Source organism: Vreelandella sp. L-25 (assembly GCF_056857535.1).
This window is the reverse complement of record NZ_JBSXNH010000036.1, coordinates 1-56,103: the sequence shown is the minus strand read 5'-3', so window position 1 is coordinate 56,103 and position 56,103 is coordinate 1. Positions and strand designations below refer to the sequence as shown.

Genomic DNA, 56,103 nt, shown 5'->3' with positions numbered 1-56,103 from the left:
GGCCTTCGGTATGCACAACACGCATGCCGCGTCCACCACCACCGGCAGCCGCCTTAATGATGACTGGGTAGCCAATGCGACGTGCAGTGGCCAGGTTGGTGGCGTCATCATCACCTAGCGGGCCGTCGGAACCGGGTACTGTCGGTACGCCAGCGACCTTCATGGCTTCAATCGCGCTGACTTTATCGCCCATCAGGCGAATGGTTTCAGCGCGTGGGCCAATAAAAGTGAAGCCCGAACGCTCCACTTGCTCGGCAAAGTTGGCGTTCTCAGATAGGAAGCCATAGCCGGGATGAATGGCGCTTGAGTCAGTCACTTCAGCCGCGCTGATCAGCGCAGGGATGTTTAAGTACGATTGCGCCGAAGAGGCAGGGCCAATACAGACGGCTTCATCGGCAAGACGAACGTGCATCAGTTCGCGGTCTGCTTTGGAGTGAACCGCAACAGTTTTAATCCCTAGCTCTTTACATGCGCGTAAGATACGAAGGGCTATCTCGCCGCGGTTCGCGATAAGTACCTTGTCCAGCATGGGAGAATCCACCCGTGTTGATATGAAAGATTAAGCGAGGACGATCATCGGTTGATCAAATTCCACCGGCTCGCCATCTTCCACTAGGATGGCCTCAACCACGCCGTCGCGGTCGGCTTCAATCTGGTTCATCATTTTCATCGCTTCAACGATACACACAGTGTCGCCTTGCTTCACTGTGTCGCCTACTTCAACGAATGCTTTCGCACCTGGTGCCGGGCTGCGATAGAAGGTGCCTACCATCGGCGAGTTAACTGCTTCACCGCGATAGTTAGCGCCTTGAGGTTCGGCATCGGCGGGGGTAGTGGCCACCGGCGCTTGAGGAGCAGCAGGCGCGGGCTGCGCGTACTGAGGCATCGGTTGCGGCTGCCACGCAGTGCCGTTGGGGTGACGGCTGATACGAACCGATTCTTCACCTTCCTGAATTTCGATTTCACTGATGTTGGACTCTTCCAGCAGCTCAATCAGTTTTTTAACTTTGCGAATATCCATTCGTATAGCCCCAAAAGTTGATCAAAGTAACACGTCGTCACAGGAGAGATATGCCTGCTAGGCGCGGCGCTTTTAAGTGCAGTAAACCAAATTTAAAAATGAAGAGAACGCAGCACGATGGCGAACGTTAACCCAGACTCAGTGCTAAAAGATGGGTTTTTTAGCAAATATGGCTGTGGAGTTTGCCGAAAAAGTCACCCACTGTCCAGTAGCCGCGGTAATGTGTGTGATATTTGCGACTTAAACAACTGTTTGACGACGATCGCGACACGGCAGCTTAAAAATGTGTTCAAAGCCGGTTGCACTGTCGCAACCGACCATGAGTTCATCTTTTATCCCTGCTGCCAGCGCTTGAACGAGTCGAGATGCTGAACGAGGTCTTGAGCAGTCACTTCGCCCTGAATGCGAGCTTCGCGCACTTCCTTGCCCTGGCTAAAGAGTAGCAGGCTGGGCGGGCCAAAAAGGTTGAAATGATTGAGCAGTTCGCGACTTTGTGCATTGGTCTCTGTCACATCGACCGCGATTAGTTGAAAATCGTTCAATGCAGCGGCGACTTGAGGATCAGGATAGACCTCTCGCTCCATCAGTTTGCAGGAGATACACCACTCTGCCGTGAAGTGGGCAAACACGGGCTGCCCCGCTTGAGAGGCTTGCTCCAGCTCAGACTGTAGTGCGCTGAGACTGTCGACTTCTTCAAAGATTGGAGTGGTAGCGGCTTCCCCTGTACTAGAAGTGGTCACCGATAGCGGTCGTAATGGATTGCTGCCTCCTTGGGCGGCGCCCAACACGAGTGCTACCCCCCAGGCCAACAGCATTAACCCCGCCGTTTGCCGGGCTTTTGCCCAGCCGTGAGAGGGCGATGTATTCAGTGCGCCAAGGGTAAGGGCACTGCCGATTGCTAGGGCCGCCCACAGCAGAAGAGAGATTGATGGCGCAATTAAACGCTCAATCATCCAAATCGCTATACCTAATAACAACAGCCCGAAAGCAATTTTAACGCCATTCATCCAGCCGCCAGAGCGGGGTAGCAGCGTTGCGCCGAAGGTGCCCACAAGCAATAAAGGGAGCCCCATGCCAAGTCCAAGCGCAAACAGCACTGCGCCACCCATAATGGCGTCCCCAGTGGAAGAGATAAATACCAAGGCGCCCGCTAGCGGAGCCGTTACGCAGGGAGACACCACTAGCACTGACAGCGCACCCGCCACCGCCAAGCCCAGTGGGCCGCTGCGCTGGGCGCGGGCTTGCCAAGAGTCTACTTTGCTGGCGATTCGCGGTGACATGCGAAGGTCAAAGGCGCCAAACATTGCCAAAGCGAACAGGGTAAACAGAATGGCAAAAGTAATTAAAACGGGGGCGGACTGTAAATGTGCCTGGAGGTTGAGCCCCGCACCAAATAGCCCCATTAGCACGCCCACCAAGGCATAGGTAATGGCCATGCCGAGTACATAGCTGGCTGACAGGACAAAAGCGCGGGGCTTGGTGGGGTTCTGGCCAACCACGATGGACGACAGAATGGGAATCATAGGCAGCACACAGGGCGTAAAGGTGAGCCCAATACCCACGAGGAAAAAGAGCCCTAAGGCGAGCGGTAGGCTGGTATCACTAATCAGCGCGCTGAATTTGCTATCTTCACTTTGCGGGGCGGAGAAGCCAGCGTTCTCGCCCGATTGAGTCGCTGCGCTGCTTGGGGTAGGTTCACCCGTGCTTGTTTGATTTGGAGAGCTTTGTTCGCTCTCATACTGCCAGTTGGCAAACGTGCTGGGCGGTGACGTTTCTGCGGCTTCAAGGGTGATACGCTCAGGTGGGTAGCATAACCCCGCATCGGCGCATCCCTGAAAGGTCAGCTCGATACTGATTGGCCCGCTATAAGGGGCGCTCAGCGGAACATCAAAAACGAGCTGATCGCGAAAAACGTACACATCCCCCATAAATTGATCGGTGGTGAATGAGCCCTGTGGAATGATGGGGTCTTCTAAGTCGACCGATGCCTGCTGGCTCGTGACGTCAAGCTGGTGGCGGTACAAATAGTACTCATCGGCAATATCGACCCCGATGCTGAGCGTATCACCATCGTGCCAAGCGCTGGGCTGGAAGGCTTCCATTACCGGCAGGAAGTCGCTCTGATTGCTAGAAGAGAACCACTGCCCGTGGGCCAATAAAGGTAGCCAGCACAACAAAAAAAATAGGCTAAAACGTTGCATGAGTAACACGGAGTATCCTTACGCGTTGGTAACAGGTTGGGTGCAAAGAGGCAGGATAGCGCACCTGTTGAGATTAGCGCATTTACTGCGGTGACGTGACGCGGTGCTTCATGCTCCGTTAATGTAAACGCAAAAGGCCGCTTCTCTAAAGGCGGCCTTTGCAATCAGTGTCGTGACGCTAATTACGCTTTTTTGTAAGCTGCGGCCGACTTTTCAATGGCCTTGCGAGCGGCTTCAACGCCTTCCCAAGACTCAACTTTGACCCACTTGCCTTTTTCGAGGTCTTTGTAGTTCTCGAAGAAGTGAGCAATTTGCTGGCGCAGCAGTTCGGGGAGGTCAGTCACTTCCTGCACGTCATCATACAGCGTTGAGAGTTTCGGGTGCGGCACGCATACCAGCTTGGCGTCTTCGCCGGCTTCGTCGGTCATGTTCAGAATGCCCACCGGACGCGCGCGAATGATGCTGCCAGGCGCTACCGGATGAGGGGTCACTACCAGCGCGTCTAGCGGGTCACCGTCGTCGGCCAGCGTGTGCGGGATAAAGCCGTAGTTGGCCGGGTAGAACATGGGCGTGGCCATGAAACGGTCAACGAGGAGGGCACCCATATCTTTGTCGATTTCATACTTAATCGGCGCGTGGTTAGCAGGAATTTCGATCGCCACGTAGATATCGTTGGGCAGATCCTTTCCAGCGGGGATGTTATCAAAGTTCATCGTTGGTTCCTTGGCTTGGCTTTTCTTACCTATTGCAGAGCGCAGTAGCTAAGCAGTTGATGCATTGCATTAATGGTGAAGAATTATACGAACATGGTCGATAGATTACCAATGCGACATAGGTGTTTAGCGGCGTGGATGTTGAAGTTCATTGCGATTTAAGGGGATGTCTCATATTAGTCGGCTTGATGCACTTCCAGGCAGTCACGCGCCATGAGTAGGGTTTTTGTACCGTTCGCGACGTTTGGTGGGCATCGTTTCACTGTGCCAGCGTGTATGATAGCCCTGTGTGGTTGTGATGTTGGTGAAATGGTAGTTGCGATGGTGAGTCGTAAGCCTAGGAGGATGAGTTGGCGCACGCCCAGTTGCTAATTAGTTATGGTCAAGCGTTTGTTGCCCCGGAGCGGCGGCAGCACCGCAGCTCAATGTCGGTGCGCCTGCCGGAAGCACCGCTGTTAAAAGTGAAGGGCGGCTGTGCGGTGATTAGTGACTCGATTTCCCGCAATACCATGGCCAAGCAGGCGGGAGATTTGAGCGTGCGCGGGTTTCTTGCGGATTACTACTCGACGCCTGAACACTGGGATACCAAAACCTCGGCTACCCGTGTGCTGCGTGCTCTTAATAGTTGGTGCTACAGCCAGAGCCAGCATGTTAAAGAGGGTGGCTTTGTTTCCTCACTCTCCGCGATGGTGTTTTTGGGCCGCGAAGGGCATCTGTTCCATATGGGCGATACGCTGGTATTTCGCTTACGTGGTGCCGAGTTTGAGCAGCTCACTCGTGACCATGTGACCGACGTAGGCGGCTATCGTTATCCCTCCCGCGCTTTGGGGATGGATGGCAGCGTCGACATCGACTACACCCATCTAGCGCTTAAACAGGGCGACCTGTTCGTATTCACTACCCAGGCGGTGCGCGGCACGCTGATGCCGTCGGACTACGTGCGGCTTATTCGCCAAGACGCCAGCGATTTGGATGCCGCCTGCGAGCGTTTGGCCAGTGAGGCAAAACAGCGCGCTCAGGAGCGCGGTTACGGCGGTGATCAGTTCTGCTTCCAACTATTGCGCATTGATGAGCTACCCGAAGAAGAAACCGACCATCCTGGCATGCTCTACGGTGATCTGCCAATCCCCCCTGAATTAGCTCCTGGCGAGCGCCTTGATGGGTTAGAGGTTCAGGCCGTGCTGTCACGAAACGCCCAATCTCGCGTTTACCGAGTCCGTGATGTGCATAGCGATCGCGTGATGGTGATGAAAGCGCCCAGCCCGGAACTTTCGCTGCGTAACGCCTATTTAGAGCATTTTTTGCTGCAGCAGTGGGTGGTAGAGCGGGTGAATTCGCCCTTTGTGGTAAAAGTCATGGAACCCTCGCGCCCACGTCGCTACCTCTACTACCTCATGCAGAACGTAGAAGGTGAGACCCTGCGCCAATGGGCGGAACGCCACCCGCAAGCGAGCCTCGTCCAACGTCTCGATATTGCCAATCAGTTAGGCAAGGCAGTTCAAGCGCTGCATCACCGCGATATTATCCATCAGCAGGTTATGCCAGATAACGTGCTGATTGATCAGCATGGAAAGGTAGTGCTGGCGGATTTTAGCGCCTGCCACATGCGTGAAGTGGATGGCCATCGTCACTCAGGCGAACTGCTTCGCCAAATCGGCTTTAATGAGCACACGGCGCCAGAGTACGCCCTGGGCGACAGTGTGGGGCGACGCAGCGATCAGTACTCGCTGGCATCCACGGTTTATTGGCTGTTAACCGGAGAGCTGCCCTATACCTTGACGCCGAATAAGCTGCGCTGTCATACCGATTTAGAAGAGCTCAGCTACCGTAGCGCCCGTACCACCAACCCGGAGATTACCCCCGCGTTGGATGAAGCGCTGCGCCGAGCGCTGGACCCACAGCGGCCGCTGCGCTTTAGGCGCATGTCGGAGTTTCTTCACGCGCTACGTATCCCGTTAGGACGGATGCCTCAGCGAGAAGAGCCGCGGACGGAGTCCCGGCGCTTTTGGCAAGGCGTAGCGGGCATTTTGCTTTTGCTATTGGTGCTTTCCTGGCTGCTGCGTTAGGAAAGCGTCCAGTAGTCCACTCTATTCAGGACGGGACAATCAATTAAGAAGGGGCGATGACTGGTCATCGCCCCTTCTTCTAGGCCAGCGTTTCAGCCAGCCGAGAAGTTACAGTGTGAATTTAGGCAGCTTCTGCTCCACTTTCGCCAGCTTGAGCTTGGCGACTTTAGGCAGGCCATTCTCGAACGGCGGGAAGTCTTCGCCTTGGATCAGCGGCGAGAGGTAGTCTCGGCATGCTTGAGTAATGCCAAAGCCGTTCTCGCTGATGAAATCGCGAGGCATGAATTTCTCTTGGTTGGCAATTTGCGACAGCGGCGCAGAAATCACATCCCACTGGTAGGGGGTTTGTGAAATACGGCGGATCGCCGGCATCATGGAGTTCTTGCCTGCCAGTGCCAGCGTCACCGCTTCACGGCCCACTGCGTATGCTTGCTCAACGTCGGTTTTTGATGCTAAGTGGCGAGCCGCACGCTGTAGGTAGTCGGCCACGGCCCAGTGGTATTTGTAGCCTAAATCTTGCTTGATCATACCGGCCAGAGTGGGCGCAACGCCGCCTAGCTGGCGGTGACCGAAAGCATCGGTGTTACCCGCATCTGCCAGGAAGGTGCCGTCTTCGTAGCGCGCGCCTTCGGATACGACGATCACGCAGTAGCCGTACTTCTTAACGCTCTCATCCACTCGTGCCATGACCGCTTTACGGTTAAAGGACACTTCCGGAAAGATAATCAGGTGTGGCGGCTCGCCTTCACCTTCGCCTGCCAGTCCGCCTGCGGCGGCAATCCAGCCCGCATGGCGGCCCATCACTTCCAGCACGAACACTTTGGTGGACGTGGCGCACATGGAGGCGATATCCAGCGATGCTTCACGGGTAGACGTGGCAATGTACTTTGCGACGCTGCCAAAACCGGGGCTGTTGTCGGTAATGGGCAGGTCATTGTCGACGGTTTTAGGAACATGAATCGCGGTCAGCGGGTAACCAAGCTTTTCTGAAAGCTGTGAGACCTTTAGGCAGGTGTCGGCGCTGTCACCGCCACCGTTGTAGAAAAAATAGCGGATATCGTGCGCTTTGAAGACTTCGATCAGGCGCTCGTACTGGGCGCGGTGGGTATCAATATCCTTCAACTTGTAGCGGCACGAACCGAACGCACCGCCAGGCGTATGACGAAGTGCCGCAATGGCATCATCACTCTCTTGGGTGACATCGATCAGGTCTTCCGTCAGCGCACCAATAATGCCGTTATGGCCGGCATACACCTTGCCGATTTGGTCGGGGGCTTGCCGGCAAGCTTCGATAACGCCGCAGGCGCTGGCATTTATGACGGCGGTAACGCCACCGGACTGGGCGTAAAAGGCATTATGCTGGGCCATGGAAACGTCTCATCTCCTGAAAACGGGTGGTTTCATCGTTATTGACGGCAAGCGTTCGCTCCCTTGCTTGCCGATGCTTCACAGGCGCACTGAAAGTCGCCCTGTGAACCAAGCGCTCATAAATGACGCAAAGTTTAGCGTAAAGCTATTTCTGCTGCATTACATGCTGTTTCAAACCCGCCGCTGCGGGGGTTTTTAGCTGCCTGCGCGGATTACTCATCGCTACCGTCCAGCGCTTGTTCACGCTGGGCTAGTCGCCAGCCGCCCAAATCTTTATAGCGGTTAACCATTGCGCAAAACAGCTCAGCCGTGCGCTCGGTATCGTAACGCGCGGAGTGGGCTGCTTTGTTATCAAACTCAATGCCTGCCGCACGGCACGCTCTGGCCAGCACAGTTTGACCATACACAAACCCTGCGAGCGTCGCCGTATCAAAGCTTGAGAAGGGGTGAAACGGATTGCGTTTGATGTTGCAGCGGTTGGCTGCGGCATTCAGAAAGCCGTGGTCGAAAGCGGCATTGTGGCCGACGAGGATCGCTCGCGAGCAGCCGTGAGCTTTTAACGACTTGCGAATGGGGCGAAAGATTTCGCCCAGCGCCTCGGATTCGCTAAGCGCCACTTGGCGACGCAGCGGGTCATCCAGATTAATCCCTGTGAAGTCTAACGCCGACTGCTCGACGTTGGCGCCCTCAAAGGGGTGGATGTGATACGCATAGGTCGCGTCAGGCAGTAAATTACCGTCCGGGTCCATGGTGAGGGTGACAGCTGCAATTTCCAATACGGCGTCCGTTTGGGCATTAAACCCACCCGTCTCCAAATCAATGACAACCGGTAAATAACTGCGAAAACGCTGGGCCATCAATTCGCGGGCAATTGCCTCGCTCATGCAGCTCTCCTTAGTAAAGCGAGTAGTCGGTCAGAATCAGCGGCGAGTGTTTGCCGCTATGGTTGGGTGATTCTAGCAGCTTTACCCCTAAGGCGTCGTTGACGGTATTCGCTGAGCATTGAGAACGCTATACTGACGGTTTGAATAAACAGGTAGCGCTGGCTTAAGGGCGCTACCCTTTCTGGTGAACTGCTTTTTACAAGGAGCAAAGAATGTCCGATGTCAAAAAGGTTGTGCTGGCATATTCAGGCGGCCTGGACACATCCGTAATCGTTAAGTGGTTGCAAGAGACCTACAACTGCGAGGTAGTGACCTTTACTGCCGACATCGGTCAAGGTGAAGAAGTCGAGCCTGCTCGTGCTAAAGCGCAAGCCTTAGGCGTAAAAGAGATTTACATCGAAGACCTGCGCGAAGAGTTCGTACGCGACTACGTCTTCCCGATGTTCCGTGCGAACACTATTTATGAAGGTGAGTACCTGCTGGGCACCTCTATTGCTCGCCCGCTGATCGCCAAGCGCTTAATCGAAATTGCCAACGAGACCGGCGCAGACGCCATTTCTCACGGCGCGACCGGTAAAGGTAACGACCAGGTGCGTTTTGAGCTGGGCGGCTACGCGCTTAAGCCGGGCGTTAAAGTCATCGCGCCATGGCGCGAGTGGGATCTTACTTCCCGCGAAAAGCTGATGGCTTACTGTGAAGAGCACAATATTCCGGTGGATTTCTCTAACAAGAAGAAGAAATCTCCCTACTCCATGGATGCCAACCTGCTGCACATCTCCTACGAAGGCGGCATTCTGGAAGATCCTTGGGCCGAAGCCGAAGAAGACATGTGGCGTTGGAGCGTTTCTCCTGAAGCCGCACCAGAGCAGCCGACTTACGTTGAGCTGACGTACGAGAAAGGCGACATCGTTGCGATTGACGGCGAAGCGCTGAAGGCACATGAAGTGCTGGAGAAGCTCAACAAGCTGGGTGGCGATAACGGCATTGGCCGCCTGGATATCGTTGAGAACCGCTATGTGGGCATGAAGTCGCGTGGCTGCTATGAAACGCCAGGAGGCACGATCATGCTGCGCGCTCACCGCGCGATCGAGTCACTGACGTTAGACCGTGAAGAGGCTCACCTGAAAGATCAGCTGATGCCCAAGTATGCCGAAGTGATCTACAACGGCTATTGGTGGAGCCCTGAGCGCCGCATGCTGCAAGCTGCTATTGACGAGACGCAGAAAAATGTCTCGGGTGTTGTCCGCATGAAGCTCTACAAAGGTAACGCTACGGTAGTCGGTCGTAAATCTGAGCAGTCGCTGTTTGATGAGTCTATCGCAACGTTTGAAGACGATGCGGGTGCTTACAATCAGAAAGATGCCGAAGGCTTTATCAAGCTGAATGCGCTGCGTCTTCGTATTGCCGCGGGCAAAGGTCGTCAGCAGAGCTAACGTTCAACAGTGGCCAGCCTCAGGGCTGGCCACTGCGTAACAGGAGCCGTTATGTTTAAGAAGTTGCTTTCAGGCTTATTTGGTTCGCAGGGCGGTGGTAACACGAGTACTGGCACCAAAGCGGCTGAACCGGTGGAGTATAAAGAGTATTTAATTATCTCCCAGCCCGATAACCAAAGCGGCCAGTACCGCGTGAGCGGCTGGATACGCAAACCCGATAGCCAAGGTGGCGCACAAGAGCACCGGTTTGAGCGTTCCGATATGTTGCCGGGGCGTGAGGCTTGTGATGCACTGATGGTGTCTAAAGCGCAGCGTTACATCGACGAGGTGGGCGATGCGATGTTCGAGCCCGACCCCCGCCGCGATAGCAGCACGGCTAGCTAATTATGGGCGTCCATTAGGGCGCGCACCTCATTGTTTACATAAAAGAGGCTTTCGGAAGTTCCAATACCATTTTGGTGCCACCTAATGGGGCTTCGGTAGCCCATAGTTTGCCACCCAGGTGGTGAATTATAGCGCGGCTAATGGGCAAGCCTAAACCGCTGCCTTTGGGTCGGCCTTTTTCCGTAGTGTGCTCTCTCAGCTGGAGTTGATAAAACTTTTCAAAGACGTTTTCACGCTCTGACGGGGGAATGCCTGGGCCGTTATCCTCGACGCTTAGTTGAAAGGTATTATCAACCGGATAAACCGATAACCTAATGTTTGGGTGCCGGGGAGCAGCAAATTTCCGTGCATTCTCCAGTAAATTAATAATCACCTGTTCAAGACGGTCCGGGTCGGCAGTGACTATGGCAGGTGACGCTTCCGCAAAGAACTCAAATTCGACACTCTGTTCGTCATGTAAGCGGAAAATGGCATCGCTGCTCTGTTTGGCTAGCTTGGTTAAGTCAACCGCCACTGGTTTCATGGTTAATCGGCCGCTTTCAAGTCGCGCTAAATCCAAGATCTCCTCAATAAGTCGGGAAAGGCGCTGGCTTTCCAGTACCATAATGCTGAGAAATTGTTGTCGTTTATCGGCCGCGATATCGGGTGTATCGCGTAAAATTTCTGCAAATGATCGTATAGATGTTAGTGGCGTGCGAAGTTCATGACTGATCATAGCGACAAACTCATCTTTCATGCGATCAAGCTCACGTAGCCGTTCGTTAGCGCTGCGTAGCTCTTCACCGACACGAGCTAGTTCCTGGGACTTTTGCTCTAATTGGCGGTTGTACTCTAAGGCCTGGGAGGTGGTGTCTAAAATAGTGAGCACTGACTCTACATCTACTGCTTCACCACGTAAGACCGAGTTGATTAATACGCTGGCGGATGCGCTACCTAGGGAGCCAGCCAATGCCTGTTCAGCACGAGTGATTAGTGCCTTAGACGCTGGCCGCTGATAAGCATCGGTCTCGGTATCAGGTTGTGCCGTTTGGGATGCAAAGACACGCTGAGTTGCCATACTTCCCAAATACCGAATTAACAGTGCATGGAGTGCGCCTTCGGTGGTTTCACCTTGCCAGAGTGAAGTGGTTTGCAGATTGGGGTGCATTGCCTCGGTAAATAGTGCGGCCTGAGTCTGCTCTAGTGGTGTAGGACGAGTGAATAATGATACGCCAATCAGCAAACTAACATTAACTAGCATGCTCCAAAACAGTGAATGCGTATAAATATCCCATCCGGTTAGCCCCAGCAGCGCGTAAGGTGATAGCCAACTGATTTCCCAAGGGCCCTGGGTAATTAACGTCTCTTTCAGCCAGCCCGACTGTGCAAACCCCGGCAGCAGCAGCGTATAGAACCAGATAAAAAATCCAGCGAGCAGCCCTAACGTTGCCCCCTGGCGCGTTGCCCCGCGCCAGTAAAGCCCGATGAGCAGTGCAGGGGCAAACTGGGCCACTCCCGCAAAAGAGACCAGCCCGATGGTTACCAGGCTGTAGCTATCGCCGATCAGCGCATGGTAGAGATAGCCCATGAGTAGAATCAGTAAAATGGCGATGCGCCGAATGTTGAGTAGCCAGTCGGCAAGCCGGCCATGGCGCTCAATATAAAGGTGCTTTACTTTCAGCAGCAGAGGCATAATGAGCTGATTGCTGACCATGGTAGAGAGGGCAATCGTCTCAACAATGACCATGCCGGTGGCGGCTGAAAGACCACCGATAAAGACTAACAGCGGCAAACCTTCTAGCCCCGCAGAGAGGGGCAGCGTGAGCACGAAGCTATCGGGATCGCCCTCGCCAAGTAGCAGCCCGGCTAAGGCAATCGGGATGACAAACAGGTTAATCAACAGCAAATAGAGCGGGAATAGCCAGCTGGCGCGATGGAGGTGCTGCTCGTCGACATTCTCCACCACGAGAACCTGGAACTGCCGGGGTAGTGTAAAGAAGGCCAGAAATGCCAGCAGCAGCATACCCACCCAGCCCGTTGCGCCGCCAGGTACGTTTTCTAGGCGCATGCTATTGATTAATGCTGGTGTAGCAGCGACTTCGGCCAAGAGGGCGCCTGGCCCTGCAAACATGATGAACGTGACAAATACGCCTACTGCCAGAAAGGCGATCAGTTTCACCAGGGACTCTACGGCAATGGCAGCCACCATCCCTTCGTGGCGCTCGCTGGCATCTAAGTGACGGGTGCCAAAAAGAATAATAAACACCGCCAGCACCATCGCTATCCAAAAAGAGCGGTCCATCCAGAAGCGTTCGTTCTCTAGCGTGATATCGGCACCCAGTGGGTAGTTCATCAGCACCGCATGACTCACCGTGATAGCTTTTAGCTGAAGCGCGATATAAGGGGTGATGGTGATGAGCGCCATGATGGCCACGAGTGCCCCTAAACGGGAGCTTTTGCCGTAGCGGGCGCTGATAAAGTCGGCAATCGAGGTAATGCGCTGCTGTGCGGCAATGCGCACCATTTTGCGTAGTGTAAAAGGGGCTAACAGCATCGCCAGTGTCGGCCCCAGGTAAATCAGTAGGAAGCTAGGGCCATACTGTGCTGCGCGGCCAACGCTGCCGTAAAACGTCCAGGCAGTACAGTAAACCGCGATAGAGAGGGCATAGACCGTAGGCGAGCCAATCAGCGAGCGGCCCTGTTCGGCGCGCCGGTCTCCCCAGGCGGCGACCATAAAGAGCAGGGCCAAATAGCAAAAGGCGGTACCAATCACTACCCAATCGCCGCGCATGGTCATGGTTCCTTGGGGGGCTCAACCAGCCAAGCGGTGAATCCAATGAGCGCTCCCCAAACGGCAAATAGGTAGAGCGGTAGCCAACCTAGCAGGCCCGGTAAACGATCAACAATAAGCAGCATCGGCGGGCAAAACATAAATAGTGCTAGCAGGGCCAGCGCGATGAGCCGTTCACGCCTGCGGGAAGGAGCGCTGAAGGGGTTCATGGTGCGCTGGCATCCTCTTTATCAAAGGCATTTGCCTGCAGGACAAGCAGCTCTTCCAGCGTATCAATGCCTCGGGCCTCGAGCCGTGGCAGCAGTGCTAGCCATAGCTCTGCGGTAACGCGGGCATCACCTAACGCCGTGTGGCGAGTGCCCGGTGGAAAGTGGAGGTCATAGCGCTTGGCAAGGGTGTCTAAATCGTGACCATCCAATGCTTCATCGAGCGCTTTTGAAATCAGCAGTGTGTCTAAAACAGGCATCGTAAAGTCAACGCCACGGTTGCTAATGGCCAGCATATCGAAAGCCGCATTATGGGCGAGCAGTACGGCCTCGCCAATGTAGTCTCGAAACAGGCCAAGCACCGTTTCAAGAGGGGCAGCGCCTGCGACATCCGCATCGGTAATGCCGTGAATCACCGTACTGGCAGCAGGAATGGCGCGCTTCGGGTCCACGAAATGATCAAACGCATCATTCGCCAGTAAACGGCCATTGACGATCCGGCAGGCGCCCAGGCTAATCACCGTGTCTCCTCGGCGCAGCTCAAGGCCAGTAGTCTCCGTATCAAACGCCACGATATCCAGGCAGCGTAGAGCTCTGCTAGCCAGAGCCTCGTCAGGCGCAGGCAGCTGTGCGATGCCAAAGTCATGGAATTCCGGCCGCGGAGGTGCAAGCTCACGAGGCGCTTGGGTTTGTGCAATCGTTGGTAGCGGCAGTCTCAGTCGTGCGTGGCGTTTATCCGCATCGGCAACACTCCAGATATCGGTGGCGTGCTGGCGCAGAATATCCGCGACTGAGGGGCTAAGCGGTAGCGTAGTCAGCGGGTGCTCGCGCCAAATGGTGAGCTCGCCTTCGGGGACGGGTGAGCCTTGCCAAATCAAGTCAACGTAAGCGCGTTTTGGGTTGAGCGTAATCTCACCTTCAAAACCGCTGCTGGGCAAGTGGCAGCGTAGGTGGTCTACCAACGAGTCAAACAGTTCAATGAGTGCTGGCGCATCGCCTTTAAACCAAGCGGGCACGCCGATAGGGGTGATTAAGCGGTGGGCCGGGTCAAGGCGCTCATCCAGCGATTGCCAAAAATCGTTGGACCAAATGGGTCTTAAGCGTTCGCCGTGGTACTGAAGATCGTCCAGCAGCGAGCCAATCTCCGCGACGTGCTTGTTTAATGCTTGGCTCTCATCGTGCACTACTTGCTCTAAACGTGCTCGTAGCTCAAGCGACGTTTCTGAGGGGGGGATTTGACGTAGCGCATCAGCGGCGCTGCTTAAGCTGGCGGAGTGCTGGCGAAGTGGCGGCAATAGATGATTAAGTTCGGCCCGCACGCCCATTTCATTATTCCAGGTGGTGGTCGCATCGCTACAGGTTACCAGCGTTTCGCGTTCACTGCCGGGGACCCGGCGAATGACAACCTTTAGCCAGCGCTGGTCACTGGGAGCGAGCATTTCCCGAGGCGAGCCATCGTCGGGCAGTTGTGCCATGGCGTTGGCGAGGGTAGCTGTTGGCAGCAGGGCATCCAGGCGTTTACCAAGCCCCAGACCGGTATTACCCGCAAAGAAGTTTTCGGCAGCCTGATTAAACAGCATTACCCGCCGGTGCCGGTCGCAAAGTAACAGCGGTGTTTCAAGCACCTGTAGCAGCGTTTCAAGCTCTTGGCGTATACGCGATGCGCTACGCGCTCCTTCTGCATGGGCGGTGGCGAGTCGTGAGCGGTCGGCGCGCCAGCTGTGACTGACGAGGCGAAGGTCTGGGCCAAGCCCTTTTAACCAGCCCTCTACAGTGTGTTCGTCTGGGGCATCTGGATTGGCTACCCAACGCGCCAGCTGCGCTTGAAGATGGCGAAGGGGCGTAAAAAGCATGCGCTCCAGCAGCAGGCCCATTAAAAAAAGCGTGATGCCGCCTGAAAAACTGCCTAGCCATAGAGCCGCACGCGCCACGCCGGAAAGTGCCAGCTGGCTATCTAACCAAGCGGCAAAGAGCGCTCCCCCTACTAGGCTAACGCCGCTTAGCAGCAGCCACACGCCGACCAAGCGTTGGCGTTTAGGAAGGCCTTGGCGTGTCATGGTGCACGCTCAGCTAACAGGGCTTTGACCTTCTCTACAAGCTGCTGGGTAGAGAAAGGCTTGGTAACGTAGTCATCTGCGCCCAGCGCAAAGCCTTTTTCCCGCTCTACTTCACGGCCATGAGCCGTTAACATAATCACCGGTAAATGCCGTTCGGATTCAGAGCGGCGCAGCTGCTCCAGCACTTCAAAGCCACTGATGCCCGGCAAGCTGATGTCTAGCAGCAGTAGGTCAGGGGATGAATCGGCAATTCTCTGCAGCGCGGTTTCGCCGTCGGGCGCTGTCGTTACCGTCAGCCCGGCATGGGACATGAGGTACTCAAGGGAGAGTAGGATATTGGGTTCATCATCGACCACTAATACGTTGGCCATTACGGTTTCCTCAGCGGCGTTAGATGAGCAGTGCGACTGCTGCGATGGTTTAAGTGTATGTAGCGTACAGCATTCGGCCAAGACGACCTTGGCCGAATGCTGTGTATAAAGAGAACCTTTCACCGGTAGACAGGATGATGCGCGTTTTATTGTTATCGGCTTATGAAGCGGTTAGCCACCGTTATTGGGCTAACAGCTTAATGGCTGAAGTGAACGAGGTAGACTGGACGCTGCTAAGCTTGCCTCCTCGCTACTTCTCCTGGCGCATTCGTGGCAACCCGTTGAGCTGGTGGTTAAAAGAGTACGAGCGGCTAAGTCAGCCCTACGATGTAGTGCTGGCAACGTCTATGGTAGATATCGCCACCTTAGTGGGGCTGTTTCCCCATCTGGGGCGAGCAAGAAAGATCGTCTATTTTCACGAAAATCAGTTTGCCTACCCCGAATCCAGCGAGCAGATGCCCCAGGTAGAAGCCAAAATGGTCAACTTGTATGCGGCACTGGCGGCAGATGTGCTGGTGTTCAACACGGCCTATAACCGGGACTCTTTTTTTGATGGTGCGCGGCGTTTTTTAAAGAAAATGCCGGAAAACTTGCCCGCTGCTAAACCGCTAGAACGGCTACGCCAAAGCGCTCGCGTGGTGTCCGTGCCCATCGCGCCTGCTAACTGTGCCGCCGCTGGTAACTCAAACCCGCAGCGGCTGATTTGGAATCACCGTTGGGAGTATGACAAAAACCCGGAGGACTTCTTCGCGGTGCTGTTCAAGCTAAGCGAGCAGCAGGTGCCCTTTGAGTTGGCGGTGCTTGGCCAGCAGTTTCGCGACGTGCCACCGATATTTGCCGAGGCGCAGGTGCGCCTGGCTGAGCATGTTATCTGCTGGGGGCCGCAGCCGGAGGCGGAATACCGTGCGCTGCTCAACGGTGGAGGTATTGTGGTATCAACCACTTGGCATGAGTTTCAGGGGCTGGCGATCATGGAGGCTGCCCAGCGAGGAGCCACGCCGCTGGTACCGGATAGGCTCTGCTTTCCTGAACTTTATCCCGCCCAATATCGCTACGATGGTACACAAGAGGGGCTCTATCAGCGCTTGAAAGCGTGGCTGTTAAACCCCGGTAGCCAGCCCGCACAGTTGGATACTCAGCCATGGCAGTGGCCGCGTTGGCGAGAAACGTATCGTCAGCTGCTGGTGGAGGGGGCAGCTAATGACCTGCTCGGCATAGAGTGATCCTGACGTTGGCGTGCCGTTAAGCAAGCTCGGTTTTTTCTTTATAGTCGCATAGATCTTCGATGATGCAGCTACCGCAGCGGGGTTTACGCGCAATGCAGGTGTAGCGCCCGTGTAAAATTAGCCAGTGGTGGGCATCTTGTTTAAAGGCGCTGGGAACGTGGCGCAACAGCTTCTGCTCGACTTCCAACACGTCTTTACCTTTGGCGATACCGGTACGGTTCGAAACGCGAAAAATATGCGTATCCACCGCGATAGTGGGCTGGCCAAAGGCGGTGTTCAAAATCACGTTAGCCGTTTTACGCCCGACGCCGGGCAGCGCTTCCAGCGCTTTGCGAGTGTTGGGCACTTCGCCACCATGTTGGTTGACCAGCAGGTGGCAGGTTTTCATCAGATTCTCTGCCTTGGTGTTGAAGAGCCCAATGGTTTTGATGTGCTGCTTCAGTCCATCGATGCCCAGTGCAATGATGGCCTCGGGCGTATTGGCGACCGGAAAGAGGGTAGCCGTTGCTTTATTTACGCCCACATCCGTTGCTTGAGCGGAGAGCAGTACCGCGGCCAACAGCTCAAAAGGCGTGCTCCAGTTGAGCTCGGTGGTGGGGTGTGGGTTTTCCGCCTGGAAGCGCGCAAATATCTCATGACGCTTTTGAGCATTCATAGCGTGTTCTCTTGGTTATTGAATGGTGCTTATTTAATAGTGCCGGTGACCCGCACACGGCGCTCGGCTCGCGGTGCGATGTTGACGGGCTGAGCGCGGGCGGCGCGCCGTTGATCCAGCACGTTTTTCAGCGCGATCAAAAGCCCTGCAACGAAGAACGCGCCGGGGGGCAGGATGAAAAAGAGAAACTGGTAATCCGCCACCAGGGTGATCTGCCAGTGAGCGGCAACTGGCCCAAACAGCAGCGCCATGTCGCTAAACAGCGTCCCTTGGCCCACCAGCTCGCGGATCGCGCCCATCAGCACTAATACCGCACCAAAGCCCAGCCCCATCATCAGCCCATCGATGGCCGCGGGCAGCACGGGCTGGCGGGAGGCAAACGCATCCGCCCGGCCCAAAATGGCGCAGTTAGTCACGATAAGCGGGATGAAAATCCCCAATATTTGATAGAGCGAGTAAGCGAATGCGGCCATGAGCAGCTCAGCGCAGGTTACAAAGGCGGCAATCACCATCACGAACGCAGGGAGCCGCACGGCGCTAGGCACCTGGTGGCGAATGAGCGAGATTGTTGTGCTGGCGCCTACCAAGACCAGCAGAGTGGCCAACGCTAAGCCTAGCGCATTCACCACCGTGGCGCTGACCGCCAGCAGCGGGCAAAGCCCCAGTAGCTGCACCAGCGCCGGGTTATTTGTCCAAAGCCCTTCTCGGGCAAGCTGTGTCCACTGGCTCATGGTGCGGGCTCCTGCTGAACGAGTTCGCGCTGATAGTAGCGCAGCGCCTCATGAACGGCGTTAATGACGGCCCGTGGGGTAATCGTCGCACCGGTGAAGCTGTCGAATTCGCCGCCCTCTTTGCTCACGGCCCAGCCGCTTGGGGGCAGGCTCTCAAGGCTTAGGCCATTGAATGACGTGATCCAGGCGCTGCGTGACCGCTCGATATCATCGCCAAGCCCCGGCGTCTCTTGATGGTGAGTCACACGCACCCCGGTGAGTTGTCCGCTTTGGTTGATGGCGACTAGCAAGTGAATGTCACCGTTATACCCTTGGCGTGTTACGACCGGCAGAATGGTGGCGGCTTCGCTACCTTGCTGTACCCGCCAACCCTCTTGAGGCGTGCGGTGCCCCAACGGCAATGGGTTGGGTAGCGAAAACGCGCTCTCCAGCACGGCCTGAAGCGGCACCGAGGCCAGTGAAGCGGGCAGCACCTCCTGCAACTGACGATGCTGATAAGCAAGCTGGTGCTCGGCAATACGCTCCGCGGTCACGGCGCGGGTGAGGGCGACGCTGCCGGCAGTGACCAGGGCAAACAGGCCAAGGGCCAGTGCACCGCGCAGCATAGCGTGTTGAGTGGTCATGGCGCGCTCTTCCTTTCATCAGCCCGAGCGGTAGTTTGACCGACGGGGCGTGGCACGCTGACTATGTCCAGCAGCGGCACGCAGAGATTCATCAGCAGTACGGCAAAGGCGACGGCATCCGGGTAGCCGCCTAAATTGCGAATCAGGATGACCAGCACGCCAATCCCCGCACCGTATAACAGCTTCCCCTGACGACTGGTGGCCGCTGAGACCGGGTCGGTGGCAATAAAGAAGGCACCAAACAGCGTTGCCCCGGTGAGCAGATGAAACAGCGGTGAGGCAAAGTGGCTAGTGTCACTGGCGTAAAACAGCGCTGAGAGCAGCATTATACTGCCCAGCATCGCGACCGGAATATGCCAACTTATCAGTCGCTTGACGATCAACACCATGCCCCCTGCCAGCCATGCCAGCGCGATATTACGCCAAGCCGACAACGTTCCTTCAGGGAGCGGCGACGATGCCCAGAACTCGCTGGCGAGCACGGCGTCGCCTTTGTGTTTGAAGGCATCTAAGGGGGTGGCACCGCTCAAGGCATCCAGCGCGGACACGGGGACGGACCCCAGGATTTGTGGCCATAGTGAATCGGGCCAAAGCGATTGGGGCGGTGCCCAGAGCGTCATATGGGTGGGAAACGACACCAGCAGCAGTGCATAGCCCACCATCGCAGGGTTGAAAGGATTGTGGCCCAAGCCGCCATAGAGCTGCTTCGCGACGACGACGGCGGCGATCACCCCAACGCCAATCAGCCACCAGGGGCTCGCAGGCGGCAACGAGGCGCCTAGCAACACGCCAGTGAGCAGGGCGCTGGAGTCGTTGAGCGTCGGCCAAATGGGGCGGTGGCGCAGGCGTAGAACGAGCGCCTCAGCGGCGACGGCCCAAAGCGCCGCGATCAGTACGTTGCTGAGTATCCCTAGCCCAAAATAGAGCGTCATCACCGCAAGGCCCGGAAGCGTGGCGGCGATGACCCAGCGCATCACATGGGCTGTTGATGGTGCTTTTCCCAGCTGGGGGGCGTGCATCATGCTCATGGCGCTTCCTTCTGTTCACTGGCGGCACGGGCTTCGGCCAATCGTGCTTCTGCCGCTTTGAGATTCTCTTGGGCAGTGGCGAGCTGGGTCTCCAAATCGTCGTGGCGCTGCTGCGGGTCTTGAGCGGCGGCCCGTGCCAACACTTTCTCCGCTTTTCGCACGGCGGCTTTAGCGGCCGTTTGAGCGATGCGTAGGCTACGAAGGTCTGCCACGGGAGCGGTTTGAGTGCCCGTAGCGTCGCTGGAAGCGGACTGCTGCTGGGCGAGCCGTGCCTGACGGCGCGCCTTCTTCTCCGCTTCTTCCCTGACCAGCCGCGCTTGGCGGAACTCAAAGCGGTGCTTGGCGTGTTCCGCTTTGGCGGTTTCGATGCGTTTATGCCGAATACGCTGTTTGGAGGAGCGGTAGTCCTGCACCAAAGGAATCGCGCTGGGGCAAACGTAGCTGCAGGCACCGCACTCAATGCAGTCGAACAGATGATGGGCTTCAAGGGCGGCATCGTTTTCGGCACGGGCGTACCAGTGCAACTGCTGGGGAAGCAGTTGAGCAGGGCACACACTTTCACAAGCGCCGCAGCGAATGCAGGGGGCTTCCGCGGGTGCTGGCGGCAGCTCTTCTTTTGTCGCGGCAATCAGGCAGTTGGTCGTTTTGGTAACGGGGGCCTCTAATGACGTAAGCGGCGTGCCCATCATCGGCCCGCCGACCACCACTTGATGCAACTGCTCGTCGTCCACGCCAACCTGCGCCAGCAGCGCGTCTACCGAGGTGCCTACACGAACCCAGTAGTTGCCGGGCTGGGTAATGGCATCACCCGTTAGGGTAACGACCCTTGCGACCAGCGGTAGTCCGTCGCGTACCGCTTGCAGCGCCGCGAGCAGCGTGCCGGGGTTGTGGCATAGCACGCCGATATCCGCCGGTAGCCCACCGCTAGGCACCTCGCGGTTCAGCAGCTTTTTAATCAACTGGCGCTCTCCGCCGCTGGGGTAGCGGGTTTCGATTATCTTCAGAGTCACGCTCGCGAGCGGTTCGCTGTCAGCAATGACCGTAAGAAGGGCTTGTAGGGCCTGAATAGCCTCAGGCTTGTTATCTTCGACACCGACGATGATGTGCGCGGCTCCGCATAGGCGAGCCAGCAATTGAGCACCCTCAAGCACATCCGCCGCATAGTGGCGAAGCGTGAGGTCATCGGCGGTAATATAAGGCTCGCACTCGGCGGCATTGACCACCAGCGTATCAATGGCATGGTGCTCGTTGACTTGAGCTTTGATATAGGTCGGAAAGCCAGCCCCCCCTAACCCAATAAGCCCGCTGTCATCTAGCCGTTGCAGCAGCGCGTCGCGCTCTGCGGTTCGCCAATCCAGCGGTGGCAGCGTGGCCCAGCGATCTTCGCCATCGCCTTGAATGATGATCGCACTGTCGGTGATCTCGATCACGGTGCCGCTGATACTGGCGTGCACGTTGGCTGAGACCATGCCATCTCGGCGGGCGACTAGCGTACCTGTTTTGACTGCATCGCCCACGTTGACGCAGGGCAACGCTACCTTGCCGGTATGCTGCGACATCGGTAGCGTTACCTCACTGGGCAACGGCGCGGTGCGTAACGGCACTTGATTAGAGCGCTCTTTACGTTCGGGCGGGTAGATGCCGCCGGGGAATTCATAGGCCGGCATGCGCGCTCCTTGATGGCTGGCGGTCACTCACGATGGGCTCCCACTGTGTCAGCGGTTTGCGTCTGGGCAGCATGTCGATGCAGTCCACCGGGCAGGGGGCCACGCAGAGGTCGCAGCCGGTGCACTCGTCTTCGATCACGGTATGCATCTGTTTGGCCGCGCCAATAATGGCATCTACCGGGCACGCCTGAATGCACTTGGTGCAGCCGATACACTCGGCTTCACGGATATACGCCACGGTATCTTCACTGGCTGCTTCCCCATCTAGCGGGGCAGGGTCACGGCCGAGCATATCCGCTAGGGCGAGAATAGTTGCCTCACCGCCGGGAGGGCACTTATTGATGGCGTCGCCCTGATTGATCGCTTCAGCGTAGGGGCGACAGCCGGGATAGCCGCACTGGCCACATTGGGTTTGTGGCAGCAGCGCATCAATTTTCTCAACCAGCGGGTTCTCTTCACCTTTAAAGCGCGCGCTCGCCATGCCGAGTAGCGCGCCAAAGGTGATGCCCAGGCCGGTGAGTACGCCGACGGCGCTAAGCACGCCCCACCATGAAAAGGAATCGCTCATGGCCGTTACCCCTGTACCAGTCCGGAAAATCCAAGAAATGCCAACGACATGAGGCTGGCGGTAATCATGGCGATAGCGGCCCCACGAAAGGGCTTGGGTACATCTGCGCTGGCCAAGCGCTCGCGCATGGCGGCAAACAGTACGAGCACCAGCGAAAAGCCTAACGCAGCGCCCAGGCCATATAGCGTGGTATGGAAAAAGCTCAGCTCTCGGTTTAGCGACAGCAGCGCCACGCCGAGGACGGCACAGTTGGTAGTGATTAGTGGCAGAAAAATACCCAGCACCTGATGCAGTAACGGACTGAGCTGGCGCACCATGATTTCAGTGAACTGCACAACGGCAGCAATCACGACGATAAAGCTAATGGTACGCAGATAGGTAATATCAAAGGGCACCAGTAAACCGTGATAAACCACGTAGCTAGCGGCAGAGGCTAGCGTCAACACGAACGTGGTAGCCAGCGACATGCCCATCGCTGATTCGAGCTTGTTCGAGACACCCATAAACGGGCATAGCCCAAGAAATTGGACCAATACAAAATTGTTCACCAGCGCGGTGCTGACCAAAATAACGAAGAGTTCATTCATGACGGCGTATTTTGCTTAGAAATAGGGTGGCTGGCTAGAGGGGGCTTGTAGAGAGACATGCAGCGCCGTCGCCACTTGCTGTAAGCACTCGTCTCCTTTCTGATGGCCATAATAGTCGTTGTAGAGTTTGAAGTGATCGATATCCAGCATCATGATGGCCAGTAGTCACTGTCTGCACTGGCTTGGCTCACCGCTAAGGTTAAGCGCTGATCGAATAACCGCCGGTTGGGAAGCTCCGACAGTGAGTCATGGGTCTAAATGGAAGAAGTAGCCTAAAAACAAAAGGGGCAGGCTGTTCGCCTTGCCCCTTTCATCCGTGAATGGCGGCGCTACGTTACACGCTGACCCGGCTCGGCGCCAGCATCCGGCGAGAGCAGATAAATACCCTCTTTATTCGCTGAAGCAAGCACCATGCCTTCGGATACACCAAAGCGCATCTTGCGGGGCGCCAAGTTGGCAACCATCACCGTCAGGCGGCCTTCCAGGGCCTCTGGAGAGTACGCAGAACGAATGCCAGAGAAGACGTTGCGGGTTTCGCCACCCAAATCCAGGGTAAGCTGTAATAGTTTGTCAGCACCTTCGACATATTGTGCTTTGGCAATCCGAGCAATGCGCAGGTCAACCTTGGCAAATTCATCAAAGCTAATTTCATCCGCGATGGGCTCGTCTGCTAGCGGGCCTTTCGGGGTGTTTTTTAGCTTCTGCTCTTCTACCAGATCCTCTTTTGATGCGTCGATCATAGCATCGATTTTGTCCCGCTCTACTCGGGTCATCAGCGGTTTGAATTTGTTGATCGGGTGGTTGACCAGCACATTACCACGGCTTTCCCAATCAAGAGTGTCAATATTTATAAACTCACGGGCTTGCTCTGCCATGCTCGGCACCACCGGCGCCAGATAGACCATCAGCTGGCGGAACAGGTTGATGCCCACCGAGCAGATTTCCAGTACTTCTTGATCGCGACCATCCTGCTTGGCGAGTGCCCAGGGCTCTTTTTCAGCGATATAGGCATTGGCTTCATCGGCCAATTCCATAATCTTGCGAATGGCGCGGCTAAACTCACGCGCTTCAAAGTCGGCGGCAATATCGTCACCGGCAGCGATAAAGCGGGCAACCATCTGCGGTTCGGCACAGTGCTCAGAGAGGGTGCCGCCCCCAAGTTTTTTGACAAAACCGGCACAGCGGCTGGCAATGTTCACGACCTTACCGACGAGATCTGAATTCACTCGGGCAGCGAAGTCTTCAAGGTTTAGGTCAAGATCATCCACCTTGGAGGTGAGTTTGGCGGCAAAGTAGTAACGCAGGTACTCGGGGTTGAGATGTTCAGCGTAAGTGGCCGCCTTGATGAAGGTGCCGCGCGATTTTGACATCTTCGCACCATCGACGGTCAAAAAGCCGTGGCAGTTTACCGCCGTGGGGGTGCGCAAATCAGCACCGTGGAGCATGGCAGGCCAGAACAGCGCGTGGAAATAGACGATGTCTTTACCAATGAAGTGGTAGACCTCCGCGTCTGAGTCTTTTTCCCAGAAGCGATCGAAATCAATACCTTCGCGCTCGCAGAGGTTTTTAAAGCTGGCCAGATAGCCGATGGGGGCGTCTAGCCATACATAGAAGTATTTGCCGGGCGCATCGGGAATCTCAAAACCAAAGTAGGGCGCATCGCGGGAAATATCCCACTCGTTAAAGCCAGACTCAAACCACTCCATTAGCTTATTGCGGATTTGTGGCTGTACGTGGCCATCATTGATCCACTGCTGCAGGAAGTCGGCGAAGTCCGGCAGTTTGAAGAAGTAGTGCGTGGAGCTGCGTACTTCGGGCGTGGCACCGGAGATGGCGGAAACTGGATTGATCAGATCCGCAGGCGTGTAGGTTGCGCCGCACTTTTCGCAGTTATCGCCGTACTGATCGACCGCGTGGCACTTTGGGCAGGTGCCTTTGATGAAGCGATCGGCTAGAAACAGACCTTTCTGCGGGTCGAACATCTGCTCGATATCGCGAGTGGCAATATGGCCTTTATCGCGTAGGCGGGTGTAGATCAGCTCGCTGAGGTAGCGGTTCTCATCCGAGTGGGTGGAGTGGTAGTTATCGAACCCCACGCCAAAGCGGGCGAAATCTTCCTGGTGGTCTTGGGAAACGCGTTCAATCAGTGCTTCAGGGGAAATGCCTTCCTGCTCGGCACGCAGCATAATCGCGGTGCCGTGAGCATCGTCAGCACAAACGTAGTAACACTGCTGGCCACGGCTCTTTTGGAAGCGTACCCAGATATCCGTTTGGATGTACTCAAGCAGGTGGCCTAAGTGAATAGCGCCATTGGCATAGGGAAGGGCGCTCGTCACCAGAATGTTGCGCGGGGCAGTATTGGGCATGGTGAGTGATAATTCCGGTTAGGCAGTACAAATAAAGACGGCGAAGGGGAGGTGCTTCGCCGGTAATGTCATGGTAATGCGTACAAATAGCCAGAGGCTCAGCCTGACAGACTAGTAGAGCGCTTGCTCTTCTTGAACTACTTCACGCAGCAGTTCTAAAAATAGCTTGTCTGCTTCCGAGTGCTCTGCCGGGTCTTCAGGAATATGCACGCTGGTGGTGTCTGAAATCTCATTGGCAATACGTGCCATCACGGCGGGGCTACTGCCTTCAATCAGTTGCTGGCGTGCAATAGCCAGCGACTGCTCTAGAATTTTAGGGTCTTGCAGAAGCTTGCGAATAAAGCCGCGTAGCTCGTTGATAATACGTGTTTTTTGAATTTCTGATGCGGACATAGAGAATCTCCTTAAGACCGCGCCTGATGAAGCTACCAAGCGAGACCAATGAATGCCTTGACCATAGCACTTTTTCGAGCTGCGAGCATGCGTTGATCATTACGCTTAACTAAGTAAGCCGCTGCATGTAAGCATTTATATGCTGAGTCGTCCCGCCTTATGTTTCACCGGGTTGGCATACTGCCCTAACCAATAGGGTTGCAGTGCTTCTGGAACGCTTGCTAGCCGTGCTTTAAACCGCTCCCGATCTTGACGGGTAATGGATTTACGCGCGACTAGCTCCGGTGATTCGCCCAATGCTTCCAGCGCCAGATAGTGGCTGGGAAATAGGCGATAACCACCAATCACCTGGCGGTCAATTTCAGCAGCTACTTCATCAGGTGTCGCCATGTCGGCACCCACTGGCGTACCAAATTTTAGCTGAACGCGGCCTTTAGAGCCGGTAATGCCAGAAACAATTGAGCGGATGTCTTCAAACTCACTCTTGGCGTAGCTACCCTGGGTGGCGATATCATGCAGTTCCTGGGCTTTTTGCAAGTCGCAGGGATCGTACTCGTAGCTAATCGATACAGGAACGAGCTTCAGCTCGGCAATGGCATCGCCGAAGACCATATCTCGCTCTGCATGGCGTTTTGCCATCGTGAGCATTTTGATAATAGCGGGGTCGGTACGGTCAATGCCGTTTTTAGCACGACCTTCGCGCTGGGCCATCCAGATAGAGTGATTGTCTTCGGTAATCGAGTGGCGAATGTAAGACGACAGCTGCTGATAAGCGGCCAACATGGCCCGCTTTCCGCGTGCGCTCCGCGGCACAATAAAGCTTTTGTTTAGCCGCATCAGGTCGGTTACATAGGGCTTTTTCAGCAAGTTGTCGCCAATCGCAATACGTACCGTATCTCGGCCTGCCTGGTAAAGCGCGTAATTAACAAAGGCGGGGTCCAGCGAGATGTCGCGATGATTGCCGATAAATAGATAAGCGCTGTTGTCGTCGAGTTTGTCTAATCCCGAGACCTCAAAGGCATCCGTGGTGGTGCGGATCATGCGCTCCATATAGCTGGCAATGCGCATTTGAAATTCGCGAACGCTGGTAACACCCTTTACTTCACGGCGAATGGCGTGGCCTGCCAGGGCGCGCGCTACGGGCCGCGCCCATTTGGCCATGCGCGGCAGCCTAAAGCGGGTAAGCGCGTCAAGCAGTTCACTATCGTGAGAGAGCCGTTCAAGAACATCGGCCACCTCATGATCCATATAGGGGCGAATGTCTGCCCATGGGTCGTTGGTGGTGTCAGTGTTGGGTGCGTTATTATGATGAGTCATGCGATCCGTTGGATATAAGCAAAAATAATCGGGTGGCTGCGGCTTAAAATATAGAGCGTTAGGTATCTTGCTGAGCCGTCGGTTCCCGCTGAGTTTCGCCACCAAGCCATTCCAGCAGGCGGGTAACATCGTCAGAAAGCGCTTGGGCCATCAGAATAAAGTCGGTTTCCAGGCGGGCTAGCGCATCATCGCCGTCGTCGGCATGGTCGGCTTCTTCAATCAGTGCGTCGCCAAAGCGCAGCGACTTCAGCGCTAAATCGTCATGCAGCACAAAGCTTAGGCGGCCTTCCAAGCTGATCGCCAGTTTGCTGGCCTGGCGTCCGCTCTCAAGTAGCTGCTGAATTTCATCGCTGTCTAGGTCAACTTGCCGTGCGCGTAGCACGCCATCGTCGCCTTTTGCCTTGAGTTCCACTTGGTCGCCGAGCTGTAGGTCGCTTGGGCGGCTAGATGGGTCGCCTAACCAAGTAGTCATGGCGCGTATCGGCAATGTTTGGCTGCTCAGTGGCGTAGCTTTTAAGCTGCCGAGTGTCTCACGCAGCAGGTCCAATACATCTTCTGCTCGGGTGCGCGAGCTAGCATTAACGCCAATGAGCTGGCGCTTAGTGTCCCACCATAAGTCAATTTTCTGGCTGCGGACAAAGGCGCGGGGCATGAGTTCTTCGGTGACCTGCTCTTTCAGCGCGCTCTTTTCCTTGCGCGTGACTTTGCGTCCCTCACTGGCTTCGATGTCGGCGACTTTTTCGTCGACTTCTTCTTTGACAACCGACGCGGGAAGCAGGCGCTCTTGGCGTAGGGCAGAGAGTAAGCGGTGCCCCTGAATTTCATGCAGACGCTGGTCGCCACCTAGCCGCCCGGCAGGCGCTGTCCAGCCTAAGCGGCATGCATCCGCATTGCCTAGCGGCTTGGCCGCGTGCTCATCCAATGCGTTGGCCAGAGTTTGGCTATCTAGCTCGGGAGCGCCGTGTAGGCGATATAAATGCAGGTGCTTAAACCACATGTCACCGATCCTATGAAAAAGGTGGCACATTATGTCGAAACGCGGCCTTTCCTACCAGCACCTTGGTGCAGCGACCTGCTGTTGCACGAGTTTAAAACTTGTGTTTGATTTGCAGGGTATTAATGATTCCTTGCCCCATTTCCATAAGCAGTGAACAAGAGGATGCTATGTCTGAATCAATTTCCCACGTCAGTATGCGGGTCCGTGGTTACCACCTAGATGGCTATGGTCATGTCAACAACGCGCGTTATCTGGAGTTTATGGAGGAGGGGCGCTGGGCATTCTTCGATGAGCACCCTCGGCTTATCCAGCAGCTTCACAGCGCTGGGCGGGCATTCGTGGTGGTTAATTTAAACATCGACTATCGCGCGGCGGCCGTCCAGGGGGACGATTTGCAGGTATTAACGGGCATCGTCGACGTTGGTGAGCGAAGTGCGCTCTGCCATCACCGTATCATTCGATCTGACGGCACTTTGATCGCCCAGGCCGACCTCACCTTCGTGCTGCTGGATGTGAAGGCCAATAAAGCCGCCGCCATCGAAGGTGAGGTGTGCGACGTGCTACGGGGACTGATCGTGCCCAAAGAGGCGTTTACGGCCTAAATGGCAATGGCGGTGTCACCGACTGCCCTTGATGCGCATGCAGTGGTATGATGTCACGGTATCTGCGCGCCGCCTTCATGTACTCAGTCTCGTACGATGAAAGGCGGCATTTTCAAGCGCTTTCAACTCTCGCAGTGCCAATGCAGTGCAAAGGATCTGACTTTCATGGGTGACATCGCCAGAGAAATCTTGCCCGTCAATATTGAAGACGAGCTCAAACAGTCGTACCTCGACTATGCGATGAGTGTCATTATCGGCCGCGCGCTACCTGATGTGCGCGACGGCCTGAAGCCCGTTCACCGGCGTGTGCTGTTTGCCATGCATGAACTGGGCAATGACTGGAATAAACCGTACAAGAAGTCGGCGCGTGTCGTCGGCGATGTCATCGGTAAATACCACCCGCACGGAGATAGTGCGGTGTATGACACCATCGTACGCATGGCGCAGCACTTCTCCATGCGTCATGTGCTGGTCGATGGTCAAGGTAACTTTGGCTCCATCGACGGTGATAACGCGGCGGCCATGCGTTACACCGAGGTGCGCATGGCGCGTCTAGCCCATGAGCTGCTGGCGGATCTCGAAAAAGATACCGTCGATTGGGTCGATAACTACGACGGCACCGAACGTATCCCCGAAGTGCTGCCCACCAAAGTGCCGAACCTGCTGATCAACGGCTCATCAGGCATTGCCGTGGGCATGGCCACCAACATTCCTCCCCATAACATGCGGGAAGTGATCGATGGTTGCCTGGCGCTGATCGACGACTATACCTTGACCGTCGATGACCTCATGCAGTACATCCCCGGGCCTGATTTCCCCACCGGCGGCATCATCAATGGTCGTGCCGGCATTCTCGATGCTTACCGCACTGGCCGTGGACGTATTTACGTGCGCGCGTGCCACACCATCGAGCACGACGATAAAACCGGCCGCGATCACATTATCATCACTGAGCTGCCTTATCAGGTGAACAAAGCCCGGTTGATTGAGAAGATTGCCGAGCTGGTTAAAGAGAAGAAAATCGAAGGTATTGCTGAGCTGCGCGATGAGTCGGATAAAGATGGCCTGCGCGTGGTGATTGAGATCAAGCGCGGTGAGTCCGGCGAAGTGGTCGTCAATAATCTGTTCGCCCAGACGCAGCTGCAGAACGTGTTCGGCATCAACATGGTGGCGCTGGAGAACGGCCAGCCCCGCACGTTGAACCTCAAAGAGATGCTCGAAGCGTTTATTCGTCACCGCCGTGAAGTGGTGACGCGGCGCACGCTATATGAACTCAAGAAAGCGCGTGAGCGTGGCCATCTGCTTGAAGGTTTGGCCGTCGCGATTTCGAACATAGATGAAGTCATTGAACTGATTAAAGCCTCGCCTAACGCCGCTGAAGCGCGTGAAAAGCTGCTGGCGAAAGTGTGGAAGCCGGGTCAGGTAACCGCGATGCTGGAGCGTGCCGGTGCCACTTCCTGCAAGCCGGAGGATCTGGATGAAGGATTTGGACTGAACCCCTCTGCCACCGAATATCGGCTTTCCCCCGCTCAGGCTCAGGCCATTCTTGAATTGCGCCTGCACCGCCTTACTGGGCTTGAAACCGAGAAGCTGCTGGATGAGTACCTCTCGATTCTTGAGAAGATCGCCGAGTTTACCGAAATTTTGGCTTCCGCTGACCGCCTGATGGAAGTCATCCGTGAAGAGCTGCACGCGGTGCGCGACCAGTTCGGCGATGATCGCCGCACGGAAATTCAGGCCAGCCACCTGGATCTGTCCATCGAAGACCTAATTGCCGAAGAAGACATGGTGGTCACGGTGTCGCGTTCGGGCTACGCCAAGACGCAGCCGCTTTCGGACTATCAGGCTCAGCGTCGGGGTGGTCGCGGCAAGTCCGCCACGGCCATGAAGGACGAGGACGTCATCGAGCACCTGCTCGTGGCTTCGACCCACGACACCGTGCTGCTCTTCTCTAACCGTGGCAAGGTGTATTGGCTGAAAGTGTACGAAATGCCCAATGCAAGCCGCGGCTCTCGTGGCAAGCCTTTGGTGAACATGCTGCCGCTGGAAGAGGGCGAATCGGTCAACGCCATCCTGCCTGTGCGTGATTACGACCCCGAGCACTACATTTTCTTCGCCACCGCAAATGGTACGGTCAAACGTACCAGCCTTGAGCAGTTCTCTCGCCCGCGTAGCGTTGGCCTGATTGCGATTGACCTGGAAGAGGGTGACCGCTTGGTCGGTGCTGCGATTACATCGGGCAGCGACCACGTCATACTGCTCTCCTCGAATGGCAAAGCGATTCGCTTTGAAGAGGGCAATGTGCGCGCCATGGGCCGTACCGCTCGCGGCGTACGTGGTATGCGCTTAGCAGGCGATGCGGAAGTTATCAGTCTGATTATTCCGAAGAGCCAGCAGATTGATGCCGAAGCCGATGCCGAGGTAGCTGCGCAGGCAGAGGCGGTGGAGCAAGCCCAGGGCGAAGGCCAGATTTATATTCTGACGGCCAGTGAGAATGGCTACGGCAAGCGCACCCGACTGGAGGAGTTTCCGCTGCGCGGCCGTGGCGGCCAGGGCGTCATTGCGATGCAGACCAGCGAGCGTAATGGCTCATTGGTTGCCGCTATGCAGGTGTATGACAGCGACGAAATGATGCTGATTACCGATCGCGGCACGCTGGTGCGTACTCGCGTGGAAGAAGTGTCAACGACTTCGCGTAATACTCAGGGTGTGATGCTGATTCGCTTGGGTAAAGAAGAGAAGCTGGTGAAAACCGTTCGCGTTGATGAGCCCGAAGAGTCCGATGTTTTAGAGGCAGGCGAGCCAGCAGACGTAGACAATGGCGCACAGGAACCGGGAAGCGATGACACGTCATTATAACTTTTGTGCAGGGCCTGCAGCCCTGCCAACCGCCGTTTTAGAGCGAGCGCGTAACGAATTGCTTGACTATCAGGGGCGTGGTTTGTCTGTGATGGAGATGAGCCATCGTAGTGATGAGTTTATTGCCATTGCAGAACGTGCCGAGGCAGATCTTCGTGAACTGCTAGCAATTCCCAGCAATTACCAAGTGCTCTTCTTGCAGGGCGGCGCAAGCATGCAGTTCTCGATGCTGCCGATGAATTTACTGGGCCAGGGCGGTAGCGCTAACTTTATCCAAACAGGCATTTGGGGAAAGAAAGCGTTAAGTGAAGCCAAGCGGCTTGGCTTCAGCTGCCATGTGGCTGCCAGCAGCGAGGCTAATGGTCACACTGCCGTGCCTGATGAGGCATCGTTATCAATCACCAATGACGCGGCCTATCTGCACTACACCTCGAATGAAACCATTGGCGGTTTAGAGTTTGATTACACGCCCCAGATAACCCGCGCTGACGGTGCAGCCGTGCCGCTGGTGTGCGATATGTCGTCGAATATTCTCTCTGGCCCGATTGATATCAGTGATTTTGGCGTGGTGTACGCTGGCGCGCAGAAAAATATCGGCCCGGCGGGGTTAACCATCGTGGTCGTACGTGACGATCTGCTAGGTAAAGCCCCTAGCACGATTCCATCACTTTTTGATTATCAAATGCTGGCAGAAGCGGGCTCTATGGTGAACACCCCGCCGACTTATGCCTGGTATCTATCGGGCTTGGTTTTCCAATGGCTTAAAAATGACATCGGTGGCTTAGATGCAATGGATGCGCTGAATCAGCGCAAAGCGCAAAAGCTTTACGCTGCCATTGATGCCAGCGCCTTCTACAGTAACCCTATCGCCGTACCTAACCGTTCGCGTATGAACGTACCGTTTGTGTTGGCGGATGCGCGTTTGGATAAAGCGTTTTTACAAGAAGCCGATGAGGCAGGCCTGCTAAACCTTAAAGGCCACCGCAGCGTAGGTGGTATGCGCGCTAGTTTATATAACGCCGTTCCAGAAGAGGCGGTCGATTCCTTAATCGCCTTTATGGCGGATTTTGAACAACGAAGAGGCTAACCATCATGTCCGATACGCCGATCAATTTAGATGACTTGCGTCAACGTATCGACCAGTTGGATGGCGATATTCTGCGCTTGATCAGTGAGCGTGCCAGCTGCGCCCAGCAGGTGGCGCACGTTAAGCTCGCCCAAGATCAAGATGCCGTGTTTTACCGCCCAGAGCGCGAAGCGCAGGTGTTACGGCGCATTATGGCGCTGAATAAAGGCCCGCTGGACGCTGAAGAGATGGCCCGCCTGTTCCGCGAGATTATGTCGGCCTGCCTCGCGCTGGAGCAGCCGGTAAAAGTGGCCTACCTAGGGCCGGAAGGCACTTTTACCCAGCAAGCGGCGCTCAAGCATTTTGGCGAAAGTGCGGTAAGCCTGCCTATGGCCGCTATCGATGAAGTGTTCCGCGAAGTGGAAGCAGGCGCGGTGAACTATGGCGTGGTGCCGGTGGAAAACTCCACTGAAGGGGTGGTGAACCACACGCTCGATACCTTTATGGACTCTTCCATCAAGATTTGTGGCGAGGTAGTACTACGCATTCACCACCATCTCTTAATTAGCGAAACAACGCGCAAAGACAAAGTCTCGCGTATCTACTCGCACCCCCAGTCGTTTGGCCAGTGTCGTAAATGGCTGGATGCGCATTACCCACATGCTGAGCGTGTGCCGGTTTCCTCCAACGCTGAAGCGGCTAAATTGGTGAAAACCGAATGGCACAGCGCGGCGATTGCCGGCGACATGGCTGCCAAGCTCTACGGCTTAGAGCGCATTGCCGATAAAATCGAAGACCGTCCGGATAACTCGACGCGCTTTTTGATTATTGGTAATCAAGATGTGCCTATGTCAGGTGAAGACAAAACTTCCATTGTGGTAGCCATGCGTAACCAGCCAGGCGCGCTTCACGACCTGTTGGAGCCATTCCATCGCCACAAGATCGATTTAACCCGCATCGAGACGCGCCCTTCGCGCACAGGCGTATGGAATTACGTGTTCTTCATTGATTTCAAAGGCCACCGTGATGAGCCGAGTGTAGCGGCTGTGCTGGAAGAGGTGCGTCTGCGCGCTGCTGAGTTGCGCGTATTGGGTTCTTACCCTCAGGGCGTGCTGTGACGGTGTTAGCACAAGGTGCTGGGCGTGAAGTGTGTCATGAACCGCGAATTTTAATCGTCGGGCTGGGCTTAATTGGTGGTTCGCTAGCAGCGGCGCTGCGCGCTTCTGGTTTTTCCGGGGAAATTATTGCCTGCGACCCTAATAAAGACGAGATTGCTCTAGGTATTGAGCTGGGGCTTGTTAACGCTGGCGGCACGCAGCTAGCTGAGCTGCTGGATGATGTTTCCATGGTGGTCCTGGCAGTGCCCGTACTGGCAATGGAAAGCGTGATGACCGCACTGGCCCAGGCGCTTCCTAACGCGGCTGATGATGTAGTGATCACCGATGTGGGTAGTACCAAAGCCACCATTCGTGAATGTGCCGAACGCGTGTTTGGTTACGTATTACCTAATATCGTCTTAGGGCATCCTATCGCGGGCTCAGAAAAGAGTGGTGTGGCAGCGGCCAACCCGACGCTTTATGTTAATCACAAAGTGATTCTGACGCCCGAACCTAACGTCGATGCTGATGCACTAGCACGCGTGGAAAAGCTCTGGCAGACGTGTGGTGCAGAAGTCTTGCAAATGAGCGTCGAGCGCCACGATCAGGTGCTGGCACGCACGAGTCACCTGCCGCACCTTTTGGCGTTCTCTCTAGTGGATACGCTGGCGCGTCAGGATGAGCGGCTGGATATTTTTCGTTACGCTGCGGGCGGATTTCGTGATTTTACCCGTATTGCAGGCAGCGACCCGGTCATGTGGCGGGATATTTTTATCGCCAACCGAGAAGCAGTGCTGTCGTCACTAGACGACTTTGAAGCAGGGTTAAAGCGTCTTCGTTGCGCCGTTGAAAGCGGTGATAGCGATGCGCTAATTGCAACGTTTGATCGTGCCAGCCACGCGCGACACTATTTTGATACGTTATTGAATAAAACCAGTTATCAGGCGGAATATCATATGCAACCACACGGTAAAGTGACTTATCGCGTGCAGCCAGGCGGCCAAGCGCAAGGCCGTCTTCGCGTGCCGGGCGATAAATCCATATCCCATCGCTCTATTATGCTGGGTGCTCTGGCGGAAGGTGTGACGGAAGTAAAAGGCTTCTTGGAAGGTGAGGATAGCCTAGCGACTCTACAAGCTTTTCGCGAGATGGGCGTGGCCATTGAGGGGCCGCACCAGGGGCGAGTCACTATCCACGGTGTGGGCATGCAGGGTTTGAAAGCGCCCGCAGGGCCGCTCTATGTAGGCAACTCCGGTACGGCTATGCGGCTCTTTGCCGGTTTGCTGGCGGGCCAATCTTTCGATAGCGAGCTGACCGGCGATGAGTCGCTCTCTAAGCGGCCGATGGGGCGTGTGGCAGATCCGCTGCGTCTGATGGGCGCTACCATCGATACCGCCGAAGGCGGCCGTCCGCCGTTAAAGATCCACGGCGGTGCGCCGCTGAAAGGTATTTACTACGACATGCCGATGGCCAGCGCGCAGGTAAAGTCATGCCTGCTGCTTGCTGGGCTCTATGCCGAAGGTGAAACCCGTGTGCGCGAGCCAGCTCCTACCCGTGACCATACCGAGCGTATGCTTAACGGCTTTGGATACGCCGTTTCACGCGAAGGGGATACCTGTTGGCTACAAGGTGGCGGACAATTAACGGCTGGGTCGATTGATGTGCCCTCCGATATTTCGTCAGCGACGTTCTTCCTTGTCGCAGCTGCCATTACGCCGGGCTCGGATATCACGTTAGAGCATGTAGGTATCAATCCAACCCGCATTGGCGTGATCAATATTTTGAAATTGATGGGCGCCGACTTAACGCTTGAAAACGAACGTGAAGTGGGTGGAGAGCCAGTGGCGGATATTCGTATTCGTTACGCGCCCCTAAAAGGTATTGATATTCCCGTCGATCAAGTGCCGTTGGCTATAGATGAGTTCCCGGCGCTATTCATCGCGGCGGCCAATGCTCATGGCACGACGCGCCTGCGCGGCGCGGAAGAGCTGCGGGTGAAAGAGTCCGACCGTATCCAGGCCATGGCCGATGGCCTTGCTGTGCTTGGCGTTGAGCATACGGTGGTGGAAGACGGTATCGATATTATTGGTAACGGCAACGACAGCGTGCCGAGCTATGGCGGCGGCCGTATCGATAGCTTGGGCGACCACCGTATTGCTATGGCGTTTGCCATTGCGTCGCTACGCGCAGGTGATGAAATCATTATTGACGACTGTGCGAATGTCGCTACCTCGTTCCCGGATTTTGTTGCGCTGGCGCAGCGCATTGGTATGAGTGTTAGCGTGGAGGGTGCTAATGACCGCTAAGGTACCTGTGCTGACAATCGATGGCCCCGGCGGTGCTGGCAAAGGCACGATTAGCAGCCTTGTGGCCGAGCGTTTAGGTTGGCACCTATTAGACAGTGGGGCACTTTATCGTCTAACGGCCCGGGCGGCCGTCAAGCATCATGTCGCCCTAGATGATGAGGCGGCACTGGCAGCGATTGCCACTAAGCTAGATGTTGCCTTTCCTGTGGTAGATGGTCAGCCTTGCACCTTGTTAGAGGGCGAAGACGTTGGGCAGGTGATTCGTACCGAGCAAGCAGGTGAACTTGCTTCTCAGGTCGCAGCACTGCCTAGTGTGCGCGCAGCACTACTTCAGCGCCAGCGAGATTTTTGCCAATTACCTGGACTGGTGGCAGACGGCCGCGATATGGGAACTGTCGTATTTCCCGAGGCGCCGTTGAAGGTTTTTCTCACCGCCAGCGCCGAAGAACGGGCTCGCAGAAGGCATCTACAGTTGCAGGAAGCAGGGGTGGATGCTAGTCTGTCGAGTCTTTTAAAGGAGATTCAGGCACGCGATGCACGCGATACGCAACGCAGTGTGGCTCCTCTCAAGCCGGCAGATGATGCCATTACGCTTGATACCACGCGCCTGAGCATACCGGAAGTGGTTGATCGGCTGACCGAACTGCTTGCCCAACGCGGCATGTCTAACGGCATTTGATTCTCCCTTGCGGCGTTTTTGGAAAGGTGTCACGACGTGGCAGGGCGATAACTCCATATCAGTGAGCCCGGTCAGGTCTAACCAGCGCTAACGCCTCCAAAAGCAGAGTGACATTAGGCCCGTACTCGCTGGTGGTACGGAGAAGGCAGTTATGCCTCAACAACGTTGATCACGTAGGAAAACCATGAGCGAAAGCTTTGCTGAACTGTTTGAACAGTCTCTTAACGACATCAACATGGAGCCAGGCGCTATCGTCGCGGCCCAGGTTGTCGACATTGACGGTGACTGGGTTACCGTTAACGCTGGTCTGAAATCCGAAGGTCAGATCCCTGCGGCACAATTCCGCGATGAGAATGGTGAACTGACCATCGCTATCGGTGACGACGTTCACGTTGCACTGGAAGCCGTTGAAGATGGCTTCGGTGAAACGCGTCTGTCCCGTGAAAAAGCCAAGCGCGCAGAAGCTTGGAAAATTCTGGAAGCAGCCTTCGAGAAAGACGAAATCGTCAAGGGCGTGATCAACGGTAAAGTCAAAGGCGGCTTCACTGTCGATGTCGACTCTATCCGTGCCTTCTTGCCGGGCTCTCTGGTTGACGTTCGTCCGGTTCGCGACACGGCACATCTGGAAAACAAAGAGCTGGACTTTAAAGTCATCAAGCTTGATCCGAAGCGCAACAACGTCGTTGTATCGCGTCGTGCCGTGCTGGAAGCAGAAAACAGTGCCGAGCGTGAAGCGCTGCTGGCCACTCTGCAAGAAGGTCAGCAAATCAAGGGTATCGTTAAGAACCTGACCGACTACGGTGCTTTCGTAGATCTGGGCGGCGTTGATGGCCTGCTGCACATCACCGACATGGCTTGGAAGCGTATCAAGCATCCGTCTGAAATCGTTGCCGTTGGCGACGAAATCAACGTCAAAGTGCTGAAGTTCGACCGTGAGCGCAACCGCGTTTCACTGGGTCTGAAGCAGCTGGGCGAAGATCCGTGGGTCAACATCAAAGAGCGTTACCCGGAAGGCACCAAAGTGCACGCGGTCGTCACTAATCTGACGGACTACGGCTGCTTTGCTGAGCTGGAAGAAGGCGTTGAAGGTCTGGTTCACGTGTCTGAAATGGACTGGACCAACAAGAACATTCATCCGTCTAAAGTCGTTCAAGTGGGCGATGATGTTGACGTGATGGTTCTTGATATCGATGAAGAGCGTCGTCGCATTTCTCTGGGTATCAAGCAGTGCACTGCTAATCCGTGGGAAACGTTCAACGCTGAATACAACAAGGGCGACCGTGTTTCCGGTACCATCAAGTCAATCACTGACTTCGGTATCTTTATCGGCCTTGAAGGCGGTATCGACGGTTTGGTTCACCTGTCCGACATCTCTTGGACAGAGACTGGCGAAGAAGCCGTTCGCAACTTCAAGAAAGGCGACGAAGCAGAAGCCGTTATTCTGTCTATCGACCCGGAGCGTGAGCGCATCTCCCTGGGTATCAAGCAAATGGATTCCGATCCGGTTGCTGAGTACCTGTCAGTGAATGACAAGGGCAGCATTGTTACCGGTCGCGTTGTAGAAGTTGACGCTAAAGAAGCACACGTTGAGCTGGCAACTGACGTTATTGCCATTCTTAAAGCGTCTGAAATTAGCGCAGACCGCGTTGAAGATGCACGCAATGTGCTGAACGAAGGCGACAGCGTTGAAGCGCGTATTGTCAGCGTCGATCGTAAGAGCCGTCAGATCAATCTGTCGGTGAAAGCGAAAGAGCAAGACGACACTCGTCAGAACCTGAAGAAACTGCGTGACCAAGAGCCGGAAGCAGCAGGTGGCCCGACCACTATCGGTGATCTGATCAAGCAGCAGATGGGTCAAGACTAAATTATTAGTTTTTCCTACTAAAACGCCGCCCAAAAGGGCGGCGTTTTTTTGCAAAAATTTTACACACTTTTCTTTGTTGGCTTAGTCAGAAGTAAGTGGATGATTGGGTTAATAAGCAAAGGCTTTAAAGCGCTATTGTGGATTGTAAAATTGTTTAGTAAATGGACCAAAATGAACTAGACTGTTGTCAATTACAGAGTTTAAGGCAATAATGTGTCCGCATCCTGAACTAATCGGTATTGAGTTGCCCAGCTGAATGCCATCGCAGTTAAAACCAAGCTAAAAGGATTTCCTATGTCACTGTTAAACGACTACATTCAAAAAGAGCAGCAGCTTAAACAGCTTCAAGAAGAGCTGCAGCGTCTTGAAGGCGACCAGCGCCTGAAAAGCGAGCTTGAGTTTAAAGCTAAACTTGAAGCACTGATGAACGAGTTTGGTAAGCGTCCTGCAGATGTAATTGCGCTTTTGGATCCGACTACTGATCAGCGCAGTGCCAAAGCAGCGCCGGCCGCCTCTGCTCGCCGTAAGCGTCGTTTAAAAATCTATAAGAACCCGCATACTGGTGAAGTGATCGAAACCCGTGGTGGGAACCATAAAGGTCTGCGTAGCTGGAAAGATGAGCATGGTGATGAAGCTGTCGAGTCCTGGTTCGTGCGCATGGAAGACTAAGTAGTTTAACCGGCATTTCTAATAGAAATGCCGGTTTTGTTTTTAGAGGGTTAGTTTCAAGCAGCGACCTAGAAGACTGGCTGGGAAGTCAGCAGGGTTTGGCGCTGCGGACTAGCCAGCCACTAGTTCAGCATCAACCAGTTCAATAAATGTGCGTTGCTTCTCTCAGTAGTGGCACCCGCAGCTCTAAGTGATCGGGATGCCATAAAATCCGTGGGGATTCTCCACTAATGTGAAAGCGATGTTGTTGATTGAGCAGCTGCAGTAGCGTTGATGTCAATGCATCTGATAGCTCATCAAAATCATCAAAGAAGGTTTTTGCATAGTGTTGTGCAGGAATTTCAATGCGCCGGTAAGCAACTGGTAGGGCTAAATTTTCTGTATTTGCTGTGTGGGTTAAATAGAGACCAATGTCAGTTCTTGACTTGCGTACCTTAGCGCCTGCCTCAAGGGCGTCAACTTTGTCTGCGAGCAGGTCAGGTAGCGCTACTGTAGGTGTCGCACGCTGCTAAAAGACTGGCGATAATGCCTAGGCGTCAGCTGATAGCGCCGCTGAAATGCGCGCGAAAACGATGAATGGTTTGCATACCCGCAGCGAATGGCAATATGCGCTATATTTTGTGGGGTAAGCGATAGCAAGACCGCTGCTCGCTCTAAGCGCCTCTGCTCACGATAAGCGCTAGGAGAGGTGTTGAAGCAGTGACGAAATTGCCGCCGTATCTGTGACGCTGAATATCCCAAGTGATTAGCAAGGTCTTCTATACTTAGCGATTGGTCAAGCGTGTCCTGTAGCCAGATCTCAGCTCGCGACATTGCATTGAACATTATCTGGCCTCCCATGCGTGAGTCATACAGGTCAGTTGATAGCTTGCCTGTGATGCACCCTCCCGGTGCTTGTTGTTGCTGGTAACCTGGTGGTCCATGACTTTTATCGTTGCCACCAGTGTTTGAGTGTTATCTACAGAGCGGCCATCCATGGCTCGTGATGGAACGTGATGCGTTTGACGTTCGATAGATAGCCGGATAATCATTATTACCGATTAGTGGCTTCATCACGATAGTGTCTTTATGCTGCTAAGCTGAAGCAAAGGCAAGTTTGCTATGAGAGTTTACGCGTTTGTGCACAGTTTTTTGTAAATAAAGTCTGTTTTGCAGACATATCGACCATCCCAAGTAAGGTGTAAATGAAACATCGATGAAATATCAAAAGGTTCAAAAACAACTGGATGAGCGTGAAAAGCTGCGTAAGTTTCGTGAGCTGGATGACGCCTTTGCGCAAGCATTGCGTCAGTTGGAAGATCCTGATAGTGACTTTGATATTCCAACAGGGCCCCCTGTACGCTCTTTAGCGGCGCTTGAGGCTGATGATCAGGCTGAGCGGCAGAAGGAACAGGATCTGCTGTTCAGCCAGCGCTTCAAGGCCTTGCTGAAGGAGTATGATTTATCAGAGGGTGGAGTAAGCGAACTGATACAGACGCTATTGGCCTACGGACTATGGGAGGTGGATCGCATGCCCGCCCAAAGTGGCAGTGGGCACTAACGGTAGCGATATACCCGCAAGCTAGGTAGAAATACGTCACTCTCCAGCTTTTCATCCCGACGCTTTGCCCGCGTACGCTGCGCGGGCGGCTCTAGGGGCGGCATTTTAATATGTGGCAAGCGATTTTCAGGGGCGGGAACAATAAGCGGCATGGCAATATTTAATGCGCGCCGGGTATGGCCGTCTTCTAGTGGTTCTGTAAAAAACAGGTTGCCGCGCATGAGCGGGGCTTGGTTTTGTACCTGTGCTAGCGGTTCGCTGCTTGGTATTCCCGCTAGTCTACGTAGCTGAATGCGGATATGTGGCGAGTCGGTATCTAACTGCAAGAGTTTTTGCTCTGCTTCTTGTACGGTAATTTTTTTTATTGAGCGGCCACTGCTATACCAAGCAAAGCGAACGCGCGATACCGGTGCCGGGGCAATAGGAAGGTGCCGCCAACACTGCTTAAGGTGCAAGCGCGCCAAGCCACCCTGACGCAGCACGTTATCCACGTCTGGGTGGCGTTGAGGCAAGCGGTGTTTGGCTTGGCTGAGTGTATTTGGCTGTGCCTGTTTAATATGCTGAAGCAGGTCGCTAATGTGTGCTTTAGCGCGGTTAACCGCCGTAAATTTTTCAAGTAATTCATCATCTGCTGCGATAAGCGCAATGTAGTTACGCGTCTCGCGCCCATCTTGGCCCTGCTGATGCCACATATCGAGCAGGGCTTGGCGTAGCCAAGACCTACCCCCAGGGTAGGGCTGAAAGTGCCATGTGGCTGATTGCTGCTGCTCATAATAAGTGGCTGCATGATCTATAGCTGCCATCAAGTCATCGAAACGGGCATCCAGCTCATGCAGCAAGTGGTAAACGGGCAGGGCATTATCGTTCATGGCAGAACACTCATGGGCTAAGAGAGCGGGGCGTCTCTATCCGCTTGGGCAAGCAGCGCGTCCAAATCGGCTTCATCCATCGCGGATTCGCCCGAAATGCGGTGAGACTCTTCCGCCCAAGCGCCTAGGTCAAGCAGCTGGCATCGTTTGCTGCAAAAAGGGCGGTAGGCGCTCTCTGGGCTCCAGACGACTGGCTTGCTGCATTGAGGGCAAGCGACCTCTAGCGGTGCATCGTTAGCGGGTGTTGGCATAGAACTCTCCTTGAGCTAGAGGTATTTATTTCGGTAGTGCTGATCAAGCTGCGTTACCTGTTGCATCATCGAAGCATGGTCTCCGCTGTTATCAATAACATCATTGGCCTTAGTAAGGCGCTCTTCACGGGGAAGCTGGGCGGCGAGAATAGCATGCACTTGAGCCTCGCTCACGTCGTCTCGCGCACGTGTCCGCGAAAGCTGCAGCTCAACGGGCACATCGACTACAACGGTGCGATCCACCAGCTTGTCTTGGCCTGACTCAAATAACAACGGCGATACCAGCAGCACATAAGGTGATTGGCGCTGTAAGCGCTCTAGATGTACGAGAATGCGTTCGCGCACGCGAGGATGGGTCACCGACTCCAGCCATTTGCGCTCGGTAGGGTTGTCAAACACAATGCTGCGCAAAGCTGCACGGTTTAACGTGCCGTCAGCGTGTAGTACATCATTTCCGAAGTGTTCTCTGATAGCCGCTAGCGCTGGTTCGCCAGGCATGACGACTTCCCTGGCCACATCGTCGGCGTCTACCCAGCCGATTCCCAGCGAACCAAACGCCCGAGCAACGGTAGACTTACCGGAACCGATACCGCCTGTTAACCCAACAATCATGGCTGTTCCCTAAATAGTGGCGCTGCTATCGTCATGGGCATAGATAATAGCTGGCCACAGTAAGATGGACGAAATGACCAATGCTAATATAGCAGTGACGTATAGAGCGCCATCAGCTCATCGCCCGCTAATAAGCAAACCCAACCCGCCAGGGCTAGAAAAGGGCCAAAAGGCAGCGGCTGGCCGCGCAAATGAGGGGAGCTGGCTTGCGCCGCCAAGCCCACAAGGGCACCAATGCCTGCCGATACGATCAACAGTAATGGCAGCATGGGCCAACCGACCCAGGCGCCTAACGCCGCTAGCAGCTTAAAATCGCCAAACCCCATACCCTCTTTGCCCGTTAATAGCTTAAACAGCCAGTAAAAGCTCCAGAGGATTAAGTAGCCAGCCATGGCGCCGATTACCGCGCTGGGCAACATAATGGGCTGAAAGAGCAGCTGATAGAGCAAGCCCGCCCAGAGCAAGGGCAGGGTTAACATATCCGGCAGCAAATACGTACGAAAATCGATAACCGCCAGCGCCAAAAGTGTTAAGCAGGCCGCATAAATAAACAGGGCGCTTGCTGTTATGCCATAAAGCGCCACAACGGCCACTGCTAATAGCCCGCCCATCAGTTCAACCAGTGGGTACTGTGCACTAATGGGAGATTGGCAGTTTGCGCACTTACCGCGCCGTTTTAACCAGCCAAGCAGCGGTAAGTTATCATGCCACGCAATCGGATGCTCGCAGCGCGGGCACATCGAACCAGGGGTTGCGAGATTAAAGCGGGGCGCTGTTTCTGCCGGAAACTCCAGCGAAGCTAGGGCTTCATTGCGCCAGCGCCTCATCAGCATGACCGGTAGGCGAGTAATCACCACATTTAAAAAGCTGCCAAAACAAAGCCCGAGTAGAAGAGCAGGCGCCCACTCGAGCGGTGAAGGGAGATACATAAATGTCCTTTTTAACTGCCTGAAAATAGGAGAGGCCACCGTGGGCAGCGCATGTAGAAAACGGCTATAACGCAGAGCCTAAATTGAAAATTGGCAAGTACATGGACACGACAACACCGCCGACTAATAAGCCCAACACAACGATAATAACGGGTTCCATTAACGATGTGAGTGCATCCACTTTATTATCAACTTCCTCTTCGTAATAATCTGCCACTCGATTCAGCATGGCATCTAAAGAGCCTGCCTCCTCACCGATACTGACCATTTGAACCGCCAGGGCTGGAAAACGATTTGTCATGCGCATCGCAAAATGTAATTGCTGCCCCGTCGCCACGTCTTGGCGAGTTTGCACCACGGCGTGTTCGTAAACCTTATTGCCGGTTGCTCCGGCGGCTGTGTCTAACCCTTCTACCAGTGGGACACCGGAAGAAAATGTGGTGGCCAATGTGCGAGAAAAACGCGCAACCGCAGATTTGTGCATGATGTCGCCGATAATCGGTAATCGAAGTAGTAATGCATGCATGCGGTAAGCGATATTTGGTGAACGCTGGATGCCTTGTTTAAGCAAGAATATGGCCGCTACCAGCGCGCCAAATGCTGTTAGCCAGTACTGTTGGGCAAGCTTCGATAGATTTACCGTCATTTGCGTAAGCGCAGGTAGTTCCGCCCCGAAGCTTTGAAACATACTTTCAAATTCAGGTACCACTTTCACCAGAAGCAGCATGGTAACCGCAATACCAATCGCCATGACCGCAGTGGGATACCACAGTGCCTTTTTAACACGTGCTTTCAGGGATTCTACTTTCTCTTTATAGGTTGCAACGCGATCCAGCATTTGATCTAGGGCGCCTGCTTGTTCACCAGCATCTACCAAGTTAACAAACAGGCGGTCAAAATGTTTTGGGTGTTGGCGAAGCGCATCCGAGAAGCTAGAGCCAGAAGACACATCGCTCATCATTTGCTGTATCAGGGCCACCATGGCGGGTTTTTTTAGGCTTTCAGCGACTACTTGGAGCGCTTGTAAAAGTGGGATGCCTGCTCGAATCATAGTGGCCATTTGACGCGCAAACACCATGATGTCGTTAGGGTTGATGCGGCCGTTGCCGCCAATGCCGCCTTTTTTAGTGATACGCCGAATATCAATATTTTGTTTGGCGAGTTCGGCGGTGACTTCCGCTTTGCTGCGGCCAATCATTTCGCCGCTTAACGTTCTGTTTTGGGGGCCTTTGCCTATCCACTTCCAGCGCGATAACTTGATGGCGGGAGTTTGGCGCCTACGAGCACGTTTAGCCATGCCTTACTCCTTACTTACGCGGTTAATCTCTTCAAGGCTGGTGATACCTTGCATGACTTTTAATAGGCCGCTGCGATGGAGACTGGGATAGCCCTCCCTGCGGGCCTGCTGGTCAATTTCTAGCGAATTAGCATCGCGCATGATGAGCTGACGCATCGATTCTGTAATGGGAACAACTTCATAGATACCAATCCGCCCTTTGTAACCTTGGGTGCAGTGTTTGCAACCCACGGCTTTATATAGGGTGGCTTGGTTAATTTCCTCGTTGTTTAGCCCCTCTTTTTGAAGCGCCTTACGCGGTATTTCAATGGGCTCTTTGCAATGATGGCAAAGTTTACGCGCTAAGCGCTGTGCAATAATTAAACTAACGGCACTTGCAATGTTGAAGGACGAAACGCCCATATTGGCTAATCGTGTGAGTGTTTCGGCTGCCGAGTTAGTATGCACCGTAGAGAGCACCAAGTGGCCGGTTTGGGCAGCTTTTACCGCAATGTCCGCTGTTTCCAGGTCGCGTATTTCTCCCACCATCACAACGTCCGGGTCCTGGCGAAGGAAGGCGCGCAGGGCGCTGGCAAAGTCGAGGCCGATCTTGGGTAGAATGTTTACCTGGTTAATGCCATCTACTTTGATTTCTACGGGGTCTTCAGCCGTACAAATATTGCGCTCTACTTTATTAAGGATATTAATCCCCGTATAAAGCGAAACGGTTTTACCGCTGCCGGTCGGCCCCGTCACCAAAATCATGCCTTGGGGCTGTTTAAGCGTATGTTCATACAGAGCGCGCTGCTCATCGGTGAAACCTAACTTCTCAATGCCTAGCTGAGCCGCCGTAGGGTCTAAAATCCGCAGCACCAGCTTTTCACCGTATACCGTAGGTAGCGAGTTAACCCGAAAATCGAGAGAACGCGTTCGCGAGAGCTTGAGTTTTATCGCGCCATCCTGGGGTAGGCGGCGCTCCGAAATATCCAGCCGAGCCATAATTTTAAGGCGAGCCGCAATACGGTGGCGCATGGCAAAGGGCGGTCTAGCAACTTCAATCAGCAAGCCATCAACGCGAAAACGGACGCGGTAGAGCGTTTCATAAGGCTCGAAATGAATATCAGAGGCCCTTTGGCGAATGGCGTCTAATAAAATCTTATTAACAAACTTAACGATGGGCGCATCTTCGCTACTCTGCGACGCTTCCTCAAGAGGAACTTCGTTGCCGTCACTGTTTTGTACAATGTTTAACGAACTCACCGCGTCGTCAATGCCATCCAGCTCATCCAACATGCCGCGTTCGTTCTGGGCGAGATAGTTGTTAAGTGCAACGGTGATTTGATCCACCGGAGCAAGCACACCTTCTATGCTTAATCCTGTGGCAAACTGGAGCTCATCTAGCTGGGTAAGCGTTGCTGGATAAGGCACCGCGACGGTTAGGCGGTGGCCATGACGGGCCAGGGGCAGCACATTAAGGTTTTGCAATACTTTAACGGGGTAATCGGCGGCGGGTGGCAGCGTAGTAAGGCGCAGCGCCTCAAGGTCGATAACCGGAAGACCATACTCCCATCCCGCTGCTACGGTAGCTGCAACAGGGTCGGCCAGCCCGCTTTCAATAACGTGTTGAAGCAGCGAAATTTCGAGATCAGAGGCCGTCGACTGTGCGGTGGCCGCTTGTGCATCGCTTAACACGCCGTGTTTAACCAACCGCTGGGCAATGCCGCGCAGGCCGCCGTGAGCTGCCGCGTGGCTAAGTGTCGATTCAAAAGAGGGTTTAGACATGCACGACCTGTGGTAGCAAAGTGGTCAGAATGCGCATACTTGTACCATACTAAGGGTACTGGCGGCACCACGCTTTTCTAAGCGCACGCGTTCGTACAAATGAACGAAGTAGTGGGCCAAATGTAGTTGAAAAAACACTGTGCGTAAGATAATGTAACTAATGTACATTAATTTTGCTTGGCAATACCTGCCAAGCAAAATCTCCTTGGAGATTTTTAGATGCAAGCAACTGCAAAAAACGCGTTTCGCAACCTCAAGCAGGGCGGTTTCACGCTGATTGAGCTGATGATCGTCGTCGCGATCATCGGCGTATTGGCATCCATCGCCGTGCCGCAGTATCAGAACTATGTGGGACGTGCTCAAGCCGCAGAAGCGTTTACCGCAACAGCAGGCATAAGAACAGATATTGCTGTTTATTACGCTGAAAATGGTTCTTTTCTCGGCTACACCTCTTCTGGCGGAAGCGCTAACTTCAACCAAGGTTCTGCTGGTGCTCTTGATGGCCAGTATATTGGAGAAGTTTCATTAAATGGCACTCAAAACGGTGCCTACAGTGTCGAGTTTGATGCAGGGGTCCACGAGGGGGAAACGATTGTATTTACACCTCTGATTAATGGAAGTCCGGCAGCCGTGAGTGACGCGTCTTCTTCCGCTGGTGGACAGATTTCCGGATGGCGGTGTACAGGGCTAAACGCAACATACTTACCTACTGCTTGTAGAGAGTAATATTTTGCAAAATTAAAGGGGCCTTCTGGCCCCTTTTTTGATGGGAGAGACCAGTCGTGGCCAAAAGTGAGCGCAGCTTTACGCTGATTGAACTGGTGGTAGCGGTGTTAGGCGTACTGGCAGCGGTTGCTGTGCCACAGTGACTATGTGGTGCGTAGGGTTCAGCGATGTATACAAAGCTAATAATAGTGGTGCAGGAATATATGATAGACAGCAGGATGGTGCGTGGGTAAAAGTAACGAGCTAGCCCCTTCCACACTGCCTGCTTATTTGTTACCTACACTAAAGCTCCCTGACCACAGTGGAGCTTTTTTTATGAGCCGTTTACTACATCAACTCTTGATCGGCGCTACCGCGCTTATACTAAGCAGTGCCGCGTTGGCCCAGCCCGCCCATGCGCCAGCCCACGGCGCTCGGGATAACGCTTCCCAGCCAGAGCGCTACCGAGGTGGTGAGGGTCGCTACGAAAGCGATTCGCGCCGTTCCCTTAGCAAGGGTTATGTGGATTTGCCGCGCATTAACGAGCGCGAACTGTTGCGCTTGCTGCGCCGTCACGATGCCCCCCGTGCGGAACCACTGCCTCCTGGCATCCAGCGCAATTTAGAGCGGGGTAAACCTTTGCCACCCGGCATTGCCAAGCGCTTTGACGGCCCCATTGCCCATGAGCTGCCCCGTTACCCAGGATACGAGTGGGAGCGTGTTGGCGCTGATGTGGTGTTAATTGAAGCCGCCACCCGTGTGGTGGTCGATGTGTTGGTGGATGCTTTGCGCTAAGCCGTTCCCATGTGTTGGGGCGTTATGGTAATGCCATGGACCAACGCTTATGCTGAGAAACAACAAACACCCCACTGAGGAGCGAATATGGCGGTTTATACCCAGGAAGCGCGGCTGGCACTGGCCATAGAGATTGCCGAAGAGGCTGGGCAGATGATTCGTAATGCCCGAGAGCAGCAAGGGTTTAGCCAGCGGCTGAAAGGAGGGGTCGAGCTAGTTACTGATGTGGACGTTGCCGTCGACACGCTCATTAGCCAGCGCCTGGAGGAGTACTTCCCAGAGGAAGCAAGGTTAAGCGAGGAGCTAAGCCCGGAGCATGCGCTGCATACCCCCGCCGAGCAGCTCTGGGTTGTGGATCCGATTGATGGCACCGTTAATTTTGCCCAGGGCCTGCGCCATGTGGCGGTATCAATCGGCTGGATGGAGCAGGGGGTAGGTAAAGTAGGCGTGATACATGCGCCGTTTTTAGGTGAAACCTTTAGTGCAGCAGAGGGCCTAGGCGCATTCTGCAATCAGCAGCCGATTCAGCCGAGCGGCGCTGAGACCCTTGAAAGCACGCTGGTAGGTACCGGCTTTCCCTATCAAAAAGAGCAGCGTAAAAAACTTCTGCCACGCTTAGAAGCAGTACTCACAGGCTGTCAGGATGTCCGGCGTAATGGTTCAGCGGCGCTGGATTTGTGTGATGTGGCCTGCGGCCGTTTAGATGCTTACTACGAAAGCGTATCGCCCTGGGATTTTGTGGCGGGTTGGGTCATTGCTCGTGAAGCAGGCGCGCGGGTGGGGCATTTAAGCGAGGTGCCTGACGGTGTACCGGAAGACCTCTATCCGGAGCAGTTGCTAGTAACTACCCCTAAGGTTTACGACGCCATGGCGTCCTTATTAAAAGCAGCCGACCACGCTTAGTGGCAAGCGATTGAAAAGAAAGCGCAAAAAGTGCTTTTCATTTGGCGTATAAAACGCTAGTATACGCACCGTCTTGAGGCAAATGCCAAACAGACATCGGAGTGTGGCGCAGCTTGGTAGCGCGTTGCAATGGGGTTGCAAAGGTCGCAGGTTCGAATCCTGTCACTCCGACCAAAAAAGACATATAAAACGGTCACTTAGCGAATCACGCGGTGGCCGTTTTTTGTTGCCTAACGTTCTAGGTGACATATAGGTGACAACCGTCTGGAATTTCCGCGTTTTTAGGGGCAGTTTGACAAGCCGTTGCGCCTCTCCATAAGTGTTGCGTTTTGTTGCCTTTACCGTTGCGTTTTTGGTGAATGCCAAAATGGAAACTTATGCTGGAAACCTAATTGGAAACCACACGCGCTTGAGCGTAACCGATGTTGGAAAAACCTTCTCTCCCGCGTGCGCTCGGCGGTGTCGGCAGCGAAGGCTTTCTCTTGTTTGGGCGGCTTCTTATAGCCAATTTCAGGTGGGACAAGTTGTCCCGCCTGATTTTCTTCCGAATCTGGATGCCGCTGCTCCCAAAGTACCTTGCGGCGTTTACCCTCGCCTCAACCTTGCCATCAGCAAAAAGCCCCAGCGGTTGCCAGGGCTTAGATGTCAACTTTTATCACCCTCTCATGGGGTTTAACTCAGCAGCGTATCCCTTGGCGGCGCAGGATCGCCAACACTTCAGAATTATTTGCAGGATCATACGGCTCAGGTTTAGCCGCTGGCGGCTCTGGTCGCTTGGCTCTCGGCCCAGACTTTGGCCCAGTCGATAGACCGCCGTGGAGCTTACAGCGGCCAGAAGCATAAAGGTCGCGACGTTTGCAGGGCGTCCCGGATCGTGTCTTGGCACCACAGCGTAGGTTGTGGCACTCATCCGGTAAGGGTTGCTGGTCGCCGCGTTCATTGGCACGACACCAGGCGCGGTAGCGTTTGCGAAGTTCGTCTTGGCTGTTCATCGACGGTATCCCCCGGTGGTTTCGCGCATCCAGATTGCGTGAAACTATTGCGCGAAAAGTGCGCGGATTGCGTGAAGTACGCACGGTGATTGCGTACCACTTGTGCGTACTTTTTGCCTCCGGAATGCGCACTTTTATTGCGCACCAGACGTGCGCACCAATGACAGGTTTTGACAGATTCGAGGCCGGGCATTCGAACCAGACCTTCGAACCAATTTCGCATGAACAATGCGAACCTAAGGCGCGAACCACCTTAGGGTTACATTAGGGTCTGGGCACGAAACAAAACGCCCCAGCAAAGGCCAGGGCGCGGTTAATGATGTGGTCAGTGTACCCGGTGCGGCGCGGGCGTCTGCTTTATCTGGTCGAGCATCCCCTGCTGTTCTGCATGGTCGAGCAATTCATCCTCTGGCACGTCCAGCGCTTGAGCAATATCGGCCAGGGCATAGACGGCTTGGCCTTGATCGTCGTACCCGGCGGGCTTCAGGTCGGGGAAGTGTTCGTCCATCCCTTGTCGTAACACCTCCAGGATCGGCAGTCGCAGGAACGGCGGATGCTGTTCATCATAGGCGCGGGCAATCATCGTATCTGTATCGCTACGCTCGACGCCTCCAAAGAAGTGACGGCGGGCCTTGCGCTCGACGTTCTCCAGCAGGATACCGATATGGCTGGCCAGTGGTCGTTGCAGGCGCTCAGGTGGGATTGCCAGCTTATGCGCGGCCCATACCTGCCCGGCGGTTAAGTGATCCAGCGGTTGCCCATGGGTAGCGGCTTGGGTCAGTGATTCGCGTGTGATGGTCATGGTATTGGCTCCTTACGCGGCGGGTGGGGGCAGGTCGTCATCAAGTAAAGCGTTCACCAGCCCTTGCAGGCGGGTAAGGCGTACACGCACCAGGGCGGCCAGTGTGCCCGGTGGTAAGCGCTGCTCGATGGCTTCCAGTGTGGCCGCGCAGCCCATTAGCGTCGCTTGATCGGGTGTTGGTTCCAGTGCCAGCCATACCGCGTTGGCGCTCTCTGCTAAGTCGGTGTCGATACTGCGCAGGCTGGCCGCAAGGCGGCGTGCTTCGGTAGTGGCTTCATCCAGCATGGCGGCTACCTCCCCGTAGTTCGTTGTTAGCGGCGCGTCTGCCTGCATTGTCGCGGGCGGCTTCCCGTGGCTCTGCATCGGCTGATTGCTGCCAAGTGGTGACGTAGCGCTGTGCGGCTTGCAGGGCATCCCGTGGTGGCTGCATCCCAAGGCAGCGGTTCAGCAGCCGTTCATCTTCTGGTACCAAAGCGCAGTGCTGACGAATCAAGCGCAGCCATTGCGGGGCATGATCGACGACGGGGGCGGTGGCGGTTGCCTGAGGGATAGCGGCCAAGGGTGGCGGCAAACTAGGCCATACCGCTTTGACGGCTGCCAGCGCTTGCGGATCGCTCAGCAGGCGGCGGCAATGGGCGCGGGCGGTAGCGTCATCCGGTGCGACTTCAAACACGTCATCCAGTACCACGGCCAACTCGGCGGCGGCTTCCTGTGATAGTTGTGCCATGGCCTCACGCGCCAGCGCTTCCACCAGTCCAAGCGAACGGCCCGCCGCTTTCAGGCCACCAATAATGGCGGCAATCTCTGCCGGGGTAGCGAGTTCGGCCTTCATTGCCTGCTTGCCTGTTTGGTGGTGTCCACGGTGTCCATCATGTCCACTTGGCTCAACCATGCGGGTTACAGCGTGGACACGGGGTGGACATGGCATGGTGTCCGGTGTCCATTTGGCCGTGGCCGAATTGCCTACGTAACGCTGATACAGGTTTTCAAGACTCATGCTCGCCCCCTTCATCCGGTCGCACGGCGTACAGCCGTGAACGCTTGCCGTTAATCTGCACACGCACAGAACGGGCGTTACCTTCGCGCTCTGCTATCCAGCCTGCCGAGTCCAGCGCATCCAGCCCACGGCGAGTATCGAAGCCGCGTAACGCTTCTTTCATTGCTTCGTTAGTTAGCAGATAAACGCGGCCCTCTGGATGGTCACGCCAATAACCAGCTCGGTTATGTACGGTGTGGGTTTGCCTGGGGTCGCCGTCTACGTCGCTAAAGCGGCTGTCTCCGTGGCGCTCAATGAAAGCTCGAACGCTGACCAGGATTTGCTCATGCTCGGTTTGCACACCGCCTTGAAAGGTGCGCCAGCCCTTTAAAGCAACTTCTGCGGCTTCCAAGGCTTCACCTTCCCGCCAGCCCGTTAACTCGTACTCGGTCGCCAGCTCCCCGGCCAATGCAATCAGTACCAATGCCTTAGCAGCACGGCCCTGTAAGGGGTGATCGGTGGCGAAAGCAGGCAGCTTGGCAAACCTATCCACTTCGGCGGCTAGGTCGCGTGACTCTCCCACCAGTCGTTCGATGAAAGCGGGGCCAATGTGGCCGTAATGGCGAGTCACTTCACTTTTTAGGTGGTCAGAAAAGGCGCGCCCATCATCCAGGTGATGCAAGCAATCAAAAGCGCCATGCTGACGTTTGGCGGGTATATCCAGAAGGCGCACGGCTTGACCAGCCTTTGGGCGCTGGCCTGCTTCGCTCATGTGGGCGGCCAGTGTGCGCTCCCCGCTGGATAAAATCGCAATACGCCAGCGGTGGGGGCGTCGTGCGGTGCCGTTGCGGCTAGCACGCGCTTTCCCGGTGCCATTGCCCAAGGCGTAGATGGTCGCGCCAATTTCGCGGCCATCGGCCTCGCCTATCTCATCCAGTATTAAGCAGGTATCGCTCAGCGCAGCGGCCACCCCCTCTAAGCCGTTACCCGTAGCGCGCCAAGTACGTATGAACTCAGGGCCACCCCATACGCTGGCGGCGACTTCTAGCGCTGTCGTCTTGCCGTTGGAGCTATCGCCCACCAAGTGAATGCCCGCTGACTTGCGGTGTGTCATATCCAGCAGTGGGCCAGCCAGTGCAGTAGATACCGCCAGGATAAGCAGCGGGTTATTACTACATAGGCTACCAATATGCTCGCGCCAGCTAGCCAAGGTGCCAGCCTGGGCGTAATCGTCCCGAGTGCCGTAATCGCTCTGGAAGGTAATGCGCCTAGCAAGCTCCCCAGTGCCAAGGGTGCGGCGGGGCATGACAAACACACGTCCATCTTCTAGCTGGTGCCAGCCAACGCGGGTTGCCGCTATCACTCGCTCATCAGGCAGGCATTGCGCCAGGTATTTGTTCAGCAGCTTGTAGGCGTCGGGGTTTATCCGTAACCCCATGTTCAGCAGCTCGCCGCGCATTTCCTCACCGCTACCCTTGAGCAAGTGCAATGGCATCGCCCATTCACGCCAGCCGCCATAAGGTGACTTAAAGCGCAGTAATAGCCCGTGGTTATCGTTGCGTTCATCGTGTGTGGCCGCGTTGCACTCCAAGGGGCCGCATATCCATACGTCGTAAGGTTCTGGATCGCCGTCGCCTTTGGGTTGCCGCTGGCCGTGAAAGTACAGGCCGGGCACACCGTAGCGGGTATGGGTTAAGTAGGTGGCAAAGCCAGGACGAAACGGCTCGCTAACCTCAGTAGGTAGTGCGTCTATGTTGTCCGGTTCCACCTCGCGCCCAAGGGTGGCTGCCTCGTCTTGTGGACACGGGCTAGGGGGTGGTGTCCGCTTGGTGTCCACGCTGGAAGCCGCGTGGTTGTCACGGGTGGACATGATGGACATGGTGGACATATCATTTTGGGCAGGGTCGTGTTTGTCGCTGACTTCCCCAAACAAGTCCAGGTTATCGTCTGGCTGCCAACTCATAAGCTACGCTCCTTACGGCACAAGACCACGTCGGCAAAGTCGGTGCAGCGCTGGCAGTCAGCACAGAACGTTGGCATCAGCACCTTGGCCCCAATAGCGAGTGCAGCCAGCCGGGCCTTTGTTGTGCCGGGGTTGCCGTCGGTGAAACGGTCGTCATCAGCGGCCAGGGTGATCGCCACGTTATCCGGTAGGCGCTGGCGCAAACGGCGGGCCACGGGTTCCAGGTTATCGGCGTTGCGGGCGACTACCACGGGCACGCCTATGGCCTCATAAAGCGCGGCAGCGGTTGCCCATCCCTCAGCTATCAGTACGCGGTCAGCATCAACCAGCTTGCCTACTAGCCCGGCCACGCCTTTAGCCCGGCCACCAAACAACGCCTTCTTGGCACCGTCTGGGTAAATGCGCTCAATGTTGACCAGCTCCCCATCATAGAACAGCGGCACCAGCAGCATGGTGTCACGCTGACGTAGGCCGTGCGGTGCTAGTCGCTTCTTGGTTAGGTAGGGGTGTGACGGATCGGCAGCGCCAGCCGTCGCCCACCATCGACGGGCCTGCTCGGCAGTCTTTACTTGTTGAGCGCGGCGCTCTGCGTCTCGCTGCTCCCGTGCCCGCTGTGCGGCTAGACGTGCCTCAGCAGCAGCGGCGGGGTCAGCCTTGCCGCCAGTGGTAACGGTGTGTTGCTCCCCGGTGTGCCAGAAGCCATACACCGCCACTTCCAGCGAAGGGCAGACGTACCAGCCGTTACGGTTGCCCTTCGCCTTGTCGGTGGTGTCAAAGCGGTGAACGGCACCATCGGCATAGATCGCCAGCCCGGTCACGCCATACGCGGCCAGGGCGTCGCCTAGCGCCTGCTCAATGCTGGTATACTGGCGACACTCTGACTTGTGGTTAATACCATGCCCCCGGCGCTCACCACGCCGGGTTTCTTTTGCCGTGATAGCGGCCATACCTTCCCCCCTTCAGCCTCCCGGCTGTAGCGAATCCAATAATTCAGTCATCCGGTGCCCATGCTCGCGGCCTGCTTGGTAGGCGTCATGCTCAGCGGTGCCCGGCTCGAAAGGTGCTGCTTTGTATTGGCAGTGGCTCACGCGCTCATCAAGCCGGGTGGCCAAGCCCAAGCGGTACGGGAATGAACGCGGGGCACTGTGCGCGGCGCTGGCTTCGGCCAGCTCCAGCGGTGTGAAGGGTAAGCGCTTAGCATCCATGAATGGCCTCCCGGCGTTTGCCTTGCCAGTCCTTAATGTCGGCGCGGTGCTTCTTGAGCGCAGCGACGGCATTAGCGGCATCGTCCGACCAGTGGCCGCCTGGGATTTCAAACACGTCATCCACGCCTGTCATGGCCAAAAAGCGTTGGCCGGGCTTCGGGTTGGGGTACTCCACCACGATGTAACACGGCACGGGGGCTTGCTCTAACGCGGCTAAGTCGCAGTCAGCGCGCACGGTGTAGGGCGTATCATCTGCGAAGGCGTAAACGGTGAAGTCGCGGGTAGGTAGGTTTAGGGTGCGGGCGTGGTTGTTCATGCCACACCTCCAGCGCTGCGCGTGGCAGTGTCAGCAAGGCGGGCTTCTAGCTGTTGGGCTTTATCAATGTGGTGGTTGTAGCGCTTTAGGCGGGTGCGTGTGCTGCTATCAGCAAACAAGGCGGCTTTCGCCATAGCGCGGTGGGCAGCGGCACGGCTGGAAAGGTTGCGGGTAATGAGATTGGGCAGGCTTAGTGATGCCATGGGTAGGTCTCCAAGTTTTGTGGAGCCATCCCCGACTGTCGCCAAACAGTTAATGGGGGTGGCTGTACGCAGGTTGGCGAACCGGGAAACTTGGAACCCGGCAGACTTTGCAGTCTCCCACGCACAGCCACCATAAACGCGAACAGTGGACGCAAAAAAAGCGCCTGTTTCGCGGTGGGCGCTAGTGCGCCAAGTTTTGATCCGGTCGCCAAACCAGGCTGACGATTTTGCGCCAGCTCGTGAAGCATAGCGGCGGGCAGTAGCAATGGTCAACATTAAGCTACCTCTCGACGTTTTACATTTTCCTCGGCGATGCTGCTCACGGCGTCACCGTCGCGTAACCATTCCAACACATCAGCCAGGCGATAACGGATACTACGACCACGGCGCACAAACTTAGGCGCTGGGCGGCCAAGCAGTAGGCCAGTGATACGGCTTTTGCGGGCGGTGGCAGGCTGCGCGGGTATCAAGTGCGGGAATACGGCGCGTTCGGGCAGCTCGATTAAGGCGGGGTCAAAGCCTGCACGATAGCGTTCAAGGGCGCTATCTAGCAGGGCGGTAGGGGCTTGGGTTTTGTCAGTCATTGCAGCGTCTCGTTGTTGCTGGGGTACGCTGCTAATGGTGATCTTTAATCTAACGAAGTTGGTGCAGGTGCAAAATGCAGATTGCAAATTACCGACGTTTCTTTCTCTCCCACGCCTTTATGGCGTCTCCAACATGACTCTTTAGCTTGCGTTCCCCCATGTTGGTAACGTCATCCGGTATGGCGTTGAGCATGTCTTCAACAATGCGGGTGGCATTCGGTTTTGCGCCATTTCGATATTCTGGCCCGTGCTGATTGGCGTATAGCTCTGCTAGCAACCCAAATGATTCCAGAATGCGCAGTTCGTCAGTAATAGATTTACTGAATGCCAGTGAGGTGTCCCACTGCTTCTTGAGACGCGACACGGTGTTGGCCGAGAGTCCCTTGGCCTGGTCACCCAGCAGGGCCGACAGGGCCTCCTGGTAGTCGCCGGTAGAGACTCCCTTCAGGTAGAGCCAGGGGATCAGCTCCTCGATGCTGCGGGCCCGCTTCAGGTAGGGCGGCAACAGCGCGCTGCTGAAGGTCACCCCGTCGCCACTGCGGTCACGGACGCGGGGCACCTTGATCTCGACGTCGCCGATACCGGTTTGCACGGTGCGCTCCGGCAGGTAGCCGTTGCGGACGACG

Annotated in this window: 55 protein-coding genes, 1 tRNA gene and 1 pseudogene (1 of these 57 only partly in view); 17 read left to right on the top strand and 40 right to left on the bottom strand. The window is 55.4% G+C overall.

Features of this window, described 5'->3' with window-relative positions; translation table 11 throughout:
- From accC to ppa, 4 genes are all read right to left on the bottom strand, one after another.
- A protein-coding gene (accC, locus tag AC13CN_RS03200; RefSeq protein WP_044627997.1) for an acetyl-CoA carboxylase biotin carboxylase subunit crosses the window boundary here: on the bottom strand, window positions 1-529 show its 5' portion. It extends 812 nt beyond the left edge of the window; 529 of the gene's 1,341 nt are visible here — the first part of the coding sequence; its start codon is at window positions 527-529; the stop codon falls past the left edge of the window.
- Between the two features lie 30 nt (window positions 530-559).
- Window positions 560-1,021, bottom strand: coding sequence for an acetyl-CoA carboxylase biotin carboxyl carrier protein (accB, locus tag AC13CN_RS03195; protein WP_044627996.1), 462 nt, complete (start codon window positions 1,019-1,021; stop codon window positions 560-562).
- A gap of 332 nt (window positions 1,022-1,353) precedes the next feature.
- Entirely contained in the window at window positions 1,354-3,231 is a 1,878-nt protein-coding gene (gene dsbD, locus AC13CN_RS03190; RefSeq protein ID WP_044627995.1) for a protein-disulfide reductase DsbD, read from the bottom strand.
- Between the two features lie 173 nt (window positions 3,232-3,404).
- A complete protein-coding gene (gene ppa / locus AC13CN_RS03185; protein WP_044627994.1) occupies window positions 3,405-3,935 on the bottom strand; it encodes an inorganic diphosphatase in 531 nt (176 codons plus the stop codon).
- A 350-nt stretch (window positions 3,936-4,285) separates the two neighbouring features.
- Between ppa and AC13CN_RS03180 the strand changes: the two genes are divergently transcribed.
- On the top strand, window positions 4,286-6,001 hold the full coding sequence (locus tag AC13CN_RS03180) for a bifunctional protein-serine/threonine kinase/phosphatase (RefSeq protein ID WP_137092892.1): 1,716 nt from the start codon (window positions 4,286-4,288) through the stop codon (window positions 5,999-6,001).
- Between the two features lie 108 nt (window positions 6,002-6,109).
- Here the strand turns inward: AC13CN_RS03180 and AC13CN_RS03175 are convergent, their stop codons facing one another.
- Together AC13CN_RS03175 and rnt are read right to left on the bottom strand one after the other, a co-directional pair.
- The gene (locus AC13CN_RS03175; RefSeq protein ID WP_044627992.1) at window positions 6,110-7,369 is read right to left on the bottom strand and encodes a 6-phosphofructokinase; all 1,260 of its coding nucleotides are present in this window, start codon (window positions 7,367-7,369) and stop codon (window positions 6,110-6,112) included.
- Between the two features lie 212 nt (window positions 7,370-7,581).
- Complete coding sequence (gene rnt / locus AC13CN_RS03170) at window positions 7,582-8,253, bottom strand: ribonuclease T (protein WP_044627990.1); 672 nt, start codon at window positions 8,251-8,253, stop codon at window positions 7,582-7,584.
- A 212-nt stretch (window positions 8,254-8,465) separates the two neighbouring features.
- On the opposite strand from rnt, the gene AC13CN_RS03165 reads away from it, so the two are divergent.
- On the top strand, window positions 8,466-9,686 hold the full coding sequence (locus AC13CN_RS03165; protein WP_044627989.1) for an argininosuccinate synthase: 1,221 nt from the start codon (window positions 8,466-8,468) through the stop codon (window positions 9,684-9,686).
- Window positions 9,687-9,737: 51 nt separating this feature from the next.
- Window positions 9,738-10,070 carry an HlyU family transcriptional regulator gene (locus AC13CN_RS03160; RefSeq protein WP_044627988.1) on the top strand — a complete coding sequence of 111 codons (333 nt, stop codon included), beginning with the start codon at window positions 9,738-9,740 and terminating at the stop codon, window positions 10,068-10,070.
- 34 nt (window positions 10,071-10,104) lie between these two features.
- Here AC13CN_RS03160 and AC13CN_RS03155 read toward each other — a convergent pair whose 3' ends face one another.
- From AC13CN_RS03155 to AC13CN_RS03140, 4 genes are read right to left on the bottom strand one after another with little or no spacing between them, the layout of a single operon-like run.
- Complete coding sequence (locus tag AC13CN_RS03155; RefSeq protein WP_253561335.1) at window positions 10,105-12,840, bottom strand: ATP-binding protein; 2,736 nt, start codon at window positions 12,838-12,840, stop codon at window positions 10,105-10,107.
- Window positions 12,841-12,842: 2 nt separating this feature from the next.
- On the bottom strand, window positions 12,843-13,049 hold the full coding sequence (locus AC13CN_RS03150; protein WP_054641187.1) for a hypothetical protein: 207 nt from the start codon (window positions 13,047-13,049) through the stop codon (window positions 12,843-12,845).
- Window positions 13,046-15,103: a 3'-5' exonuclease gene (locus AC13CN_RS03145; protein WP_044627985.1), complete on the bottom strand. Its 2,058-nt coding sequence runs from the start codon at window positions 15,101-15,103 to the stop codon at window positions 13,046-13,048. The genes AC13CN_RS03150 and AC13CN_RS03145 overlap by 4 nt, the downstream gene beginning before the upstream one ends.
- Window positions 15,100-15,474 (bottom strand): response regulator transcription factor, encoded by a 375-nt coding sequence (locus AC13CN_RS03140; protein WP_062360704.1) that lies wholly within the window; start codon window positions 15,472-15,474, stop codon window positions 15,100-15,102. Before AC13CN_RS03140 ends, AC13CN_RS03145 begins: the two co-directional genes overlap by 4 nt.
- Window positions 15,475-15,611: 137 nt before the next feature.
- Between AC13CN_RS03140 and AC13CN_RS03135 the strand changes: the two genes are divergently transcribed.
- Window positions 15,612-16,697, top strand: a complete 1,086-nt coding sequence (locus AC13CN_RS03135; protein WP_253557019.1) for a tRNA-queuosine alpha-mannosyltransferase domain-containing protein — start codon at window positions 15,612-15,614, stop codon at window positions 16,695-16,697.
- 19 nt (window positions 16,698-16,716) lie between these two features.
- Here the strand turns inward: AC13CN_RS03135 and nth are convergent, their stop codons facing one another.
- The 12 genes from nth to AC13CN_RS03075 form a co-directional block, all read right to left on the bottom strand.
- Complete coding sequence (gene nth, locus AC13CN_RS03130) at window positions 16,717-17,355, bottom strand: endonuclease III (RefSeq protein WP_253557011.1); 639 nt, start codon at window positions 17,353-17,355, stop codon at window positions 16,717-16,719.
- Window positions 17,356-17,384: 29 nt separating this feature from the next.
- Window positions 17,385-18,086 carry an electron transport complex subunit E gene (locus tag AC13CN_RS03125; RefSeq protein WP_074210633.1) on the bottom strand — a complete coding sequence of 234 codons (702 nt, stop codon included), beginning with the start codon at window positions 18,084-18,086 and terminating at the stop codon, window positions 17,385-17,387.
- Window positions 18,083-18,709, bottom strand: a complete 627-nt coding sequence (locus tag AC13CN_RS03120; RefSeq protein WP_074210632.1) for an RnfABCDGE type electron transport complex subunit G — start codon at window positions 18,707-18,709, stop codon at window positions 18,083-18,085. The genes AC13CN_RS03125 and AC13CN_RS03120 overlap by 4 nt, the downstream gene beginning before the upstream one ends.
- Window positions 18,706-19,737, bottom strand: coding sequence for an RnfABCDGE type electron transport complex subunit D (locus AC13CN_RS03115; RefSeq protein ID WP_253557012.1), 1,032 nt, complete (start codon window positions 19,735-19,737; stop codon window positions 18,706-18,708). The genes AC13CN_RS03120 and AC13CN_RS03115 overlap by 4 nt, the downstream gene beginning before the upstream one ends.
- Window positions 19,734-21,404 (bottom strand): electron transport complex subunit RsxC, encoded by a 1,671-nt coding sequence (gene rsxC / locus AC13CN_RS03110; RefSeq protein ID WP_253557013.1) that lies wholly within the window; start codon window positions 21,402-21,404, stop codon window positions 19,734-19,736. The genes AC13CN_RS03115 and rsxC overlap by 4 nt, the downstream gene beginning before the upstream one ends.
- Window positions 21,391-21,972: an electron transport complex subunit RsxB gene (gene rsxB, locus AC13CN_RS03105; RefSeq protein ID WP_062360714.1), complete on the bottom strand. Its 582-nt coding sequence runs from the start codon at window positions 21,970-21,972 to the stop codon at window positions 21,391-21,393. The genes rsxC and rsxB overlap by 14 nt, the downstream gene beginning before the upstream one ends.
- A gap of 5 nt (window positions 21,973-21,977) precedes the next feature.
- On the bottom strand, window positions 21,978-22,559 hold the full coding sequence (gene rsxA / locus AC13CN_RS03100) for an electron transport complex subunit RsxA (protein WP_044627977.1): 582 nt from the start codon (window positions 22,557-22,559) through the stop codon (window positions 21,978-21,980).
- 15 nt (window positions 22,560-22,574) lie between these two features.
- Complete coding sequence (locus AC13CN_RS03095; RefSeq protein WP_089675681.1) at window positions 22,575-22,712, bottom strand: diguanylate cyclase domain-containing protein; 138 nt, start codon at window positions 22,710-22,712, stop codon at window positions 22,575-22,577.
- A gap of 176 nt (window positions 22,713-22,888) precedes the next feature.
- Window positions 22,889-24,925, bottom strand: a complete 2,037-nt coding sequence (gene metG, locus AC13CN_RS03090) for a methionine--tRNA ligase (RefSeq protein WP_062374415.1) — start codon at window positions 24,923-24,925, stop codon at window positions 22,889-22,891.
- A 111-nt stretch (window positions 24,926-25,036) separates the two neighbouring features.
- The gene (locus AC13CN_RS03085; protein WP_044627975.1) at window positions 25,037-25,318 is read right to left on the bottom strand and encodes a hypothetical protein; all 282 of its coding nucleotides are present in this window, start codon (window positions 25,316-25,318) and stop codon (window positions 25,037-25,039) included.
- 135 nt (window positions 25,319-25,453) lie between these two features.
- The gene (locus AC13CN_RS03080) at window positions 25,454-26,635 is read right to left on the bottom strand and encodes a 1-acyl-sn-glycerol-3-phosphate acyltransferase (RefSeq protein ID WP_044627974.1); all 1,182 of its coding nucleotides are present in this window, start codon (window positions 26,633-26,635) and stop codon (window positions 25,454-25,456) included.
- 58 nt (window positions 26,636-26,693) lie between these two features.
- Window positions 26,694-27,632 (bottom strand): recombination-associated protein RdgC, encoded by a 939-nt coding sequence (locus AC13CN_RS03075; protein ID WP_253557014.1) that lies wholly within the window; start codon window positions 27,630-27,632, stop codon window positions 26,694-26,696.
- A gap of 167 nt (window positions 27,633-27,799) precedes the next feature.
- Here AC13CN_RS03075 and AC13CN_RS03070 point away from each other — a divergent pair, with 167 nt between their 5' ends.
- From AC13CN_RS03070 to AC13CN_RS03035, 8 genes are all read left to right on the top strand, one after another.
- Window positions 27,800-28,234, top strand: coding sequence for an acyl-CoA thioesterase (locus AC13CN_RS03070; RefSeq protein ID WP_062360724.1), 435 nt, complete (start codon window positions 27,800-27,802; stop codon window positions 28,232-28,234).
- A gap of 165 nt (window positions 28,235-28,399) precedes the next feature.
- On the top strand, window positions 28,400-31,093 hold the full coding sequence (gyrA, locus tag AC13CN_RS03065) for a DNA gyrase subunit A (RefSeq protein ID WP_253557015.1): 2,694 nt from the start codon (window positions 28,400-28,402) through the stop codon (window positions 31,091-31,093).
- A complete protein-coding gene (gene serC, locus AC13CN_RS03060; protein ID WP_044627970.1) occupies window positions 31,077-32,180 on the top strand; it encodes a 3-phosphoserine/phosphohydroxythreonine transaminase in 1,104 nt (367 codons plus the stop codon). The genes gyrA and serC overlap by 17 nt, the downstream gene beginning before the upstream one ends.
- 5 nt (window positions 32,181-32,185) lie before the next feature.
- Window positions 32,186-33,277, top strand: coding sequence for a prephenate dehydratase (pheA, locus tag AC13CN_RS03055; RefSeq protein ID WP_044627969.1), 1,092 nt, complete (start codon window positions 32,186-32,188; stop codon window positions 33,275-33,277).
- 29 nt (window positions 33,278-33,306) lie between these two features.
- Window positions 33,307-35,562 (top strand): bifunctional prephenate dehydrogenase/3-phosphoshikimate 1-carboxyvinyltransferase, encoded by a 2,256-nt coding sequence (locus AC13CN_RS03050; RefSeq protein WP_062374483.1) that lies wholly within the window; start codon window positions 33,307-33,309, stop codon window positions 35,560-35,562.
- Window positions 35,552-36,241: a (d)CMP kinase gene (gene cmk, locus AC13CN_RS03045; protein ID WP_044627968.1), complete on the top strand. Its 690-nt coding sequence runs from the start codon at window positions 35,552-35,554 to the stop codon at window positions 36,239-36,241. Before AC13CN_RS03050 ends, cmk begins: the two co-directional genes overlap by 11 nt.
- Window positions 36,242-36,425: 184 nt before the next feature.
- Window positions 36,426-38,105, top strand: coding sequence for a 30S ribosomal protein S1 (rpsA, locus tag AC13CN_RS03040; RefSeq protein WP_044627967.1), 1,680 nt, complete (start codon window positions 36,426-36,428; stop codon window positions 38,103-38,105).
- A 294-nt stretch (window positions 38,106-38,399) separates the two neighbouring features.
- On the top strand, window positions 38,400-38,774 hold the full coding sequence (locus AC13CN_RS03035; protein WP_054641181.1) for a histone-like nucleoid-structuring protein, MvaT/MvaU family: 375 nt from the start codon (window positions 38,400-38,402) through the stop codon (window positions 38,772-38,774).
- Window positions 38,775-39,260: 486 nt separating this feature from the next.
- On the opposite strand, the gene AC13CN_RS03030 is transcribed toward AC13CN_RS03035, so the two are convergent.
- Entirely contained in the window at window positions 39,261-39,587 is a 327-nt protein-coding gene (locus AC13CN_RS03030) for a helix-turn-helix domain-containing protein (protein ID WP_228168613.1), read from the bottom strand.
- Window positions 39,588-39,969: 382 nt separating this feature from the next.
- Between AC13CN_RS03030 and AC13CN_RS03025 the strand changes: the two genes are divergently transcribed.
- Window positions 39,970-40,314 carry a hypothetical protein gene (locus AC13CN_RS03025; RefSeq protein ID WP_062360729.1) on the top strand — a complete coding sequence of 115 codons (345 nt, stop codon included), beginning with the start codon at window positions 39,970-39,972 and terminating at the stop codon, window positions 40,312-40,314.
- On the opposite strand, the gene AC13CN_RS03020 is transcribed toward AC13CN_RS03025, so the two are convergent.
- The 6 genes from AC13CN_RS03020 to pilB all read right to left on the bottom strand — a co-directional run bounded on the left by AC13CN_RS03020 (window position 40,311) and on the right by pilB (window position 46,033).
- Entirely contained in the window at window positions 40,311-41,183 is an 873-nt protein-coding gene (locus AC13CN_RS03020; RefSeq protein WP_044627964.1) for a DNA replication terminus site-binding protein, read from the bottom strand. The two genes, AC13CN_RS03025 and AC13CN_RS03020, sit on opposite strands and share 4 nt — an antisense overlap.
- 17 nt (window positions 41,184-41,200) lie before the next feature.
- Window positions 41,201-41,434 (bottom strand): DNA gyrase inhibitor YacG, encoded by a 234-nt coding sequence (gene yacG, locus AC13CN_RS03015; protein WP_044627963.1) that lies wholly within the window; start codon window positions 41,432-41,434, stop codon window positions 41,201-41,203.
- Window positions 41,435-41,449: 15 nt separating this feature from the next.
- Window positions 41,450-42,046, bottom strand: a complete 597-nt coding sequence (gene coaE, locus AC13CN_RS03010; RefSeq protein ID WP_062374429.1) for a dephospho-CoA kinase — start codon at window positions 42,044-42,046, stop codon at window positions 41,450-41,452.
- Window positions 42,047-42,129: 83 nt separating this feature from the next.
- Window positions 42,130-42,975 carry a prepilin peptidase gene (locus AC13CN_RS03005; RefSeq protein ID WP_074210625.1) on the bottom strand — a complete coding sequence of 282 codons (846 nt, stop codon included), beginning with the start codon at window positions 42,973-42,975 and terminating at the stop codon, window positions 42,130-42,132.
- A 64-nt stretch (window positions 42,976-43,039) separates the two neighbouring features.
- On the bottom strand, window positions 43,040-44,272 hold the full coding sequence (locus AC13CN_RS03000; RefSeq protein ID WP_074210624.1) for a type II secretion system F family protein: 1,233 nt from the start codon (window positions 44,270-44,272) through the stop codon (window positions 43,040-43,042).
- A 3-nt stretch (window positions 44,273-44,275) separates the two neighbouring features.
- Window positions 44,276-46,033 (bottom strand): type IV-A pilus assembly ATPase PilB, encoded by a 1,758-nt coding sequence (gene pilB / locus AC13CN_RS02995; RefSeq protein WP_483052986.1) that lies wholly within the window; start codon window positions 46,031-46,033, stop codon window positions 44,276-44,278.
- 219 nt (window positions 46,034-46,252) lie between these two features.
- Between pilB and AC13CN_RS02990 the strand changes: the two genes are divergently transcribed.
- The 4 genes from AC13CN_RS02990 (at window position 46,253) to AC13CN_RS02975 (ending at window position 48,610) form a co-directional block, all read left to right on the top strand.
- Complete coding sequence (locus tag AC13CN_RS02990) at window positions 46,253-46,759, top strand: pilin (protein ID WP_074210622.1); 507 nt, start codon at window positions 46,253-46,255, stop codon at window positions 46,757-46,759.
- Between the two features lie 315 nt (window positions 46,760-47,074).
- Window positions 47,075-47,533, top strand: a complete 459-nt coding sequence (locus AC13CN_RS02985; RefSeq protein ID WP_044627957.1) for an anti-virulence regulator CigR family protein — start codon at window positions 47,075-47,077, stop codon at window positions 47,531-47,533.
- 87 nt (window positions 47,534-47,620) lie between these two features.
- Window positions 47,621-48,436, top strand: coding sequence for an inositol monophosphatase family protein (locus tag AC13CN_RS02980; RefSeq protein WP_253557016.1), 816 nt, complete (start codon window positions 47,621-47,623; stop codon window positions 48,434-48,436).
- Window positions 48,437-48,533: 97 nt separating this feature from the next.
- Window positions 48,534-48,610, top strand: a tRNA-Pro gene (locus AC13CN_RS02975).
- A 503-nt stretch (window positions 48,611-49,113) separates the two neighbouring features.
- Here the strand turns inward: AC13CN_RS02975 and AC13CN_RS02970 are convergent.
- From AC13CN_RS02970 to AC13CN_RS02920, 11 genes and pseudogenes are all read right to left on the bottom strand, one after another.
- Window positions 49,114-49,428 carry an HGGxSTG domain-containing protein gene (locus AC13CN_RS02970; RefSeq protein WP_074210621.1) on the bottom strand — a complete coding sequence of 105 codons (315 nt, stop codon included), beginning with the start codon at window positions 49,426-49,428 and terminating at the stop codon, window positions 49,114-49,116.
- A 325-nt stretch (window positions 49,429-49,753) separates the two neighbouring features.
- A complete protein-coding gene (locus AC13CN_RS02965) occupies window positions 49,754-50,230 on the bottom strand; it encodes a hypothetical protein (RefSeq protein WP_074210620.1) in 477 nt (158 codons plus the stop codon).
- 12 nt (window positions 50,231-50,242) lie between these two features.
- On the bottom strand, window positions 50,243-50,515 hold the full coding sequence (locus AC13CN_RS02960; RefSeq protein ID WP_074210619.1) for a hypothetical protein: 273 nt from the start codon (window positions 50,513-50,515) through the stop codon (window positions 50,243-50,245).
- Window positions 50,505-51,227 carry a hypothetical protein gene (locus AC13CN_RS02955; RefSeq protein WP_139296673.1) on the bottom strand — a complete coding sequence of 241 codons (723 nt, stop codon included), beginning with the start codon at window positions 51,225-51,227 and terminating at the stop codon, window positions 50,505-50,507. The genes AC13CN_RS02960 and AC13CN_RS02955 overlap by 11 nt, the downstream gene beginning before the upstream one ends.
- Window positions 51,217-53,169 (bottom strand): DUF927 domain-containing protein, encoded by a 1,953-nt coding sequence (locus tag AC13CN_RS02950; protein ID WP_074210617.1) that lies wholly within the window; start codon window positions 53,167-53,169, stop codon window positions 51,217-51,219. The genes AC13CN_RS02955 and AC13CN_RS02950 overlap by 11 nt, the downstream gene beginning before the upstream one ends.
- Complete coding sequence (locus tag AC13CN_RS02945; RefSeq protein ID WP_083602208.1) at window positions 53,166-54,116, bottom strand: toprim domain-containing protein; 951 nt, start codon at window positions 54,114-54,116, stop codon at window positions 53,166-53,168. The genes AC13CN_RS02950 and AC13CN_RS02945 overlap by 4 nt, the downstream gene beginning before the upstream one ends.
- A 12-nt stretch (window positions 54,117-54,128) precedes the next feature.
- Entirely contained in the window at window positions 54,129-54,374 is a 246-nt protein-coding gene (locus tag AC13CN_RS02940) for a hypothetical protein (RefSeq protein ID WP_074210616.1), read from the bottom strand.
- Window positions 54,364-54,690 (bottom strand): hypothetical protein, encoded by a 327-nt coding sequence (locus AC13CN_RS02935; RefSeq protein ID WP_074210615.1) that lies wholly within the window; start codon window positions 54,688-54,690, stop codon window positions 54,364-54,366. Before AC13CN_RS02935 ends, AC13CN_RS02940 begins: the two co-directional genes overlap by 11 nt.
- The gene (locus tag AC13CN_RS02930) at window positions 54,687-54,893 is read right to left on the bottom strand and encodes a hypothetical protein (protein ID WP_074211608.1); all 207 of its coding nucleotides are present in this window, start codon (window positions 54,891-54,893) and stop codon (window positions 54,687-54,689) included. Before AC13CN_RS02930 ends, AC13CN_RS02935 begins: the two co-directional genes overlap by 4 nt.
- Before the next feature lie 275 nt (window positions 54,894-55,168).
- The gene (locus AC13CN_RS02925) at window positions 55,169-55,477 is read right to left on the bottom strand and encodes a hypothetical protein (protein ID WP_054641745.1); all 309 of its coding nucleotides are present in this window, start codon (window positions 55,475-55,477) and stop codon (window positions 55,169-55,171) included.
- A gap of 340 nt (window positions 55,478-55,817) precedes the next feature.
- A pseudogene (locus AC13CN_RS02920) lies at window positions 55,818-56,103 on the bottom strand (transposase); the annotation flags it as partial.

Bases quoted from the DNA above. Each gene is read 5' to 3' on its own strand.
- AC13CN_RS02990 (WP_074210622.1), top strand. From the start codon at position 46,253: ATGCAAGCAACTGCAAAAAACGCGTTTCGCAACCTCAAGCAGGGCGGT.
- gyrA (WP_253557015.1), top strand. From the start codon at position 28,400: ATGGGTGACATCGCCAGAGAAATCTTGCCCGTCAATATTGAAGACGAG.
- rnt (WP_044627990.1), bottom strand. From the start codon at position 8,253: ATGAGCGAGGCAATTGCCCGCGAATTGATGGCCCAGCGTTTTCGCAGT.
- AC13CN_RS02985 (WP_044627957.1), top strand. From the start codon at position 47,075: ATGAGCCGTTTACTACATCAACTCTTGATCGGCGCTACCGCGCTTATA.
- accB (WP_044627996.1), bottom strand. From the start codon at position 1,021: ATGGATATTCGCAAAGTTAAAAAACTGATTGAGCTGCTGGAAGAGTCC.
- AC13CN_RS03070 (WP_062360724.1), top strand. From the start codon at position 27,800: ATGTCTGAATCAATTTCCCACGTCAGTATGCGGGTCCGTGGTTACCAC.
- AC13CN_RS03150 (WP_054641187.1), bottom strand. From the start codon at position 13,049: ATGAACCCCTTCAGCGCTCCTTCCCGCAGGCGTGAACGGCTCATCGCG.
- AC13CN_RS03080 (WP_044627974.1), bottom strand. From the start codon at position 26,635: ATGACTCATCATAATAACGCACCCAACACTGACACCACCAACGACCCA.
- AC13CN_RS03000 (WP_074210624.1), bottom strand. From the start codon at position 44,272: ATGGCTAAACGTGCTCGTAGGCGCCAAACTCCCGCCATCAAGTTATCG.
- AC13CN_RS03145 (WP_044627985.1), bottom strand. From the start codon at position 15,103: ATGACACGCCAAGGCCTTCCTAAACGCCAACGCTTGGTCGGCGTGTGG.
- AC13CN_RS03035 (WP_054641181.1), top strand. From the start codon at position 38,400: ATGTCACTGTTAAACGACTACATTCAAAAAGAGCAGCAGCTTAAACAG.
- AC13CN_RS03095 (WP_089675681.1), bottom strand. From the start codon at position 22,712: ATGATGCTGGATATCGATCACTTCAAACTCTACAACGACTATTATGGC.
- ppa (WP_044627994.1), bottom strand. From the start codon at position 3,935: ATGAACTTTGATAACATCCCCGCTGGAAAGGATCTGCCCAACGATATC.
- AC13CN_RS03020 (WP_044627964.1), bottom strand. From the start codon at position 41,183: ATGAACGATAATGCCCTGCCCGTTTACCACTTGCTGCATGAGCTGGAT.
- AC13CN_RS03085 (WP_044627975.1), bottom strand. From the start codon at position 25,318: ATGTCCGCATCAGAAATTCAAAAAACACGTATTATCAACGAGCTACGC.
- AC13CN_RS03030 (WP_228168613.1), bottom strand. From the start codon at position 39,587: ATGTCGCGAGCTGAGATCTGGCTACAGGACACGCTTGACCAATCGCTA.
- AC13CN_RS03155 (WP_253561335.1), bottom strand. From the start codon at position 12,840: ATGCGCGGCGATTGGGTAGTGATTGGTACCGCCTTTTGCTATTTGGCC.
- AC13CN_RS03025 (WP_062360729.1), top strand. From the start codon at position 39,970: ATGAAATATCAAAAGGTTCAAAAACAACTGGATGAGCGTGAAAAGCTG.
- rsxC (WP_253557013.1), bottom strand. From the start codon at position 21,404: ATGCCGGCCTATGAATTCCCCGGCGGCATCTACCCGCCCGAACGTAAA.
- cmk (WP_044627968.1), top strand. From the start codon at position 35,552: ATGACCGCTAAGGTACCTGTGCTGACAATCGATGGCCCCGGCGGTGCT.
- metG (WP_062374415.1), bottom strand. From the start codon at position 24,925: ATGCCCAATACTGCCCCGCGCAACATTCTGGTGACGAGCGCCCTTCCC.
- AC13CN_RS03175 (WP_044627992.1), bottom strand. From the start codon at position 7,369: ATGGCCCAGCATAATGCCTTTTACGCCCAGTCCGGTGGCGTTACCGCC.
- AC13CN_RS03160 (WP_044627988.1), top strand. From the start codon at position 9,738: ATGTTTAAGAAGTTGCTTTCAGGCTTATTTGGTTCGCAGGGCGGTGGT.
- AC13CN_RS02935 (WP_074210615.1), bottom strand. From the start codon at position 54,690: ATGAACAACCACGCCCGCACCCTAAACCTACCTACCCGCGACTTCACC.
- AC13CN_RS02980 (WP_253557016.1), top strand. From the start codon at position 47,621: ATGGCGGTTTATACCCAGGAAGCGCGGCTGGCACTGGCCATAGAGATT.
- rsxB (WP_062360714.1), bottom strand. From the start codon at position 21,972: ATGAGCGATTCCTTTTCATGGTGGGGCGTGCTTAGCGCCGTCGGCGTA.
- AC13CN_RS02945 (WP_083602208.1), bottom strand. From the start codon at position 54,116: ATGGCCGCTATCACGGCAAAAGAAACCCGGCGTGGTGAGCGCCGGGGG.
- rpsA (WP_044627967.1), top strand. From the start codon at position 36,426: ATGAGCGAAAGCTTTGCTGAACTGTTTGAACAGTCTCTTAACGACATC.
- AC13CN_RS02925 (WP_054641745.1), bottom strand. From the start codon at position 55,477: ATGACTGACAAAACCCAAGCCCCTACCGCCCTGCTAGATAGCGCCCTT.
- AC13CN_RS03120 (WP_074210632.1), bottom strand. From the start codon at position 18,709: ATGACCACTCAACACGCTATGCTGCGCGGTGCACTGGCCCTTGGCCTG.
- AC13CN_RS02950 (WP_074210617.1), bottom strand. From the start codon at position 53,169: ATGAGTTGGCAGCCAGACGATAACCTGGACTTGTTTGGGGAAGTCAGC.
- AC13CN_RS02965 (WP_074210620.1), bottom strand. From the start codon at position 50,230: ATGACCATCACACGCGAATCACTGACCCAAGCCGCTACCCATGGGCAA.
- nth (WP_253557011.1), bottom strand. From the start codon at position 17,355: ATGAATGCTCAAAAGCGTCATGAGATATTTGCGCGCTTCCAGGCGGAA.
- pheA (WP_044627969.1), top strand. From the start codon at position 32,186: ATGTCCGATACGCCGATCAATTTAGATGACTTGCGTCAACGTATCGAC.
- AC13CN_RS03125 (WP_074210633.1), bottom strand. From the start codon at position 18,086: ATGAGCCAGTGGACACAGCTTGCCCGAGAAGGGCTTTGGACAAATAAC.
- AC13CN_RS03075 (WP_253557014.1), bottom strand. From the start codon at position 27,632: ATGTGGTTTAAGCACCTGCATTTATATCGCCTACACGGCGCTCCCGAG.
- serC (WP_044627970.1), top strand. From the start codon at position 31,077: ATGACACGTCATTATAACTTTTGTGCAGGGCCTGCAGCCCTGCCAACC.
- AC13CN_RS03165 (WP_044627989.1), top strand. From the start codon at position 8,466: ATGTCCGATGTCAAAAAGGTTGTGCTGGCATATTCAGGCGGCCTGGAC.
- AC13CN_RS03135 (WP_253557019.1), top strand. From the start codon at position 15,612: ATGCGCGTTTTATTGTTATCGGCTTATGAAGCGGTTAGCCACCGTTAT.
- pilB (WP_483052986.1), bottom strand. From the start codon at position 46,033: ATGTCTAAACCCTCTTTTGAATCGACACTTAGCCACGCGGCAGCTCAC.
- coaE (WP_062374429.1), bottom strand. From the start codon at position 42,046: ATGATTGTTGGGTTAACAGGCGGTATCGGTTCCGGTAAGTCTACCGTT.
- AC13CN_RS02970 (WP_074210621.1), bottom strand. From the start codon at position 49,428: ATGAACAGCCAAGACGAACTTCGCAAACGCTACCGCGCCTGGTGTCGT.
- rsxA (WP_044627977.1), bottom strand. From the start codon at position 22,559: ATGAATGAACTCTTCGTTATTTTGGTCAGCACCGCGCTGGTGAACAAT.
- AC13CN_RS02930 (WP_074211608.1), bottom strand. From the start codon at position 54,893: ATGGCATCACTAAGCCTGCCCAATCTCATTACCCGCAACCTTTCCAGC.
- AC13CN_RS02940 (WP_074210616.1), bottom strand. From the start codon at position 54,374: ATGGATGCTAAGCGCTTACCCTTCACACCGCTGGAGCTGGCCGAAGCC.
- AC13CN_RS03005 (WP_074210625.1), bottom strand. From the start codon at position 42,975: ATGTATCTCCCTTCACCGCTCGAGTGGGCGCCTGCTCTTCTACTCGGG.
- AC13CN_RS03115 (WP_253557012.1), bottom strand. From the start codon at position 19,737: ATGAGCATGATGCACGCCCCCCAGCTGGGAAAAGCACCATCAACAGCC.
- AC13CN_RS03140 (WP_062360704.1), bottom strand. From the start codon at position 15,474: ATGGCCAACGTATTAGTGGTCGATGATGAACCCAATATCCTACTCTCC.
- yacG (WP_044627963.1), bottom strand. From the start codon at position 41,434: ATGCCAACACCCGCTAACGATGCACCGCTAGAGGTCGCTTGCCCTCAA.
- AC13CN_RS02960 (WP_074210619.1), bottom strand. From the start codon at position 50,515: ATGCTGGATGAAGCCACTACCGAAGCACGCCGCCTTGCGGCCAGCCTG.
- AC13CN_RS02955 (WP_139296673.1), bottom strand. From the start codon at position 51,227: ATGAGTCTTGAAAACCTGTATCAGCGTTACGTAGGCAATTCGGCCACG.